This is a genomic window from Panacagrimonas perspica (assembly GCF_004364935.1).
GTDB lineage: Bacteria > Pseudomonadota > Gammaproteobacteria > Nevskiales > Nevskiaceae > Panacagrimonas > Panacagrimonas perspica.
Window position 1 is genome coordinate 2,454,452 of record NZ_SOBT01000008.1, and the last position, 57,362, is coordinate 2,511,813.

Sequence of the window (57,362 nt, forward strand, 5' to 3'; positions counted from 1 at the left end):
TGGAGCACGCGAGCCAGCTCTGGCCGCTTTGCTTCTGAGTCGTCGAAGACCTGGAAAGTGAACCGGTCCTCGAACGGATCGAGCCAGGTGAGAAAGCGTCGGGCTTCGCTGATGTCGATCGCTGGGGCGCTGGCGACTGAAGATCCGTCCGCCATCTCAGTTCATCCCGCCAGCGCGCGGGTTGAGCGCGCGCAACATGCCGAGAAGAAAGTCGACGTCGAACTCCTCGACTCGAATTGAAGACGACCAGGTGCAGACGTGGACACCGTCAACGAGCTTTACGTCAGGTACCGGGATGCCCTCGAACAGCAAGAGCACGCCGGGATTCGGGACCTTTGCCTCTCGGACACTTGTTGCCCACGCTGCCGTGGAGTGCACGCAGTAGATTTCCCTTGCCCCGTTAGCGATGACCGTGGGCAGCAGAACCTCGATCGGGACCTTGCTGACCTGTCCGTCTTCGAGGGACAAACCTCTTTCGATGAGCATTCGGTCGCCTCAGCGCTGAGGTGCGTCGATGCCGCTTGTGTCGAGCGTCGCGATAGAGCAGCGCTGCGGCTTCTCCCATCCGATCCGCCAACCTTTGGCGGTGGCCTCGAATCGACATGGACCAGGCGTCGGCCCGAACAAAACGATGCAGCTCGCAGGCAATTCAGCGCCCCACGCGAATCCCCGCTCTGCACGGCGTGCCGCGCGGTTCGCGTCTCTGGGACGACATGCCGGCAGGACAACGAAAACTTTTTTCCCGCTGCGTCGCTGGTCGGCGAATTCGATTGCTTGTTGTTCACTGGTGCCCACCAGCGTTCGCGGGCGTTCACCTTTCGCGAGCACAAGAAGCTGCGGTAGCCAAAGATCGGGTTCAATAGGAACGGGGTGCCCTTGCACGGGCCGTTTGGCATTGCTAGTTTTCAATCTCGATGCTCCAAAGTGGTAGAGAAAGCGGTGCGATGCGGTGGCAGATAACGCCGCATCAAAAAAAAACCCCGTCGGGTCCACCCATCCCGGCGGGGTTTTTCTTTGGGCGCTATCCGCATTGCGCTGATACCAGCCTGTCGATATAGCGATGGACCGCGTCTTCGAGCACAAAGCTACGGCGCCCCTGCTTGATCAGCGGACCAAGTTCTCCTGCGCGCAGCAGGCGGTAGATGGTCGTCATCGACGTGGTTCCGACACTTTCGCGGACCTTTTGAATCGGTACGAGCCTTCGCGACTTGACCTCGGTCTCAGACTTTGCGACGGCAGCGGCGGTGTTCGTCATGGGCTTCTCGGGTTTGTCAGTGAATACACCCATACCCTGCTGCACTTTCGGAAAATAATGCAAGCTCACTTATCCAACTTTAATTAACGAACAGTCTCGGTTTATCCGTTAATTAATTGTTCGTGCACTCCACTATTTCTTCGCGGATAGTTGGTTCCACCGCACACGGACGAGCACCGAAATGAGCACCCCCAATGAAGTCGAGCTGCTGATACGAGCGAAGAACGAGGCCAGCAAAACCCTCAAGGGTCTTGCCGGCGAACTCGACGCGCTCGTCGAATCGCAGAAGGCGTTGGCGTCGTCGAGCGAACTTGCGCAGAAGTCGCAGAAGGAACTGGCTGATCAAGCGCGTGAACTGCTCAAGATCACCGACGACCTGAACAAACTTCAGGGGAAGATCGACGGCTACAAAAAGCAGCAGACGGCTGTCGACGATCTCAACCAGAGGTTGTCGACTCTCGTGGAAAGACAGGCCAAGGCGAAGGCCGAGATCGAGGCGACCGAGAAACCGACCAAGAAGCTGCAGACCGAGTACGCCAAGCTCGGTCGCGACATCGAGCGTACGCAGGCGTCCATCAGCAAGGGCGGCGAGAAGCTGACCCAGCTTGGCGTTGCGCTCGAGCAGGTCGGGTTGTCGGCCAAGGATCTGGCGGACAGCGAGGCGCGCATCGCTGCGCAGCAGGCACGCGTGTCTGCCGCCATCGATACCACTCGCGAAGCCGCTGGCCGACTGGTCGACGCGCAGCGCGAGGTTGTCGAGGTTGAGGCCAAGCGCCTAGCCGGGTCGAAGGAGGTCGCGGCCGAGATCAAGCGCCGAGCGGCTGACGAGGAAGCCGCCATCAAGCGGCGCATCATCGCGCAGGAGCGCTATAACGCCATCGCCGGCTTCGATGCTGGCGGCAAGCAGGGCAACGCTCGCGCATCAGCGGACGCCTTCGTCGCGCAGTTCAACCGCGACGATCAGGCTGCGCTCACCGCCGAGATCAAACGGCGGGCGGCTGTCGAGGAGGACGCAGCGCGCAAGCAGATCGAGCGGCAGCGTGCGCTCACCGACGAGGCCGATCGGCGCCGTCAGAAGCTCGCCGAGTCGGTGACGGTCTTCCGGGCGCTGATCGAGAACGAAGACCGCGAAGCGGCCCTGGCCGAAGCCACGAGTCGCCGCCAGGCTGAAAAGACGGAAGTCCTGCGCCGGCAGGTCGAGATCCAGCAGCGCATCACCGCGCAGGCCGAGCGCCAAGCGCGACTCCAGCAGGCGGTCGAGACCTTCTCGAAGGGATCGGCGAACCAGTTCGACACGCCGACCGAGAAGGCCGAGCGGCTGGCACGCGCGCAGAAGCTGCGAGCCGAGGCGGACCTGCGCGTCATCGAGATCAATCGCCGGGCCGACGAGATCGAACGCCGGCTCAACGAAACCCGCAAGCAGTCCGCGGGCGCGATCGACAAGGCGACAGGCGCGCAGCGCCGGCAGAACGAGGCACTGCAGAACGGCTTCGAGCTGCAACGCTCGGCCCTGAGCCTGTACCAGCGCGTGCGCGGTCAGTTGCTCGCCCTGGCTGGCGCGTACGTCGGTGTGTTCGGCGCGATCAACCTCGTGCAGAAGTCGATCGAGGACGTGAACACGAAGGCCGGCGTGCAGAACCGCCTGCTCGTCGTCACGGGCAACGACGCGGCCGCGGCGGCCAAGGAATACGAGTACCTGCGCAAAGAGTCTGAGCGCCTGGGTACCAATTTCGTGTCGCTGGCGAACGGCTACTCGAAATTCGCCATCGCCGCCAAGGGCGCGAACGTCAGCGCCGAGGAGACGCGCTACATCTTCGAGGCGTTCGCCGAGACCTCGAAAGTCTTCCGCCTGAACACCGATGAGACGGCCGGCGTGTTCCGTGCGCTCGAGCAGATCCTGTCGAAGTCCAAGGTCCAGGCCGAAGAACTCCGCGGCCAGCTCGGCGATCGTCTCAGCGGCGCGTTCAACGTGCTCGCGACGGCGATCGGCAAGACGCCGGCCGAGCTGGACAAGCTGCTGGAGAGCGGCAAGGTCTCGTCCGACTTCCTGCTGCTGTTCGCACGCGAGTACAAGAACATCGTTGCCGACCAGCTCCCGGCGGCGACCAAGACGCTCGACTCGAATATCCAGCGCCTCGGCAACGGTCTGTTCGACCTGCGCGTCGCGTTCCTCGAAGGTCCGTTCCGCGAGGAACTGGAGAAGCTGATCGCTCGCTTCACCGCGTTCGTGAAGAGCGACGACGGTCGCACCTTCGCGCGCAACCTCAGCTCGGCTTTCGCGGCCGCCGGCAAGGCGCTGTTGTTCCTGGCCGACAACGCCAAGACGGTCGGCATCACGCTGGGCATCGTGTTCGGCGCCAAGGCGCTGTCCGGCGTCATCACCTTCGTCCAGGCCATCGCAGCCGCGGGTGGCGGCATCGCGGTTCTGTCCAAGGCGCTTGGCGTCGGCGGGCTCGTCACGGCCGTCCGCGGTGCCGGCGTGGCGCTGGCGGCGCTCCTGAGCGGGCCGCTGGGCATCCTGATCGGCCTGGCGGCGACGGGCATCGTCATCGCGATCAAGTTCAAGTTCGACCGCGACGCCAAGGAGCAGGCGCAGAAGCAGCTCGACGAGGCGATCACCGGCAGCTTGAGCCTGGTCGAGACCCTGTCGTCTGCCAAGACCAAGGAAGTGCTTGACCCGGCGATCGAGGAGGCACAGAAGGCGCGAGACGCGCTGGCGCTCACCCTGGCCGACCTGGACCGGAAGATCGCGGCCAGTGAGAAGTCGCTGGCGTCGCAGCGGGCTCGCGGTGAGGGCGGGACGATGATCGCCCGCGACCAGGCCGCGGCACTGCCTGCGCTTCAGGACAACGCGGCCGACCTCCGTACGCAGATCGCCGCGCTCGACAAGTCGATCACCGACGCTCAGGCCAAGGCGGCGAAGCTGCCGGGCGTGGCCGAGGATGGCGTCAACGCGGCACTAGCGGGCAGCAACGCGCTGAAGAACGGGCTGGAGGCGCAGTTCAAGGCGCTCGAAGAAGCTGCGGACGCGCTGAAGATCCCCGACAAGGATGCAGACAAGGCGGCCAAGAAAGCGGCGGCAGCGGCGAAGGCCCTGGCCGCCCTGCAGCTACGCCTGAAGGAACAGTTCGCCGAGCAGGCCGCCGGCATCGGTAAGGACATCGCCGAGGCTGAAGAGAAGTCGTTCGAGCGCACCACGGCGCTGATCGATGCCGCGTCGGACGAGAAGATTCGCGAGCTGAACGTGCTGCGCGATGCGCTCGTGAAGGCGAAGCTGCCCGAGTTCTCTGCGCAGATCGACGCGCTGATCGGCAAGGTCAACGAGGCGCGCAACCGCGCCAAGCAGACCGCGGCGAACGACTTCAACGAGAAGGATCTCGTCGCGGCCGAGCGCGAGGTGAACCGGCTACTGGAGCGACGTCGGGCGCTGGTCCGGTCCATTGCGGACGCGAACGGCGCTGGGCTGAAGGTCTCGACCGAGACGCTCGACCAGTTGCGTGCGCAGCTTGCGACGCTAGACCCTCAGATCGACGCCTCTATCGAGAAGGCGCTGGCCTTGGCCGAGTCCATCGGGGGCGAGGAGGGCGCGGAAACGAAGCAGCGGGTCATCGAGATCCGGACGGAGGTCGAGCACCTGCGCGAGGAGCTGCTGAACGCGGCGGGACAGAACCTGGCGGACCGCCTGCTCGCCGGCTTCCGCACCGTGGCCGAGTCGATCGGCGGCCTGCTGCGGGGCGTTCGATCGTTCGGCGATGTCTTCCGGTCGGTCGGTGCAGCCGCGAAACAGTTCTTCAGCCAATTGCTGATCGACATCGGCCTAGCGATCGCTCGGGCGACGCTCCTGCAGCTCGCTCTCGCCACCCTGCGGGCGACCGGCGCGGCTGCGGGCGACGGCAGCACGCTCGGCAGCATCATCAGCATCATCGGGAAGCTGCATAGCGGCGGCCCCGCCGGCAGCGGTACGCCCACGCTCGTCGATCCGCGGTGGTTCAAGAACGCGACCCGGTATCACAACGGTGGCGTCGTGGGGCTGCGCGCAGACGAAGTGCCGGCCGTGCTGCAGAAAGACGAGTACGTCATGTCCAAGGGCGACCCGCGCAACCCGCTAAACGGCGGCTCGAGCGGATCGCCGCAGAACATTCAGGTCGCGAACTACATCGACAGCGAGTCGGTAACGCAGGCGGGCTTGGCAGCGCCGTCTGGCACGAAGGCGATCCTCAACATCGTCCGGGCGAATCGCAGCGCGTTCAAGCAAGTGCTCGCGTGAGCTACACCGTCGACACTGAGGCGCCAGCACGCGGATTTGCGCAGTTGGCCCGGGTCGACAGCACTTTCAGGAGCGAGACGAAAATATTTTGGAAGGAACGGCCGCACCTCATTTCAGAATTGAGGGTTAACTCGCGGGAAGGCGGCCGTAAAAATAGAAAACCCCTGCTTAAACAGGGGCGTCTATTTCAAAATGGCGGAGAGAGCGGGAAACGTGAAATGCCGCATCGGCAATCGACGAAATCCAGCGTAACTCCTTGAATCCATTGTTGTCGCTACTGAGGCCGCCGATTGGGGCCTGTCGGAAGAATGGAGTGATCCGATGGCAACTGTCAACGAGGATTGATGCGGATGAAAATTGGTCAAAAGTTCGAGACGCCAAAACGATAAGCACGACCGCGGCGTTCCCCCCTCTACCCCTGGGCTACCGGCGGCCGAAAACACCTGACAGGGTGGGTTCACGACAACTGCATCCAAGCGGATAATGGCCTGCCTGCGAGCGGTACCGGGGTTGGAAGCCGGCCCGTACTCGCAGTGACCTTCGTTCGCCTATCCAGATCGGGGATGGAAGCCGACCTGGGCCTTGCCGGGCCACGAGTGAAGGTATCGACAGGACTTCTCGATTCCGCGCCCCCTCTTAGAAGGGGGCTTCTGTTTGGTGCAGCTCCTCTTGAACTGTGTCTGATGCCGGCTTCGGCGGATTCGCCTTCGCCAGTGCCGTCAGCTTCGCCAGCGTTCCACCCAAGTCGTACTTCACCGGCTCGCGCCGCGTGGCGTTGATGCGCCGGATCAGCCCTAGCCCCTCCAGCGACCTGACGTGCCGTTGAACGGTGCGGGGACTTGCCCCTGTTCGCTTCGCGATGGTCTCCGGCCGGACGAACGGCCGCTCGTCCCCGCGCCACCACGCCATCAGAAGGTGCTGCAAGGTAACCAGCTCACCATCGGTGAGTCCGATCCGACCTTGGTGCATCAGGAGCATGTTGGGGATCGCCACGAAACCAGGATTTATCGCCACTCCCCATTTTTCGGAAAGTTTCTTTTCGCTAAGTTCCGCAACTTTCGTTACTTGCTCCATGTGAAAAATCGTATATCGGGTAGACACTATGTGTCTATTAAGGGTGACAGTTTTGACGGTAATTCGCACCGAGGTATAAGATGGACTATCGGACGTAGCGCCGTCCTATACCTCAAGGTCTGCCCCCATGAAGCTCGTCGCCTACCTCCGCGTCTCCACCCAGCAGCAGGGCCGCAGTGGCCTGGGTCTGGACGCTCAGCGGGCAGCCGTGGAGGGCTTCGCGGCCCAGCGGGGCGCAGTGGTCGCCCATTGGTTCACCGAGGTGGAGTCCGGGAAGAACAACGGGCGCCCGGAGTTAGCCAAGGCGCTGCACCTCGCCAAGGTCACGGGTGCCACGCTAGTCATCGCCAAGCTCGACCGGCTCTCGCGCAATGCGGCCTTCCTGCTCACCCTTCGGGACAGTGGTGTCCGCTTCATCGCCACAGACCTGCCGGACGCCAACGAGTTGACCGTCGGCATCATGGCCCTCGTGGCCCAGCAGGAACGCGAGGCCATCTCGAAGCGCACCAAGGAGGCCCTCCAGGCCGCAAAGTCCCGCGGGCGTACCCTGGGCAACCCCTACGGCGCCAATGCGCTTCGCCGAGCCGCCAAGGGAAACGGGGCGAGCCTGGATGCGATCCGCAGCAAGGCCGACGCTCACGCGCGGGACCTCAAGCCAGTGATCGAAGCACTCGCTACCGAGGGCATCACCAGCCTGGGCAGCGTGGCGGCAGCCTTGAACGAACGCGGGATGCTGACGCCCCGCGGCGGACGCTGGCACAAGACCTCCGTGCGTAACCTCGTGATCCGCCTGCAATCTGCGGCGTGACTTGGCCGCACCCGATCACCAATACTCACGGTAAAACCTGGACCTGGGCGCAATCAGGTCCTTATCAGAACCGTAGGGGATTCATGGCAGCAGACCTAGCAGCAGCGGAGACCCGGCTCTGGGCCGCCGCGAATCAGTTATGGGCCAACACCGGCCTGCGTCCAGCGGACTTCTCCGAGCCCGTCCTGGGCCTGATCTTCCTGCGCTACGCCGACAAGCGCTTCGAGGAGGCCCGCGCCGCGCTGCTGGCGAAGGGTTTCGATGCTGACGAGCTGGAGCCGCACGACTTCCAGGCCGAGGGCGTGGTCTATCTGCCCGATACGGCCCGGTTCTCCAACCTGCTCCAGCTCACCGAGGGCGACAACGTCGGCAAGGCCCTGAACGAGGCCATGCTGCTGATCGAAGGCGGCAATGCGGAGCTGCGCGGCGTGCTTCCTCGCAGCTACAACAAGTTACCCAACCCCACCTTGGTGGAATTGCTACGGCTACTGGCCCCGCTGGACCTCGCGGGTGATGCCTTCGGCAAGGTCTATGAATACTTCCTGGGCAACTTCGCCCGGGAAGAAGGCTCCAAGGGCGGTGTGTTCTACACGCCCAGCAGCATCGTCCGGCTGATCGTCGAAATCCTCCAGCCCTACCACGGCCGCATCTTCGACCCGGCCTGCGGCTCCGGCGGCATGTTCGTGCAGTCCGCGGACTTCGTGCAGCGGCACCAGAAGAGCGCCACCAGCGAGCTGACCTGCTTCGGCACCGAGAAGGATGCCAAGACCGTCAAGCTCGCCAAGATGAACCTCGCGGTGCATGGCCTTTCCGGCGACGTCCGCGAGTCCAACACCTACTACGAAGACCCGCACAAGGCGCTCGGCCGTTTCGACTTCGTCATGGCCAATCCCCCGTTCAACGTCTCCGGCGTGGACAAGGACCGCCTCAAGGACGACCGCCGCTTCGGCCTGGGCCTGCCGAGCACGGACAACGCGAACTACCTCTGGATACAGCTCTTCCATGCAGCGCTCAGCGATACCGGCCGCGCCGGTTTCGTCATGGCCAATTCGGCAGGAGATGCACGCGGCAGCGAGCTGGAGATCAGGAAGAAGTTGATCCAGTCCGGCGCCGTGGACGTGATCGTCAGCATCGGCTCCAACTTCTTCTACACCGTCACGCTGCCCTGCACGCTGTGGTTCTTCGACAAGGGCAAACGCCACGGTGCGCACAAGGACAAGGTGCTGTTCCTGGACGCGCGGCCCTACTTCAAGCAGGTCACGAGGGCGATCCGCGAGTTCACACCGGAGCAACTAGAGTTTCTCGCCAACATCATGCGGCTGTACCGCGGCGAGGCGCCGGAGTTCGCCAGCGACAGCCGGGCGATGCTGGCCGAGAGGTTCCCAGAGACGAAGTACAGAGACGTGGCGGGCCTATGCAAGGCCGCGACGTTGGCGGAGATCGAGGCGCAGGGCTGGAGCTTGAATCCGGGCCGTTACGTTGGTGTCGGCGCACGCGGTCCGGATGAGTTCGACTTTGCCGAACGGTTGGAGGAGTTGCAGGAGGAGCTTCAGCTTCTTTCGGCCCAAGCCAGCGAGTTGGAGGGTGACATCTCTACCAACGTCACTGCGATCCTTGAGGCTCGGCTTCCGTGAGACACATTTTGTTCGATCGCGAGTTGCCATCTCAGTGGACGTTGACGAGCGTCGATGCGATCAAGGCGAACGAGAAGAGTGCGTGTGTCGCTGGTCCGTTCGGGTCGAACATCAGTTCAAAATATTTTGTAGCTGAAGGCGTGCCGGTGATTCGTGGCAGCAACCTCACCGACGACCTCACGCGCTTTGTTCCTGAGAGCTTCGTCTTTGTGTCATTGGACAGGGCAGCTGCCTATCGGGCTCAACATGTCCGCGCAGGCGATCTTGTCTTCACCTGCTGGGGCACGATTGGACAGGTCGGATTGATACCAGCCGACGGGCCATTCCCCGAATACATCATCTCGAATAAGCAGTTGAAGCTGCGCCCGGATGCGGCCGTGGCGGACCCGCTTTATCTGTTCTACTACTTCGCGTCGCCTCAGATGGTTGCTCATATCAGGAATCGCGCGATCGGTGCCGCTGTTCCAGGCATCAATCTCGGGATTCTCAAGGCACTGGAAGTTGTTCTGCCTCCACCTAGGGATCAACGCCGCATCGCCTCCATCCTCTCCGCCTACGACGACCTGATCGAGAACAACACGCGGCGCATCGCAATCCTGGAGGAGATGGCCCGACGAATCCACGAGGAGTGGTTCGTCCGCTTCCGCTTTCCCGGCTACGAAAACGTGCGCATGGTCGAGTCCGAGCTGGGGTTGGTGCCGGAGGAGTGGGATTTCACTACGCTGGGAGCAGTGTGCGCATACATCAACCGTGGACTTGCCCCGAAGTACGACGAAGATGCACCTGGACTCGTCATTAACCAAAAGTGCATCCGCAACCAGCGGTTGAGTCTTTCCGAGGCTCGCCGACAGAGCAAGGCCGTGCCGAAGGACAAGCTGGTTCTGGTGGGGGATGTGCTGATTAACTCTACGGGCGTCGGAACCCTCGGAAGGGTCGCGCAGGTCATGGAACCTCTGGAGTCATGCACGGTGGATACGCATGTGTCGATAGTCCGGCCGTCGCGCGATATGGACCACGACTTTTTCGGCTCGGCACTACTCTCTAAGCAGCCACACTTCGAGGCACAGGGGGTGGGTTCGACTGGGCAAACAGAACTGAGCCGTGGCCGTATCGCCGAGACGGCCATCCTATTGCCACCAAAACCACTGCGAGACCAGTTCGGAAAGCTGGTCAAGCCGATGCGACAGCTTGCGGTCCGGCTGCAAGTGAAGAACGCCAACCTACGCGCCACCCGCGACCTCCTCCTTCCGAAGCTCATCTCCGGCGAGTTGGACGTGTCGGCGCTGCCGGAGCCGGAGGCCATCGCTGCATGAGCCCTACCCTCGGCATCAAGGAGATGTCGGCAAGCTACGGCGAGCTGATGCTCGTCGAGCAGCCGGCGATTGAACTCCTTGAGTCGCTGGGCTGGACTCACGCCAACCTCTACGCCGAGACCTACGGCGACCAGGGCACCGAAGGTCGCGAGAGCGAACATCAAGTCATCCTGACGCGCAGGCTTCGCGCTGCGCTTGAGAAGCTCAACCCCGGGCTGCCCGCCGACGCCTACATGCAGGCTATCGAACATCTCGCGCGGGACCGCTCCAAGCAGATCGCCGTCAATGCCAACCGCGACCTGTATCGCCTGCTCAAGGACGGCGTGAAGGTGACGGTGCCGGACGATCACGGCGGGCAGACCACCGAGACGCTGCGCGTGATCGACTGGACCACGCCGGGCGACAACGACTTCTTCCTCACTTCGCAGATGTGGGTGGCGGGTGATATGTACCGGCGCCGCTGCGACCTACTGGGTTTCGTCAATGGCCTGCCGCTGGTCTTCATCGAACTGAAGAAGCCGGCCGTGCCACTGAAGAGCGCATTCGACGACAACCTGCGCGACTACCGCGGACAGTCCGTGCCGCAGCTCTTCCACCCCAATGCCTTCATCCTGCTGTCCAACGGCTCGGACACCAAGGTGGGCACGCTGACGAGTGCCTGGGAGCATTTCTTCGACTGGAAGCGCGTGGACGACGAGGCCGAGGCCGGCAAGGTCTCGCTGGAGCGCGCATTGCGCGGCTTGCTGGAGCCTGCGCGGCTGCTGGACTACGTGGAAAACTTCACGGTCTTCGAGGAGGGCAAGGGCGGGCTCATTAAGAAGACGGCAAAGAATCACCAGTTCCTCGGCGTGAACCGGGCCATCGCACGGCTGACCGAGCTGCGCGAATCCAACGAGAAGGAGCGGAAGCGCCTGGGCGTGTTCTGGCACACGCAGGGCTCGGGCAAGAGCCTGTCGATGGTGTTCTTCACCCAGAAAGTGCTGCGCAAGCTGAAGGGCAACTGGAGCTTCCTGATCGTCACCGACCGTGAGGAGCTGGACGACCAGATCAGCAAGACCTTCAAGGCGACGGGCGCCACAGCCCGCGAGGACGTGAGGGCGACCAGTGGCGAGCATTTGAAGGAACTATTGCGCGGCAACGAGCGCTACATCTTCTCGCTGATCCAGAAGTTCCGGAATGAGTCCGGCCAGCCCTACCCGATGCTCTCGGACCGCTCGGACGTGATCGTCATCACTGACGAGGCACATCGCAGCCAGTACGACATCTTCGCGCTCAACATGCGCAACGCGCTGCCCCATGCGGGCTTCTTGGGGTTCACCGGGACACCGCTCATTAAGGGCGACGACGAGCGCACGCGCGAGGTGTTCGGCGAGTACGTGAGCGTTTACGACTTCGCCCGGTCCATCGAAGACGGCGCAACGGTGCCGCTGTACTACGAGAATCGCATCCCCGAGGTACAGCTCACCAACGAGGACCTGGACAAAGACCTGGAGGCACTGCTGGAGGCAGCTGAGCTAGACGAGGACCAGGAGAAGAAACTGGAGCGGGAGTTCGGCCGCGAGTACCACATCATCACCCGTGAGGATCGGCTGGAGGCCATCGCCAAGGACGTGGTGACGCACTTCACCGGGCGCGGCTACCGCGGCAAGGCCATGATGGTCTGCATCGACAAGGCCACCGCGGTTCGGATGTACGACAAGGTACAGGCGCACTGGAAGGCCGAGATCGCGAGACTCAAGGCGGAGCTGGCGCGGGCCAAGGGCGACTCCCGAGAGGTGCTGATCGCCCGCATCGCGCTGATGGAGTCCACGGACATGGCCGTGGTGGTGAGCCAGGGCCAGAACGAGATCGAGGACCTGAAGAAGAAGGGCCTGGACATCGCGCCGCATCGCCAGCGGATACTCAAGGACAACCTGGACGAGAAGTTCAAGGACGAGAACAACCCGCTGCGCTTGGTGTTCGTGTGCGCGATGTGGATCACAGGCTTCGACGTGCCGACCTGCTCCACGATCTACCTGGACAAGCCCATGCGGGCGCACACGCTGATGCAGACCATCGCGCGAGCCAACCGCGTGGCGGCCGGCAAGGAGTCTGGCCTGATCGTCGACTATGTCGGCATCTTCCGGGCGCTCCAGAACGCACTCGCGATCTACGCCAAGCCGGGCGAGCGTAGCGGCGAGCCGATCCTCGACAAGTCCGCACTCGTGGCGGCCCTGCGGGAAGCCTTGGAGGGCGCGCGCGCGTTCGCCACGGCGCACGGATTCAGCCTGGAGGCCATCGCCAAGGCACAGGGCTTCGAGCGCATCGGGCGCATGGATGAGGCCGTGGAAGCCATCCTCGTCACCGAAGCGGACAAGAAGCTGTACCTCCAGATCGCGACGCGCGTCTCGCGGCTGTTCAAGGCGATCCTGCCGGACCCGTTGGCCAATGAGCTGGCGCCATTGTCTGTGCTCGTGGCCTATCTCGCCGCGAAGATCAGGGCGGAGACGGAACAGCCGGACATCTCGGCCGTGATGGGAGACGTGGAGGAGCTGCTGAACGACTCCATCGCCACAGAGGGCTACCACATCGGCCCCGCGAGCCGGCCGGAGTCGCTCATCAATCTCTCGGAGATCGACTTCGAGGCGCTCCAAGCCAAGTTCGCGCAGAGCCACAAGCGCACCGAGGCCGAGAAGCTCCGCCGGCTGATCGAGGGCAAGCTCGCGCAGATGCTCAAGGTGAACAGCTCGCGCGTGGAACTCGCCGAGAAGTTCCAGAAGCTGATCGACGAGTACAACGCCGGCAGCCAGAACATCGAGGACCTGTTCAAGGAGCTGGTGAAGTTTGCCCGCGAGCTGACGGAGGAAGAGAAGCGCGGCGTTGCCGAGGGCCTCACCGAGGAGGAGCTTGCGATCTTCGACATCCTAACCAAGCCCGAGCCCGTGCTGACCAAGGCCGAGGAAGCCGACGCCAAGAAGGTCTGCCGAGAAGTCCTCGCCGCGCTCAAGCGCGAGAAGCTGGTGCTGGACTGGCGCGAGAAACAGCAGGCACGCGCGGCGGTGATGCAGACCCTCAAGTTGGAGATGCGCCGGCTGCCGGCACCGTTCACCAAGGACATCCGTGCGGAGAAGTTGGCGCGGACATACGCCCACGTCTATGACCATTACTTTGGCGCCGGGCAGAGCGTCTACCAGCCCGCGGCGACCACTTAGCGGCGCTCTGTGAATCTGTGGGTGTCGGTGCTCTACGGTGCGGGGCGTCGAGATTTGAACGCCCATGATCGAAGAAGACGGCAACCTCCCCGAAGAAGAAGAGCTGGACGACACCGACGATCTACTCCCCGCCGAGGAGTTGGATGACCGCGACTTCGTGCCCTACAGGGTCCCCTCGGGACGCCGGGCGCGGCTGCTGGCGGTCGAAGCCGTTAAGGACCTACTGGAACACGAGGAGCGCACCAAGTCGCGCACCCGCAAACGCAGAGTCGAGGACCAACGGACCTTCGAGACCACGGTGTCGGCGCTGCTCTGCGATGTCGTGCATCGTGAGCTGACCGAGCCGGAAGGCTGGATCACGGTGACGTTCGACAAGAGCGTGCTGGGCTGTGGCGGGCGGTATCGCGCCACCGCGTTGAATACCAAGTTCCCGGACATCGTGCGCGCACTCACAACGCGGAGCTGGATCGAGCTGGAAGAAGGTTACTACCGGCACCCATTCATCGAGGGACGACCCAGCAAGCGCACCCGAGTACGCGCAGGCGACACGCTGAAGCGCTGCTGGATCGACGCCGGCCTCGCGCTGGGCGACTTCGATGTAGAGGACAACGAGGAGGTCATCCTCCTGCGCCGCCGTCGCGTCGATCACCGGGACCGCGGCGGCACTACGGACTATGTGGACACCGAGACCACGAACCGATACCGGGACGAACTCCGCCGGATCAATCAGTGGCTACGGAAGGCCCCGCTTGCGTTCCGCGGTGTCACCGATGGGGGCCGCACGGTGGACCTCGGGGACCGACGCCTGCGGCGCATTTTCAACGACGGTTCCTTCGAGCGCGGCGGGCGTCTCTACGGCGGCTTCTGGCAACGTCTCAAGCCCGAGGAGCGCTTCGCGGGTCTGACCATCGGCGGCTCACGGATCGTCGCGCTGGACTATGGCCAGACTGCGCTGCGTATCCTCTACGGCATGGCGGGCATGACTCCGCAGTGGACCGACGGGTACGCCGTGCCCGGCCTGGAGGGGCATCGAGCGGGCGTCAAGAAGCTGCTCAACGCCATGCTCAACCGCGAGACTCCACTGACGAGGTACCCGAAGGGTTTGCGCTCGCTTTTCCCGTTTTCAATTCCGGCGGGACGCGCCACCTATCTGATCCACGAGTTCCATCCACCCGTGAGGACACACTGGAGGCCGCGGATCGGATTGAACCTGATGTTCCGCGAGAGTTGCATCCTCGTTGATGTACTGCTTCGACTGATGGATCGCGGAATCGTGGCACTACCAGTCCACGATGCGGTGCTCGTTGCGGAACAGCACCAGGACATCACCAAGGAGGTCATGCTGGAGGTGTTCCTTACTCATACCTCTATACCTGGAATGGTGGGGGTATGTAGTCATGGGTAACCGCAGTTCACCTCAGGTTCCCCATAAGGAAGGGCCGTAAGGCACTGCCGTTATGACCCTTCCCTCAAAACGCAAAGCCGACCTCCGCCGCCGGCTTACTGCGGGCGCAGACGAGCACCGCAAGTGCGCCATCATCGGCTGCCCGTGCCCGACGACCGCCTCGCGCGGCTCCGGTCTGAACCGTCTGTACTGCCGGCGTCACGAGGAGCATCACGAGCGCCACGGGTCCTACCTGAAGTCGAGTTACTCGGCGGCCCAGCTCGCGCCCTACCGCGCAGCGGCCCTGCGCACACTGCGGGAGTACCAGAAGGACACGCGAGTGCACCGGGCGCGGCTGGGCATCGAAACCCTGTACGCCGCAGCGGGTATGCCTGTGGACGCCTTCCGGCTCCGTGGGCTGTCGCCTGAGGAGCGAGCCCGAGCCGCCTGGGCGCGGCTGCGTCAGGACAAGGTGGACCCTCTGGTGCCTCTATCGGAATGGCTGGCCCTGTCCGCTGTGATCCGCGACGATTCGCAACCCGACCACCGCAACGAGTTCCGCCTCGTGCAGGCCGGCAAGCTCATCCATCGGCTGGCTGGTGGATCGCATCGACGGTGGGAGCGAGAGCGTCCGGGCGGAGCGGTGGAGGTGATCGAGCTGCACCGATACCCTGCCAGCCGCGGACGCGTCCTCCGTCACCTTGGCGAGCGACTGGACCGGGCAGCGGAGACGCTAGAACCGCTCCTCAGTGACTTGCGGGCCGCTGAGGCGCCCCCAAGGCAGTCGGCACGCAAAAGCAGCCAACCGCTCTAACCTTGATTCGGCAGTCGCTCGACGTGCGCAGCGATCTTCGGCAACAGGTGCGCGCCGTAGCGTTCGCCTTCGGAGCGCGGGGCATGACCGCATAACTGATCGAGCACCGTTTCCGGGATGTCGTGCTCACGGCCCCAGGTCTTGAGACGATGGCGCCACGAGTGCGCGCCAACCTTGCGTGGGTCGGTGATCTTCAATTCATCGCGCAGCATCCGGCCGAGTACCTTCGACGCAGTACCGGAGCGCTCGCCGAAACGGTCGGGATCGAGGTCCGGAAACAACGGGCCTGACTGGTCGCGCAGATCGCGCGCGTATGTGAGCAGGTCCGCACTGATCGACGGATGCAGCGGCACGAGCCGCGCGGAACCTACGTTCTTCAATCGGCGTCCTTCGCCTTCAAGGTTGATGTCGAGAACAGGAACGCCCTTCTCTACGCGCACGTCGCAGGCGCGAGCGTCGGTGACTTCTTCGAGACGACATCCGCTGTACGCCATGACCGAGACCACCCAGCGAATCCAGCCGCCGCGAGAGCGTGCGGCCTGTAGGTACGCTCGGGCTTCCTCGTCGGTGAACCCCTGGCGCCTGTCGCGGGCCAGCGCGAGCTTGTTGACCTTCACCGTGAGACCAGCGAACGGATTGCCCTGGAGGACATCACGCTTGCAGGCGACGTTGTAGGCAGCCCGAGCGAAGGCGATGTAGCCGAAGTTGATCGTCCGCGGCGCGATGTCGGAAGCCTTCAAGGAATCGACCCAGGCGCGTGCGTGGTCCTTGGTAACCTTCGCGGCGTCCGTAATGCCGTGCTTGTCGTGCATGTAGCGGACGAGGATGTCCCACTTCTTGCCGCCCTCGTACAGCGTCTTCGGTGCACGGTCATCGTCGGACTTGACCCACAGCGACCAGACCGATGCGAAGGATGTAGGCGCATCGTCATCACCTGCCTTGCTGCCGATCTTCGGCGACACGAACACGGGCGCATCAGCGAGACCGGGAACGGCCCCGTAGTCGTTACGACGACGACGCGCCATCGTCTGCCAGTACGTGAGGTCTTGCCAGAACAGCGCGACCGCCAGTTCCTCGCGACTTGCGTGATCGACGCTCGGCAGGCTTTTGGACATCAATAGATCATCGACTGCCGACGACATCATGCGCAGGATCGCGCCGCGGTCTTCGCTGGCGGCCTGGATCGCATCTATCTGCACGTCGATGGTCACCGCGTCGGGCGGCGATGCTTCGTCCTTGGCGACCCTGGCGGACAGCCATTCGGCCGCGAGGGCGGCGATGCGCCGATGGTCGAGGATGACCGTCTGTTCCGCGTTCGCAATGAGGCGCTGAGCTTCAGCAACCATCGGCAACCCGCGGCGCTCGGCCGTGGCCTTGTCGCGCGTCTTCAGCGACCGGCGAAACTCAGTGAGTCCACCGAGGCGTGAACGCAGGTGCTTGGGGATGACAACCCGGTATTCGTAGATGCCGGTCTTGCGTTTCTTGAATGTGTCCACGAAGGACATCGTAGGTCGCCCGATGGAGTAACCGATGGAGTGATTTCCAATCGGTTACCCCAGGGCGATCAACGGTTTCCTGACGAATCAGGAACTTGCCAACTAAATGGCGGAGAGAGCGGGATTCGAACCCGCGATACGATTTGACTCGTATACACGCTTTCCAGGCGTGCTCCTTAAACCGCTCGGACACCTCTCCTTTTAACTTTGAATCTGCGTCTCCGTCTGGAACGGATCAGCTCTTCGGTATCTCGACCTCGGGCTCGTCAGGCTTGGGGGCCTTCTCCGCCGCCACGTACGGCGGCGGACGATCGAGGCACACACCGTCGCCTTCCTCGTTCTTGTGGCCGAACGGAACCGCCGTTGCCGGGCGATCCGGCAGACGCAGCGCGGACGGCGAGGCCGGAATGGCCAGACCCTGGACGGGCTGCAGCTCCGGCACGATCTCGGCTTTCTGGTAGTCCTGGTCGACCAGACAGTAACTGTTCGTGGTGCAGGCGGCGACACCTGACAGGGCAACCAGCAGCAAGGAAGCACGCAGCAGCATCAGATGGCTCCGGCGGCACGCAGAGCTGCGCGCACAGTATCGTGGGAAGTCGGGGACAGCGGCACCAACGGCAGGCGAATGCCGGCACTGGCGCGACCCATCTGTTCGAGCGCCCACTTCACGGGAATCGGGTTGGCTTCGCAGAACAGGTCGCGATGCAGACCCGCCAGCGGGGCATCGAGTTCCGCAGCCTTGGCGGCGTCACCGGCCAGCGCGGCCTTGCACACGCGGTGCATCGGCCCCGGCACGACGTTGGCCGTCACCGAAATGTCGCCATGAAATCCGGCCAGGATCGACTCGCGGGCCGTCGCGTCGTCGCCCGAATACAGCGCGAACGTCTTCGGCAGATCCAGCGCGCGCAGTTCGCGCACGCGAGCCATGTCGCCCTTGGCTTCCTTGAGGCCGACGATGCGCGGCACCCGGGCCAGGCGCGCCACGGTGGCCGGCAGCAGGTCCACGCCGGTGCGTCCGGGCACGTTGTAGAGAATCTGCGGGATGTCCACCGCCTCGGCGATCGCCTTGTAGTGGCGATACATGCCTTCCTGGGGCGGCTTGTTGTAGTACGGCGTCACCAGCAGGGCGGCGTCGCAGCCGACTTCGCGCGCGGCAGCCGTCAGTTCGATGGCCTCGGTCGTCGAATTGGCGCCGGTTCCGCCGATGACCGGAACACGCTTGCCGGCGCGCTGGACGATGCGGCGCATGACCTCGACGTGCTCTTCGACACTCAAGGTGGGCGACTCGCCGGTGGTTCCGACGGCCACGATCCCGTCCGTGCCCTCGGCCACGTGCCAGTCGACCAGGCGATCGAGCGCGTCAAAGTCCACGCGCCCGTCCGGATGCATGGGAGTGACGATGGCGACGATACTGCCTTGAATCATGCTGGCGACCGCGAAACGGGTACGAAAGGCGGCGGAGTATACGCTCGCGACGGAGCGCCGGGAACGAAAATCGAGCGTGGTCATTTGGTCCTTCCCTCAATAAACTCGCGCCTTGGAAGACCTTCCCCAACCCATGACACCTCAGGACACCCTGCTCTCCATATCGGTACTCGCCAGGACCAAGGCGAACGTACCGCTGGAGCTCTTCCGCGCGATCCGTGAGCGCGCCTGCGAGGTGGAAGACTGCCGCATTGCCCCCATCGGCGACCGCCTGGCCGCCAACCTGGTGGTGTCCGGCAACTGGAGCGCGCTCGGCCGGCTGGAAACGGCGCTGCCGGGCATCGCGACCAAGCTCGACCTGCAGGTGCGCTTCGAGCGCTGCGGGCCGCGCGTGCAGGCCCCCGAGTTCCGGCCCTACGCGGCGGACGTCATCGCCCCGCAGCAACCCGACCTGCTGGTCCACCTGCTGGAGTTCTTCTCCGGCCAGGACGTGGAGGTCGCCGAGATCTCCACGCAGAAGTACAACTCCAACTACACGGGGGCGGAGATGTGCAGTGTCCAGATGGTGCTCCACGTGCCGGTCAACCAGCACCCGCAAGCACTGCGCGAATCCTTCATGGATCTCTGCGACGATCTGAACGCGGACGGCATGCTGGATCCGATCAAGACCTGACGGCAGCGCACGCTCCCGGCGCTGACCCGATTCTTGCGGGTGGAATGCCAGGAGTGAGGGGCCTGAAGGCCCGATGATTCGAAGGAGCGAGATGACTCTCAGCGTTGGCGACAAGATTCCGGACCTCAGCCTCCCCGCCAACGGCGGCCGCACGGTCGGCTTCAAGGATTACAAGGGCAAGAAGCTGGTCGTCTATTTCTACCCGAAGGACAACACGCCGGGCTGCACGCAGGAAGGTCAGGACTACCGCGACCTCTACAAGCAGTACGTCAAGGCGGGCGCCGACATCGTCGGCATCTCGAAGGACAGCGTGAAATCCCACGACAACTTCGTGGCGAAGTTCGAATTCCCGTTCACCCTGCTGGCCGACACCGAGGGCGCCGCCTGCGACGCCTTCGGCGCGATCGTCGAGAAGAGCATGTACGGCCGCAAGTACATGGGCATCGACCGCTGCACCTGGCTCTTCGACGAGAAGGGCAAGCTTCGGCAGGTCTGGCGCGGCGTGAAGGTCAAAGGCCACGCCGCTGAAGTGCTGGAAGCGGTGAAGGCGCTCTGATCTACCCTTCCTTCCCGATTCCTCACACCGGGCCGCGTCAGCGGCTGGGTGTCGCAGCAGCGTCCATCCCCGTCACACCATCCGCGTCCGCGGATACTTCCCCCTTGGCCCGCGTCGCGGCCGAGGGACATCGGCGTTTCCGCCGGCGGTATTCAACCTCATGGAACCCGTGAAGAAGAAGATCTTCGTTCTGGATACGAACGTGCTGATGCACGATCCCTCGAGCGTGTTCCGCTTCGAGGAACATGATCTGTTCATCCCGATGGTCGTGCTCGAGGAACTGGACGGCCTGAAGAAGGGCACCAGCGACGCGGCCCGCACCGCGCGACAGGTCAGCCGGCTGCTCGACGACCTGATCGCGGACAAGGATCACGCGCAGATCGAGAAGGGCCTGCTGCTTCCGACCACGTACGTGAAACGCAACGGCGGCGGCAAGCACGGCCAGCCCGCCAGCGGCCGGCTGTTCTTCCAGACCAAGCCGACCGACAGCGCCCTGCCCGGCATCCTGCCGGGCAACAAGCCGGACAACGCGATCCTGCTGGCTGCACTGGCGCAGACCGCGCAGCATCCGAATCGCAAGATCACGCTGGTCAGCAAGGACATCAACCTTCGCATCAAGGCGACGATCGTCGGGGTCCACACCGAGGACTACCACAACGACCAGGTCCTCGAAGACGCGGACCTGCTGCCCACCGGCTACGCCGAACTTCCCGAAACGTTCTGGGAATCGCACGGCGACAAGATGGAGAGCTGGCAGGACGAGCGCGGCCGCGCCTGTTACCGCGTGACCGGCCCGAGCGTGAAGAACCTGTACCTCAACCAGTTCCTGTACCTGCCGGACGGCGATCGCGATCGCGGCCTGGAACTGGTCGTCGACAAGCTCGACGGTGATTCGGCGACGCTGCGCGTCATCCGCGACTACCGCGCCAGCAAGTCGCCGGTCTGGGGCATCCACGCCAAGAATCGCGAACAGAATTTCGCGCTCAACCTGCTGCTGGATCCGGACATCGACTTCGTCACGATCCTGGGCACGGCCGGCACCGGCAAGACGCTGCTGACCCTGGCCGCCGGTCTTGCGCAGGTGCTCGACGAGCCGCGCTACCGCGAGATCATCATGACCCGCGTGACGGTGCCGCTGGGCGAGGACATCGGCTTCCTGCCGGGCACCGAGGAAGAAAAGATGACGCCGTGGATGGGCGCGCTGATGGACAACCTCGAAGTGCTCACCCAGCAGGGTCACACCGGCGATTGGGAACGCGCTGCCACCAACGACCTGCTGTCCAAGCGCATCAAGATCCGCTCGCTGAACTTCATGCGCGGCCGCACGTTCCTGAACCGCTTCATCATCCTCGACGAGGCGCAGAATCTCACGGCCAAGCAGATGAAGACGCTGGTCACGCGCTGCGGGCCCGGGTCGAAGATCGTCTGCCTCGGAAATCTCTCCCAGATCGATACGCCGTATCTGTCGGAGACGACTTCGGGCCTGACCTATGTGGTCGACCGCTTCCGCGGCTGGCAGCATGGCGGCCACGTCACGCTGGCGCGCGGCGAGCGTTCACGTTTGGCGGCGCATGCTTCGGACATTCTCTGACGACTCAACGGATTTGAAATGCTTGGAAAACTCGCCAAGAGCATGAAGGACGGCGCCCTGGGCATCGCGCTCAAGGCCTACGTGAACGATCGCCTCGGCGATTACGGCGACATCCTCGACTGCTCCGTGGATACGACCAACGGCCGCATCGCGGCTCGTGTCCTGCTCAAGGGCGACAAGGAACCGATCAACGCAGCCGTCGAGAAATACGAACTCGAGCGCGAGGGCGACGCGGTGTACGCCACGCTGCGCAAGTTCTCGAGTTCGCGTCCCTGGCTGACCCTGCTGCTCGGCAAGATGTTCACGGACAAGCGCTACAAGTTGCCATCCGCCGTCCGTAACCTGCTGTAACCACTTTTTTGGAAGATTCCACGTGAGCCGCGATCTGCGTGTTGGCCTGGTCCAGCAGCCCTGCGTCGACAACCGCGAGCAGAACCTCGCGACGTCCGAAGCCGGCATCCGCGAGGCCGCGCAACTGGGCGCCAAGCTCGTGGTGCTGCAGGAACTGCACACCTCGCTGTACTTCTGCCAGCACGAGTCGACCGACCTGTTCGATCTGGCCGAGCCGATCCCGGGTCCGTCGACCGAGTTTCTCGGCAGGCTCGCCAAGGAACTGGGCATCGTGCTGGTGGGCTCGCTGTTCGAGCGCCGCGCCCCGGGCCTGCACCACAACACCGCCGTCGTGTTCGAGACGGACGGCCGCCTGGTCGGCACCTATCGAAAGATGCACATCCCGGACGATCCGGGCTACTACGAGAAGTTCTACTTCACGCCGGGCGACGCGACGCAGGGCTCGAACGGCATCGGCTTCACGCCGATCGCCACCAGCGTCGGCAAGCTCGGCGTGCTGGTGTGCTGGGATCAGTGGTATCCGGAAGCTGCGCGCCTGATGGCGCTGGCCGGCGCCGACCTGCTGATCTATCCGACGGCGATCGGCTGGAATCCGGACGACGACGACGCAGAGCAGCAGCGCCAGCGCGACGCCTGGGTGACGATCCAGCGCGCGCATGCGGTGGCCAACGGACTGCCCGTGCTCGTGGCCAACCGCGTCGGCCATGAACCCGATCCGACCAGCGCATCGCGCGGCTCACGCTTCTGGGGGCACAGCTTCGTCGCCGGACCGCAGGGCGAGTTCCTGACCAAGGCCGACGAAAGCGCAGCCGTGCTGGTCGTGGACGTGGACCTCGCGCGCAGCGAGAACGTGCGGCGCTGGTGGCCGTTCCTGCGCGACCGCCGCGTGGACGCGTACGGCGATCTGACGAAGCGGTATCGCGACTAGCCTGCGCGCACCGCGCGCGTGATCAGGTACTCGCGACCCCATCGCACCTTGCCATCCGCCGCGCGATAGCCGGCCAGGAACGCCAGCAGCTCGTCCCGAAACGCGTCGAGTGCGCCGCCCTGCAGCATGGACACTGCACGCACGGTCGGCCCATAGCGGGTGGAGAACAACTCCCAGATGTCCTCGGGCGAGTCCCCGAACTGGGGACAGTCTCCGCGCACGAAAGACAACGTGGAGAACGCGGGTCCAAGCAGACCGCGGACCTTGTCCGCGTCGCCCCAGTTGAACGGACTCGCGACACCGGGCGGCGGCGGCACATGCTGATTGGTGATGCGGAACCAGCCGCCGAGTCCGCCGTCAGGCCGCCACGCCAGGAACACCACGCGACCGCCCGGGCGGGTTACGCGTGCCAGCTCGCTCGCAACTTTTTCCTGGTCCGGCGCAAACATGTGGCCACACGTGGACAGCACGACATCGAAGGCGCCATCGGCAAACGCGAGATTTTCCGCATCGCCCTCGAGGAATTCGATATCGGTGAATCCCGCCTCCTGCGCCTTGTCCCGGGCAACGCCGATCAGCTCGGGCGTAAGGTCCACACCCGTGACTCGAGCGCCGCGTTCGCGCGCCGCGATGGCCGTGATGCCGGTGCCGGTCGCAAGATCGAGCACGCGTTCGCCCGCACGCACCCGGGCCACACGGAGGGTCTGGTCCGTCGAGATGCTGAGCCCGTCCGCGATGCGGTCGTACTCGCCCAGCGCCCAGACCACACGATGTTTTTTCTTCAACTCGGTGTAGTCGGCCATGGTGCTGCTCCTCAGCCTGCAGGCCCCGAATGTAGCGCGTTCGAGCTCTTGCGGGCGGCGCCCATCATCGGCGCCGCGCTGCCCGCGCACGATCGGGCCGGAACGCAGGTACAGATCCCGCATCTACGGCGTCGAATCTTTCGAAGCGGATCTCCGTGGCGCGAGTTTCCCGCGCGACGGGTATCCGGTCGTCATACCGGGATTGCGCTGAAGTAATTGCTCAAGGTCATCGTCTGCGAATGGCAGACCCAGTCCTTGGACTGCACGACGCGAATCGGTCGCGTCAGGCCTTCGTCGTCTTCCTCCACTTCGACGATGAAGCCCTTGAAGTACAGCTCCATCCACACTTCGACGGTCGTGCCGGGCCAGGTCCCCGCGATCGACGGCTGATCGCTCAGGTAATAGTCCCGACCCACCTGGTGCGGCAGCCATTCGTCCTGGCATCGGGCATCGCGGACCAGCGCGCTGACCCGGTGTCCGTAGAAGCGATCCTTGGGCTGGCGAACCTCGCCGTCCTCTTTCCAAAGCGTCTCTTCGAGGACCGTCGAGGTGACGGCCGCCGAAGGAAGCCCGATGGAGGGCGAGCAGCCGGCATAAGCAGGAACCTTCAGCGCTGCATTGGAATTCGGCCGCGTCTTCCAGATCTCGTTGCCGGCGCGTGTCCAGATGCCGCCGCGGATGAATTGCCGGTACTCGTATCGGCAGGCCTCGTCTTCCGTCAGCAAGGGATTGAGCCCGACATGGACCTTGAACACGCAGGCCGCGCGCCAACGATCCGTGATGCGTCCAAGGACAGGATCGAGCCCCTTGAACCGCTCGAACCGGAACGGCATCGTCAGGTTCTGCGTGAAGTCGGCCACCGGGTTCTTCGCGCCCTGCTGTTGGGGCGTGGACGGCATGTTGTACGGAAACAGCTTGAGCACGTTGGCGTCGGCGACGCGATTCACGTACTGCAGTTCTCCGATCATGGCGCCGAGCGTGCTCGGTCCCACCTTGCCGTCTGCCTTGCCGAGCTGGCTGCGGCTCGACTGGAATTTGTGCACCTGGGCGACGGACTTGGAATCCCACTGGCCGACCGTCGGCGCATTGACGACGCTCTGCATGATCGCGATCGCCTTCTGCGAATACTGTTGCCGGCTGTTGTAGCCGATGGCATCTGCCGTGTTGAGCATGGGATGACTCCGAGAGAGGGAACGGCGGTGGACCTGCGACAAAGGCTAGGCCCCGCTCGTATCCGCTTGATGCCGATCCCTTGAAATCCGGTTTCAAGACGATGTCAGCCCTCCAATCGGCACGCCGCTCCATGGCGTCCGCCGACTCTCCCTACCCGCTCATCCCCTCGCCCGCGCAATCGCTCAGTGATCGTCCGGATGCTTCCACCACGGCTTCAGCACCTCGCTCGCCGAGGTGTATTCGAGTCCGAGCGACTCGGCCACCGCGCGATGCGTGATCCGGCCGGTGTGCACGTTCAATCCTTCGCGCAGCAGCGCGTCCTCCAGCAACGCGCGGGCAACGCCCTTGTCCGCCAATGCGAGCACGAACGGCAACGTCGCGTTGGTCAGCGCGAACGTCGAGGTTCGCGCCACGCCGCCCGGCATGTTCGCGACACAGTAATGCACGACACCTTCCTCGACGTACGTCGGTGCGTCGTGCGTGGTCGGCCTCGATGTCTCGAAGCAGCCGCCCTGATCGATGGCCACGTCCACGATCACGGCGCCGCGCTTCATGTTCCGAAGGTGCTCGCGCGTGACGAGTCTCGGTGCTGCGGCACCGGGCACCAGCACCGCGCCGATCACCAGGTCGGCGCTCGCGGTGCATCGCCCGATGGCGTCGCGCGTCGAATAGAGCGTGACCAGCCGGCCTTCGAACATCTCGTCGACCTGCTTGAGCCGCGCCAGCGAACGATCCAGAACCGTGACCCGCGCGCCCATTCCGACGGCCACGCGCGCGGCATGCGTGCCGACCACGCCGCCGCCGATCACCAGGACTTCGGCCGGCGCAACGCCCGGCACGCCTCCCAGCAGCACGCCGATACCGCCCTGCGATTTCTCCAGCGCATGCGCACCCGCCTGGATCGCCATGCGACCCGCGACCTCGCTCATCGGCGCCAGCAGCGGCAGCCCGCCGTGCCCGTCGACCACCGTCTCGTACGCGATCGCGATGCAGCGCGAGGCGAGCAGCGCCTGCGCCTGCTGCGGATCGGGTGCGAGATGCAGGTAGGTGAACAGGGCCTGGCCTTCGCGGAGCAACGCGCACTCGTGCGGCTGTGGCTCCTTGACCTTCACCACCAGCTCCACGTGCGAAAAGAGTTCCTCGGCCGAGGTCGCGATCTGCGCGCCGAGCTTGCGATAGGCTTCGTCGCTCACGCCGATGCCGGCGCCCGCATCCGTCTCGATCCAGACCTCATGACCATGCGCCACCAGTTCGCCCACGCCAGCGGGCGTCAGACCGACGCGGTACTCGTGAACCTTGATCTCGCGGGGCGATCCGATGCGCATCGTGCTGTTCTCCCGTCTGGCGATGAACCTGACATGAAACGGCTGGCTACGCGATGAATCGCGCGCCTCGCCTTCCACCCGCCGGGGCCGTCGGCGCCCTGCTCGCGGCCATCGGCTTCGGCATCGCCGCGTGGTACGGCTGGGCCTGGTTCCACGCGCCGAAATGGACCGAGCAGGAGATCGTCGGCTCGGTCGAACTCAATCTCGCGCTGGACCTGAGCCGCCTGCCCGCCGACAGCATGCCGCCGGAGGCGCAGCAAAGGCTACGCGCGCAGCTGCGCCAGGAAGTCGAAGCGCAGATTGCGGCTGAAACAGAAGAGCCCAGGAGCCTGACGATGGCGGGGCTGCTGATGGGTGTGTTCGGCCTTGTGCAGATGATCGTGCGCCGCAGGATTGCGCAACGCCGGGGCGTCTGACGTCGCCGCGGCCCGCTTGCCTGCGGGTATTTTTCCAGTCCCCGCAGTGTCTTGCGCCAGCCGTAAAAATTTCTCGCGAACCGTGTCGATTGGCGCGGTCTTCGTTCGTCGATTCATCAGGAACGCGCGGAAAGAAACCTTCTCCGCGAAGGTCCGGAACCCGACACAGGAGAATGCACATGCGCGTCATGGTGATGGTGAAGGCAACGAAGGATTCCGAGCACGGCGTCATGCCCACCGAGCAACTGCTCACGGACATGGGCAAGTACAACGAGGAGCTGGTGAAGGCCGGCGTCATGCTGGCCGGTGAAGGCCTGCATCCCAGTTCGAAGGGCGCCCGCGTGCTGTTCTCGGGCAAGAAGCGCACGGTGACCGACGGTCCATTCACCGAGACCAAGGAACTGGTCGCCGGATTCTGGCTCTGGCAGGTGCGCTCGATGGAAGAAGCCATCGAGTGGGTCAAGCGCTGCCCCAATCCGATGATCGACGACTCGGAGATCGAGATCCGCCCGGTTTTCGAGGCCGAGGATTTCGGCGCCGAATTCACTCCCGAGCTGCGCGAGCAGGAAGACCGCGTGCGCGCCGCCGCGGCCCAGCAGGCCGGCAAGATCAACTGATCGGCCCGCCCTTCCACCGACGACCCGGAGCAAGACGATGAAAGTCGAGTCCTACCTGTTCTTCAACGGCCATTGCGCCGAAGCCGTGGCCTTCTACGAGAAGGCCATCGATGCCAAGACGATCTTCAGGATCACGTTCAAGGAATCGCCCGATCCGCTGCCGCCGGACATGGTCCCGTCCAACTGGGGCGACAAGATCATGCACACGACCTTCAGCGTCGGCGACACGATGGTCATGGCCTCGGACAGCTGCGGTCCCGAATCCATCGACTTCAAGGGCTTCTCGCTGTCGCTGAGCGTGAAGACCGAGCAGGAAGCCGATCGCTACTTTGCGGCGCTGTCCGAGGGCGGCGACGTCACGATGCCGCTGGGCAAGACGTTCTGGTCGCCGCGATTCGGCATGCTGAAGGACAAGTTCGGCATTGCGTGGATGGTGGGCATCGTGTCCGAAGAGTGCCCGGGGTGAACGCCGCGCACGACGGCGCGCATGCGCTGTCGTGCAAGCGCTTGCACCCAACCTGAGCCCGGCGCGCCGGGCTCCAACGCCAACAGGATCCAGGGAGACCCACATGCTCAAGATCATTCTCGTCGTCATCGTCGTCGCGATCGCCGGCGTGCTCGCTTACGCCGCCACGCGACCGGACACGTTCCGCGTCGAGCGTTCCATCAGCATCAAGGCACCGCCGGAAAAGATCTTTCCGCTGATCGACGACCTGCAGGCCTGGACGACATGGTCGCCCTACGAGAAGAAGGATCCGGCGATGCAACGCACGTTCGGCAGCATCACCCAGGGCCGCGGCGCGACCTACGCCTGGAACGGCAACAAGGAAGTCGGACAGGGCAGCATGGAGATCACCGAATCCACGGCGTCCTCGCGCGTCGCGATGAACCTGAATTTCATCGCTCCGTTCGAGGCGCACAACCAGGTCGAGTTCACGCTCATTCCCGCCGGCGATTCGACGACGGTGACGTGGGCGCTGTTCGGTCCCTCGCCTTTCATCTCCAAGCTCATGGGCCTGGTCTTCGACATGGACAAGATGGTGGGCACGGACTTCGAGGCGGGACTTGCCAGCCTCAAGGGCATCGCGGAATCCTGAGCGTCCGCTTCTTCCACGACATCGCCCGCGCATGGCCGCCTCGATTCACCGGAGCATCGACGCGGTCTGGCGCATGGAGTCCGCGCGTGTCATCGCGAGCCTCGCGCGCATGGTCCGTGATGTGGGCCTGGCCGAGGAACTCGCGCAGGACGCGCTCGTGGCGGCGCTCGAGACCTGGCCCGAGTCCGGCGTGCCGGACAACCCGGGCGCCTGGCTGATGACCACCGCGAAGAACCGCGCGCTCGACCGTCTGCGCCGCGCCACCTGGCTGGCCGACCGGCAGGACCAGGTCACGCACGAAATCGAGGAGCAGCTCTCCATGGCCCAACCCGATCTCGATTCCGCGCTGGACGATCCGTTCGGCGACGACCTGCTGCGGCTGATCTTCACCGCGTGCCATCCGGTGCTGTCGACCGACGCGCGGGTCGCGCTGACGCTGCGCCTGCTCGGCGGCCTGACCACCGACGAGATCGCGCGCGCGTTCCTCGTCCCCGAGCCGACCATCGCACAGCGCATCGTACGCGCGAAGAAGACGCTCGCCGAGGCGCATGTGCCGTTCGAGGTGCCGCGCGGCGCGGAGCTGACGCAGCGCCTGTCGTCGGTGCTCGAGGTGATCTACCTGATCTTCAACGAAGGCTACTCGGCGACCGCGGGCGATTCCTGGATGCGTCCCGCGCTCTGCGAAGAGGCGCTGCGCGTGGGCCGCATCCTGGCAGGCCTGGCGGAGGACGAATCCGAAGTGCACGGCCTGGTCGGGCTGATGGAGATCCAGGCGTCCCGCCTGCACGCACGCACCAGCCCTTCCGGCGAGCCGATCCTGTTGCTCGACCAGAACCGTGCGCGCTGGGACCAACTCCTGATCCGGCGCGGACTCAAGGCACTGCAACAGGCCGAAGCCGCGGCCCGGCTGCAGGGCGTCGCGTTGGGGCCGTATGCACTGCAGGCCGCCATCGCCGCGTGTCACGCCCGCGCACGCGCTGCCGACCAGACCGACTGGATACGGATCGCTGCGCTGTACGCAGCACTGGCGACCGTCGTTCCCTCCCCCGTGGTCGAACTCAATCGCGCCGTCGCGGTGTCGATGGCCTTCGGCCCGGCTGCCGGTTTGGAGCAGGTCGATCGACTCGTGTCCGAACCGACGCTGCGCCAGTACCACCTGCTGCCGAGCGTGCGCGGCGATCTGCTGTTCAAGCTCGGCCGTCGTGACGAGGCGCGTGCGGAATTCGAACGCGCAGCGGAACTCACGCGCAACGAACGCGAGCGCAGCTTCCTGCAGAAGCGGGCGCAGGAGTGCCTGGAGCAAGCCTGAGCGGTTCGGCGCCGCGCACGCGTCTGGCGCGGTAGAGTTTCGGGCTGATCGCTGTTGCCCTCTTCGATTCGAAACAGGAACCGACGATGTCTTCTTCCTACATGCTGCTGGTGGTCGAACAACCCAACGACCGGCGCAGCCGGCCTGCCGGTGAGGGCCAGGACCGCATGAACCGGATGGTGCGCTGGGGTGAGAGCCTGAAAGCGCGAGGCGTGCTGGAGGCCAGCAACTCGCTGCGTTCCGAGGCCGTGCGCGTGCAGGTGCAGGACAGCCGCCGCAGCCTGCTCGACGGCCCCTTCGCGGAAGCCAAGGAAATGATCGGCGGGTATTTCCTGCTGAACTGCGCGTCGCGCGACGAGGCCATCGGCATCGCCGGCGAATGTCCCGCCGCGGAGTGGGCCACGATCGAGGTGCGGGAAATCGGTACCTGCGCGGACTAGTCCGGCGGCGGGCTACGCCGTTCGTGCCTTGCCACTGCCGGGCCGCGCCTGCATCGTCGCGCACAGTCCTTCCGGATTCCGAATGAGCGCCGCCTCCGTTACCGTCGATGCCAGGCAGTTGCTCGACTGGGCCCGCGACCCGATGTCGGCTGCGCGCTTTTCAGCGCTCAGCGGGTGCACCTGCCTGCGGATCGACGCGGCCTCCGATCGTCTGGACGGTGAAGAGGCAGCCCTGGTGCGATGCTGGTTGCGCGCCCTCGCTTGCCCGACGATTGCGATCGGAACATCGTCCGGCGCGCTCGCTGCGACCTGCGACGTCCATGTCGGCACGCGAGCCGAAGCCGAGGCGCTTGCGCACAACATCGAGCGGACTCCGCTTGCCGCCGCCCTGCTCGTGCAGGTCCTGCGCGCCGTCGAAGCAATGGCGGTCGAGGAAGGCCTGCTGGTCGAATCGCTCGCGTATTCGAGCCTGCAGGTCGGGCCCGAATTTCTCGCGTGGCGCGCTTCGTCCGCGCCATCGGCCGCGCAACCGGGCCTGGATCCGGGTCCTGCCGTAGAGGCTGGGCGCGAGCAGGATCGCCTGATGCTCGAACTCAATCGCCCATCACGCCGCAACGCGATGTCGGTCGAGATGCGCGATGGCCTGATCGAATCCCTGCAACTCGTGCTGGCCGACGACACGATCCGCCAGGTCGAGATCCGCGGGCGCGGGCGCTGCTTCAGCACCGGTGGCGATCTCGATGAATTCGGCAGTGCGCCCGACCCTGCGACCGCGCACCTGGTGCGCCGCATCGCCCTGCCCGGGCGTCTTCTCGAAGCCTGCCGTGATCGCGTCAGCGTCCATCTGCACGGCGCCTGCATCGGATCGGGCATCGAGTTCCCGGCGTTCGCGTCGCGCATCGTCGCGTCACCGGACGCCTGGTTCCAGTTGCCCGAGCTGCGCTACGGACTGATTCCCGGCGCCGGCGGTTGCGTGAGCATCACGCGCCGCATCGGGCGTCAGCGCACGGCGTGGCTGGCCTTGTCCGGCAAGCGGATCGACGCGCGAACCGCATTGGAATGGGGCCTCGTGGACGCCATCAAGGCGCCGTAGCCCGGACGAAGTCCGGGGTTCTTCTCGCAGATCGAGCGGCACCCCGGGTTTCACCCGGGCTACAACTACGTCGGCAGGAACCACTTGAGCCGGTCGCGCAACTTCACGACCTCGCCGACGATGACCAGACTCGCGCCGTCGATGTCGCTGCGCGCCGCGACGAGGCCCGGCAGCGTGCCGAGCGAGCCGGTCACGACCTGCTGCGATTGCGTGGTGCCCTGTTCGATCAGCGCAGCAGGCCAGTCGGCCGGGAGGCCGTTGGCGACCAGTTGCGCGCACAACTCCGCCAGCGCCGTGCGCCCCATGTAGATGACCACGGTCTGGCCGGGCCGGGCGAGTGCGTCCCAGTGAAGATCGAGCTGGCCATCCTTGCGTCGATGACCGGTGACGAAGATGCAGGATTGGGCGTAGTCGCGATGCGTCAGCGGAATGCCGGAGTAAGCCGCGCATCCATTGGCAGCGCTGATGCCGGGCACGATCTGGAACGGGATTCCCGCGGCGGCCAGCTCCTCGATCTCTTCGCCGCCGCGACCGAACACGAAAGGATCGCCGCCCTTCAGACGGAGCACGCGCTTGCCGGCCTGGGCGAGCCGAACCAGCTCTGCGTTGATGTCTTCCTGCGGCAGCGTGTGTTTCGCGCGACGCTTGCCGACGTAGATGCGTTCCGCGTCGCGGCGCACGAGGTCGAGGATCGCCGGCGAGATCAGCGCGTCATAGAGCACGACATCGCACTGCTGCATCAGCCGCAGCGCACGAAAGCTCAGCAGGTCTGGATCTCCCGGACCGGCGCCGACCAGATACACCTCGCCCCGCGCCGGCTTTCCGCCTACGAGGCTTTCGAGTTCGAACACGGCGGCGACCTCGTCGCCGGCCAGCAGTCGCTCCGGCCCGGGGCCGTCCAGAAAATCTTCCCACAGCAGACGTCGCTGCTCCACGGGCAAGGTCTTGACCCTCGCACGATGCCGCTCCATGAACTCGGCCACCTTTCCGTAGGCGCCCGGCAGCAGGGCTTCGATGCGCTCCCGCAATCGCCGCGCCAGCACCGGGGCCGAGCCGCCGGTGGAGATCGCCACCGTGATGGGTCCGCGCTCGACGATGGAGGGCGTGATGTAGCGGCTGGCCTCCGGGTCGTCGACGACATTGCACAGCACGCCGGCTGATTCCGCGGCTTCGGCGACCGTGCGATTGAGCGTGCGATCGTCGGTGGCGGCAATCGCCAAGCGCATGCCGACGAGCTGGGCGGGCTCGAACGTCGACGCGATCAGCGAAGCCTTCGATTCGGCGACCAGCGCGGCCAGTTCCTCGTTGAGCTCGAGCGCGACGATGCGCGGCTTCGCGCCCGACTTCAGCAGCAGGCGGATCTTGCGTGCCGCGACTTCACCACCGCCGACCACCAGTACCGGCTGGTGCAGGAGGTCGACGAAGATCGGAAAGTAGGATTTGCCCACGGCTCAGTGCGCGACGCTGCGCGAGAACAGATTGATGACCATCACGCCGGCGACGATCAGCGTCATGCCGGCGAGCGCTGCGGGATCCAGCGACTGCTTGAACAAGGCCCAGCCGGCCACCGAGATCAGCACGATGCCCACCCCCGACCACACCGCGTAGGCGATCCCCACCGGGATGCTCTTCAAGCTCAGCGAGAGGAACCAGAACGCGATGCCATAACCGATCACGACCCCCACCGAGGGCAACGGCTCGGTGAAGCCCGCGCTCGCCGTCAGCGCGGAGGTTGCGATCACCTCGGCGACTATCGCGATCGCAAGACAGGCCCAGGCGTTCACGATGCGATGACGCGAAACAGCTTGAGCACACCGCTCGCAAAGGCCCCGACCCAGTTGCCGACGAAGTTCTCGAGCAGGACGAATCCGAGCACCGCCATGACGATCGCGAAGCCGGCGACCCAGCCGAACGATGGCACTCCGTCCAGCGCGAGTTGTGCCGCGGTCAGGCAAACGCCCGCCCAGAGCAGGCCGCCGAGCACCAGCGCAGAGCCTCCGGAGAGGAAAGCCAGCGCAACACGATCCATCAGAGTGGTTTCTTCGCGGTTGCGCGGCGTCGCCATGGGGAGCCTCAGAACCCGAGGTTCATCCCCGGCGGCAGACCCATGCCGCCGGTCACGGCAGCCATCTTTTCCTTGGTCACGGCGTCGAGCTTCTGCACGGCGTCGTTGATGGCGGCGGCGACGAGATCTTCGAGGAACTCCTTGTCCTCGCCGAGCGCTTCCTGCTTGATTTCCACCTTGCGCGCCTGGTGCCGACCGTCGAGCGTGACCTTGACCATGCCGGCTCCCGATTCGCCGGTGACCTCGATGCGCGCGATCTCTTCCTGCGCACGCTTGATGTTGTCCTGCACCTTCTGCGCCTGCTGCATGATCTGGCCGAGTGCGCCTTTCATGTCCTGTCCTTGGGTCTCGTGATTAATGGGGCTGGATCGAGCCAGGCCGTACCACGGCCCCGAACTGATCCTTGAACGCACGCACCACCGGGTCATCGGCGATCGCGGCCTCGGCAACACGCTGCCGTTCCTGCGCGCGCTTCTGATCGAGCTGCGCGGGTGTGAGCGCGACCGCTTCTTCGGCCTGCGCCGGCTCGATGAGGAGTCGCACCTCGCGGCCGTACTGCGCCGCGAGCGCCTGTTCCATGGCGCTGCGTCGCGCCTCATGAAGCAGGAAGGCGGCCGATGCCGCGAGGCTGAGGCGGATCACGCCGTCCTTCTCGCCGAGCCAGGCACACTGGCGCGCGAGCTGGCGTCCGCCGCCGTCGAGCCCGAGCGTGTCGATGCGTTCGTCCCAGGGCAACTCGTGCGGCGGCACTCGCGGAACATTGACCGGCGGAGCCGGCGGCGTCGGTGCAGGTGGCGCCACGACGGGCGCCGCAGGCGCGGTCGCAGCAGCGCGCGCCACCGGCTCGGCGCGAGTCGTCTCGGGCGCTGAAGGCACCCGGCGCGGTGTTGCCGAAGGCGTTCCCGCCTTCGCGCCACCCGCGTCGTCCGGACGGAAGGCCAGCATGCGCAGCAAGGTCATCTCGAAACCGCAGCGCGGATCCGGCGCCCAGGGCAGGTCGCGCCGGCCACCGACCGCGATCTGATAGCAGAGCTGCACGTCCTCGGCCGCAATCTGCGCGACCAGGGCCACCAGTTCCGCATCGTCGTCGTCGGACGCCGCGTCCGGCAGCACCTGCAGCACCGCGATGCGCTGCAGATAGCCGGCAAGATCATTGAGCAGCGCCGAATAATCAGGTGCGCGCGTTTCCAGTTGCTGGATACCCGCGAGCAGCGCAGGACCATCACCCGAGGCGATGGCTGCAAGCAATGCGTAAAGCACCTGCCGGCCCGAGGTGCCCAGCATGTCCTCGACCGGACCGCGCTCCAGCTTCGCGCCGCCCGCAAAAGCGATGGCCTGATCGACCAGCGACAGGCCGTCGCGCATCGAGCCGTCGGCCGACTTTGCGATCTCGCTGACGGCACCGATCTCGAAGGCGACGCCTTCCTGATCCAGCACCTTGGCGAGCTGCTCGCGGATCACCGCGACCGGCAGGCGCTTGAGATTGAACTGCAGGCAACGGCTGAGCACGGTGATCGGCAGCTTCTGCGGATCCGTCGTCGCCAGGATGAACTTCACATGCGGCGGTGGCTCTTCCAAGGTCTTGAGCAACGCGTTGAACGCGCTCTTGGACAGCATGTGGACTTCGTCGATCAGATAGACCTTGTAGCGGCCTCGAACCGGTGCGTACTGGCTGTTGTCGATCAGCTCGCGCACGTTGTCGACGCCGGTGTTGCTCGCCGCGTCGATTTCCAGCAGGTCCACGAATCGGCCCGAATCCACTTCCTTGCAGGCCGAGCAGATGCCGCAGGGGGTGGCCGAAACGCCGGTCTCGCAGTTCAGGCCCTTGGCGACGATACGCGCCAGCGTGGTCTTGCCGACGCCGCGCGTGCCCGTGAGCAGGATCGCCGGATGCAGCTTGTCACCGTCGAGCGCATGCGTCAGCGCCTTGACCACGTGGCCCTGCCCCATGACGTCGGCGAAGACGCGGGGACGCCACTTTCTAGCGAGGGCGAGATAGCTCATGCATCGATCAGGGTGGTGAAACGGGCTGTCCGGAAGGACGACGATTGAGGCACTTCCTGCGACACCGCCTTGCCTGATGAACGCCGTCCCATCGGGCGGGCATTCATGCGGGAAAATCTTGTGTCGACGGCATGCCGAGATTGTCGCGGATGCGGCGCGTGGTCGCCAGCCACGCGCCGACTGCCACCCGCCTCAGGCGGGGTGGCGCATCACCGTGTGGGTCTCCGGCACCGGGTAAGCCGCCGCACCGAAGGTCTCGCGGATCGTGCGGTTGGTGTCGAAATAAACCTGCCAGTAATGGTCAGTATGGCAATAAGGCCGCACCGCCAGCACCGGACCATAGGTGGTGAAATCGATGATCTCGACGTCCGGCGCGGGCGCGGTCATCACGTTGGGGATTTTCGCCAGCGCGGCCTTGAGTCGCGCCACGGCATCCGCGGTATCGACACTGTGCGCGAGTTGCGCCGTGCGATCGACCCGCCGGTAAGCGTTGGTCGAGTAGTTCTTGATCGTGTCGCCGAACACCTTCCCGTTGCCGACGATGGTCTGCACGTTGTCCGGCGTCAGGATCGTGGTGGCGAACAGGCCCACGGCTTCGACGGTGCCCTCGACGGTGCCAGCCAGCACGTAGTCGCCAACCTTGAATGGGCGCAGCACGATCATGAAGGCACCGGCCGCGAAGTTGGACAGCAGGCCGCTCCAGGCCATACCGATGGCAACGCCAGCCGCCGCGATCAGGGCCGCGAGGCTGGTGGTCTCGAAGCCGAAGTAGCCCAGGATGGCCACGACGAGCACGATGTTGAGCACCACACCGACCACGTTGCCGACGTAGCGCAGCACCGTCGGGTCGACCTTCTGCCTGGTCAGCGCGTTCGTCACCATGCGGATGACGAAAGAGATCATCCATCTGCCGACGATGTAGACGGCGATGGCACCCAGAACCTTGATCGCGAACGCTGCCAGGATGCCCCCCCACGCACCGAATTTCTCGTTGAGTCCCGCAACGATTTCCATGATTTTCCCTGTCCGAAGAGTGAAGTTCTAGTCTAGAGGCACAGCATCACGGGCTCCCCGGGGCGCGCAAAAAAATGGCACGGCTCGTACCGGCTTCGAAAAAGAAAACGCCGGCAGAAGCCGGCGTTTCGATCAATGCACCACGGCCTGGAAGCCGATCTCGCGCCGATTGTTGGGCTTGACCGTCACTTCCTGGCGCAGCATGCGCACCAGTTCGGCAGGATCGTTCTCGCTCCCCAGCAAGCGGGCCCGGTTGCGCACCACGGCGTAATCGCCGGGGGTGAGCATGTCGATCTCGCGCACAGCGGCCGGGGCGTCCAGGCCGAAGTAGTGGTGGAACGCCGTCGCGCGCTGCTCCGCCTTCAGGAAATTGAAACGCACCTTGAACGAGAAGCGGCGCAGCGCGGCTTCGTCGAGATGGCCCATCAGATTGGTGATGCACGCGAAAGGCAGTTCGTGCGATTCCATCCACGTCAGCATCTCGTTGACCTGGCTGATCTCCCAGCCCTGGTGCGCGTGGCGACGATCGCCCAGCAACGAATCGGCTTCATCGAATACCAGGAACGCGCCGGACTCGCGCGCTTCGGCAAAAGCTTGCGCGATGTTGCGTTCGTTCTCGCCGACCCACTTCGACAGCAGGTCGGAAGCGCGCTTCTGGATCACTTCCATACCCAGTTCGTGCGCCAGCCAACGCACGTACGCCGACTTGCCGGTTCCCGGCGGACCGTACAGGCACATCGAGAACGCCCGTGTATCCAAGCCGACGAGTCGATTGCGAAGATTCGCCAGATCCAGATCCGCGTTGATCAGTGCAGGTTCGTAGCGCACCGAATGGACGGCCCGCGGCGGCGCCTCGGCTCCGCGCATGACCTTGGCGATCGAGTGGACCGCGCGACGAATGTCCTGGAATCCACCGCTGGTGAGCCGCGCCGATCGCACCGCGCCGGCCGCCACTGCGGGAGGCGCGTCGAAGTCCTCGGCCAGGCGACGAATCTCCTCGGCGGGAACCTGCACCTGCTCACGCGCGAGAATGCGCTGCCAGACGCGCTCGCGAACGCGTGCGGGCGGCACCTTCATTTCAATGGCATAGGTCATGCGCCGCAGCACCGAAGGGCCCAGTGCGGACGGATCGTTCACCGTCCACAAGGTCGGCACCCGCGTCTCTTCGAACAGGCGGTGCATGAACACGCGCGACCCATAGCCGCTGCGATCGCCGTCGAACATGCCGTCGTTGTCGCCGCGCAGCAGATCTTCGGCTTCGTCGAAGAGCAGCAGCGCGTCGGACTGGTTCTCGAGCAGCTTCTGCGAGAGGCGGAACGAACCGATGCGCTGATCTCGCGAAGGCTCCTGCCCGCGATCGTCGGATTGGCCGACACCGTAGAGCTTCAGGCCGAGCTTGGTGGCCAGCGTCTTGCAGAACTCGGTCTTGCCGGTGCCCGGCGGACCGTACAGAAGAATGTGGATGCCCTGGGCGCGTTCGCTGACGGCACGACCGAGCAGGTTGGCCGACAGTTCGCGATCGGCCGGAAGGTGGTCGTAGTCCTCCCACTCGAGGCTGTGCTTCAGCGGCTCGCCGAGCAAGGCGGCGCGTACATCCTCGATCGGCTGCGCCTGCGACTGCAGGAAACCGGTCAGCAAGGCCTGCGGCTGACAGTCGGACCGGTAGTCCGTCGTAAACAGGCCGCTTGCCAACAAACGACCGCGCGACGAGAGCGCTTCCACCACTTCGCCGCGCGTGATGCCCAGCATCGCGGAGAGCAGCGTCACGACGCCGCTGTCGCCTACCCGCAATTCGTCGAGTTCCAGCGTCTCGAACAGGTCCTCGACCTGCGGCACGACCCGTTCGCGGACCAACGCCGACATCACGGTTGCTTCGCTCTCGCTCAAGTTCAGCAGGCGGGCGACGGCGCCAAGATTGTGTTCCAGCGTGCTGGGCTCGACGGACTCGAGGGCCGCGAGACGTTCCGCGACGATCGCCGTCCAGCCCTCCGCATCGATCTTTCGAGTGTCGTCCTGCAGATCGAGCTCGAGATGCTCGGCCTCATCGCCGAGAAAACGCAGGAGGCCGTCCTGCGCCCAGCGAAAGCGTTCCAGCCGGCCACCGAGGTTGGCGATCCATCGAAGGACGACGCGCTGCTCAAAGGCTTCCATCATGGTTTGCTGCGGGGGGTCTGTCACAGAAGGGGTGACGGCCTAAGAGTGGGGCCTGACTTCGCCAGTTCCAAGACGGCCCGCCCGTAACGGGGCCAAAGCAATGCTTAATCAGGAGTTTGGTCCGCCTGGGAAAAGCGGGCCGGTCAGCGGGCCGCGAGGCCAATCACTGGGGACATTTCCCTGCAAATGCTGTGGAAAAGTCCCTTAAGTCTATGTCGGAAAAGACAAAAGACCGTTCATTGGAGAAGGTCCGCGCCAGCTTGCTCCGGCACCCGGCGAGACCGCTGCCGTTGCTCCCTTCCGGGCCTGGCGGGGTTCACGGTTTACCGTCGCGGAGGTCCGGCGCGGACCAGCAACCATTATCCGCGATTTTTTCGCCGAGCAGTCGATCAAGTTTCGTCGCGTTCACCGGCCTTCATATCGCTACTCACCTGCGCGAGCGGTTCGGCCGTGGTCGCGGCCCCGCCGGGCAGCTGCGCAGTAGCTGCGAGCTGGAGCACGTCGATGTTCGTGGCCGCCACCAACTCGGGGCTGGCGATGCGTGCGTTGACCTCGCGCACGATTTCTTCGCGCACGATGGGGCCGACGATGCGTAGATGCTCCAGGACTTCCGACGGCAGTCCGTGTCCGTCCACCTCGGTGCGAATCTGCGAATCCTTCACCGGATGCAGGATCAGCTTGAGGTTCAGGGGCGCGTACGTGCGCACGTCGATGTTGAGCCGGATCTCCACCTTGAGCGTGAACTTCAGTCTCAGGTTGATCAGCTTGACCTCGAGCTTCAGGTCGCCCTCGATCAGCATCACGAAGCTCACGTCCGGCAGCTTGTTCGTGATGGGCAACACGTCTACGTCCTGAAGCTGAAACACGTACGAGGCCACGAGCAGGTCCGCAGGGAACTTGCTGACCGAGCCTTCGATCATCGCCTTGAGCACGGTCTCGATCTCGCCGCGCAGACGTTCCGCCGTCACGACGTAGCGAACAAAGTTGTGGCCGAACTCGGCGTAGGAAATCGGTTTGCTCTGGTCCATGTTCAGTTCCGGGATGCGCGCAGCTGGACCTGTTCTTCGAGCGTGAGCGCGACCTTGTCGCGCAAGTACAGCGGGGCGAGATCGTCCGCGGCAAGGGTTCTGCCCGCCGCGAATTCAGGGAGTGCCAGCTTCAGTGCCGCTTGTGCCCGGGGAAGAGCCGCGCCGTCGACGTGCAGCACGTCGCCCGTCACACCCTGTCGCATCGTGGTTTCGTAAGTACCCCAGCCGGTGCCCACCGCATGCCAGGGACCTGCCGCGTCCTCCCGGAACTGATCCGGCGGCATCACGCGCAGCGGGCCCATCGAACGACACAGGCCGCTCGCGTCCGCTTCGAACGCACCGACATAGATCTCGTTCATGCGCGCATCGATGCTCGCGATCACGCGCAGGGCCCCTTCATCGAGGGCCGCCTGCGCCAGCATGGTCAGCGAGCTGATGCCCACCACCGGCCGATCGAGCGACAGCGCCAGGCCTTTGACGAAGCCCACGCCGATACGGACACCGGCAAAGCTGCCGGGACCGATGCCGCAGACGAACCCGTCGAGCTGCGCGAACGACAGGCTCGCCTCGGCCATCAGGCCGTGCACCATCGGCAGCATCTGCTGCGTGTGCGAACGGCCGGCGATTTCGAACCGCGCCAGCATCCTCCCCTCGACGAGGATCGCGGCGGAGCAGGCTTCGGTAGCGGTATCGATTGCGAGCAAGCGCATCGGATGAGAGCAGGTACGTGGCAATTACAGGGTGCGCAACCACTCTAGCGCGCCTTCGCGATCCACCTGCGACATGAACGGCAGCGCGGCCAGCATCCTGCGGCCATAGTTCTTCGTTTTCAGCCGGGGATCGCAGAGCACCAGAAGACCGCGGTCGGTCTCGTCGCGGATCAGGCGCCCGGCGCCCTGCCGCAGGCTGACGATCGCCTCCGGGAGCTGCACGTCGACGAAAGGATTGCCGCCGCGGCGTCGCAGCGCCTCGAGCCGCGCGTCGTATACCGGGTCACCCGGCGACGAGAACGGCAGCTTGTCGATGATGACCATCCGCAGCGCGCGACCTTTCACGTCCACGCCCTCCCAGAAGCTCTGGGTGCCGACGAGCACGCCGTCGCCGCTGGCCGCGAAACGTTCGACCAGGCGCGCGCGATCGTCCTCGCCCTGCACGAACAGCGGAACACGCAGCTGTGCGCGCAGCCTGTCGGCGATCTGCCGCAGCGCGCGATGACTGGTGCACAGCACGAAGGCTCCGCCACCGCTGCCCTCGATCAATCGCAGCGAGAGATCCGCCACACGATCCGGATAATCGGGGGCGCTCGGCTCGGGCATCCCTTCCGGCAGGTACAGGCGGCCCTGGTTGGGGTAATCGAACGGGCTTTCGAGCGCGACGCCACGGGCATCCTCGACGCCGATCTGGCGCCGGAAATGCGCGAAATCGCCGCTCGCGGACAGCGTCGCCGACGTCATGATCCAGGCGCCGGGATGCGCCGCGAACACGCGGCCGAAGCCCTGCCCCATATCCAGGGGCGTAGCGTGCAAGGTGCCACCGCGGCCCTGCGGCTCGGTCCAGCGCACCTGTTCTTCGTCCTGCTTTGCAGTGCAAATCGACAGCCGCGCCTGTAGCTGCCTCGCACGATCAGACAGAGCTTCGAGCGTCGTGCTGCGCTCGCGATGGGCTTCGAGCTCGGCGCACAGCGCATCGAGAGATTCCGCCACGGCTTCGACGGCGGGCGCCGCATCCCGCGCAACGAGGAATTCCTCGGTCGAGATTCGGGAATTGAGCTGCGCGAGCCGCGCCTCGAACTGGATGACTGGCGACGCCATCGCATTCGCCGCGAGGTGCAGGTCGGGCACATCGCCCTGCTCCGCCGCCGCCTTGAGGCTATCGTCGGCCAGATCGCGCAACTGGCGGCTGGAGACGCGCGACCCGAAGAACTGGCCCGCCAAGTCAGGGAGCTGATGCGCCTCGTCGACGATCACGGCGTCGGCGCCGGGAAGAATTTCCCCGAATCCTTCTTCCTTCAACAGGACGTCGCTGAGCAGCACGTGGTGATTCACAACGACGAGGTCGGCGCCCATCGCGGCGCGGCGGCTCTTCACGACGAAGCAATTACTGAAATCCGGACACTTGGCGCCCAGGCAGTTGTCGGCGGTCGAGGTGATCTGATGCCGCAGCCGATCGTCTTCGATCAGGCGACCCAGTTCCGATACTTCGCCGCGCTCCGTCGAATGCGACCAGCGTTCGATCTGCACCAGCCGCTCATCCACGCGTCGCGATGCCTGTGCGGAATCCTGCGCCGCGCGATTCATGCGGTAGACGCAAAGATAGTTGCTGCGTCCCTTGAGCATCGCGGTTCGCGCGGGCACGCGCAGCGCGTCCAGCAGGCGCGGCAGATCGCGCTCGAACAGCTGGTCCTGCAGATTCTTGGTGCCGGTGGACACGATCACGCGCCGGCCGGCCACCAGCGCGGGCACCAGGTACGCGAAAGTCTTCCCGGTTCCGGTTCCGGCCTCGATCAGGCGCAGGTCGGTCTGTTCGAAGGCCTGCGAGACCTCCATCGCCATGCGCGCCTGTACCAGGCGCGGCGTGAATCCGGGGATGGCCTTCGCGAGCGGACCGTCCGGCCCGAGGAGAAACGGAAGATCAGCCTCCACCCAGGGAGCGCTCGATCTCGTCGACGCGAGCCTCCGCCTGGACCGCCCCCAGCGAATCGCCCTTGCCCTGCAGGGCGCGCGCAATCGTCTTCCAGTTCTCGACCTCGACGTAGAGGTTGCCGCGAGCCAGGCTCGTGGACTTGCCGGCCACCGAGATGGCCTGGTCATACTGCTGCTGGTCGAGATAGACCTTGGCCAGTGCCGACCACACGAAGTAATTGCGCGGCTCGATGCGCTGCGCCCGCTCGAGCTGCGAGGCGGCGAGGTCGAGCTGCCCCTGCGTGCGCGCGTCGGCCGCCTTCCGCATCAGCGAAACCACGGCTTGGCCGCTGATGTTCTCCGCCGTACGTGGGAACGTCGGTGCGGCCGGCTTGACGGGTTCGATGACGACGGGCCCGGTCGAGCCCGACGTGCCGGGTATCGGCTGCATCGGCGGCTGGGTCGACGGGGGAACGGTCGAAACGGGCGGCTGCGGATACGGCACTCCGCCCTCGCGTGTCCCGGTCGAGGACGCGCAGGCGTTCAGCAGCAGGGCGGCCAACACGAGGGCGCCGAAGCGCAAGGTCATTCGAAAATCTCCCGCAACCAGTCGAGCGGCGTGTTCACTGCGGACTTCGCACAGGGCGCGAACTCCGTCGGTGCACGTCCTCGCAGATAGGGTAGCAAGACCGTGCTCTGGCAGCCCTCGTCCGCCTTCAAGCCCGTGTAGGTATCGGTGAGCTGCTCCTCGACATCTGGCGGCGGCACCATGTCCAGACCGCGTACCTGCAGATCCTTCATCACACGCGTCCACAGCACCAGGGCGCCGGAAGAACCAGTGAAGCCCATCGGCTTGTAGTCGTCGCGGCCCATCCAGACCACGGCGACGCGATCTGCGCCGAACCCGGCGAACCAGGAGTCGCGCAGGTCGTCGGTGGTGCCGGTCTTGCCGGCCAGCGACGTCCCCGGCGGTACCGCGGACAGCGCGGCGCGGCCGGTACCCAGCGAGATGACCTTCGTCATCGCCCAGTTGATTAGATAGGTGGGCCCTTCCGGCAGCGTCTGCTTGACCTTGATCGGGTAGCGGTTCAGCGCCTCGCCTTCCTTGGTGGTGACGCTGCGGATCGCCGACAGCTTGCTCTGGTATCCGCCCGCCGCCAGCGTGCCGTACATCTGCGCCACGTCGAGCGGCGCGATGTCGACCGCGCCGAGGAAGACGCTGGGATTCGGCTGTGCATCGCCGTAATACCCGGTGGCCTTCATCGTCTCCAGCACCTTGGCCGCCCCGACCTCGAGACCGGCGCGCACCGTCGGCAGGTTGTACGACTGGGCCAGCGCCATGTAGAGCGGCTGCGGACCGTGCAGCTTCTTGTCGTAGTTCTGCGGCGCCCAGACCTGCTTGTTGGGCAACTTCATCGAGATTGGCTCGTCGTCGATGATGGTGTGCAGATTGAAGCGGTCCGGCTGCTGATGGAGCGCCGTCAGGAACACGAAGGGCTTGGCGAGCGAGCCGATGGATCGGCGCGAGTCGAGCGCGCGGTTGAAGCCGGCGTAGCGGAATTCCCGACCGCCGACGATCGCCAGGACTTCACCGCCGTCGACGCTGGTGACGACACCTGCAGTCTGCAAGGTGCCTTCCTTGAGCTTGCGGTCCTTCTCGAGCTTGGAGATGCCTTCCGACAGGTCACTTTCCAGCACTTCCTGCGTGCGCGGATCCAGGGTGGTGAAGATGCGCAGGCCTTCGTTGGTCAGGTCCACGTCCTGGTACTGGCCCTTCAGCTGGCGCCGGACCAAGTCCACGAACGCCGGATAGCGCTCGACGCTGCCGCCCTTGCCGCCCGCGATGCTCAGCGGCTCGGCCACTGCCGACGTGTACTCGTCTTCGGAGATCAGGCCTTCTTCGAAGAACACCTTGAGCACCAGATCCCTGCGGGCCTTGGCCCGTTCGGGGTTGCGGCGCGGGTTGTAGGCCGAAGAACCCTTCACGACGCCGACGAGCAACGCGATCTCGTGGGTGCGCAGCTCGCTGATCGGCTTATTGAAATAGAAACGGCTGCCCAGGCCGAAGCCGTGCACGGCACGATCGCCGTCCTGACCCAGATGGATCTCGTTGAAGTAGGCCTCGAGAATCTCGTCCTTGCTGTAATGCGCCTCGAGCAGCAGCGCCATCAGCGCTTCCTTGGCCTTGCGCCGCAGATCGCGCTTGGGCGTCAGGAAGAAGTTCTTCACGAGCTGCTGCGTGATCGTGGAAGCGCCCTGCACCGCGTGCCCAGCCCTCAAGTTGGCCAAGGCGGCGCGCAGGATGCCGCGGACACTGATGCCGAAATGCTCGTAGAACCCGCGATCCTCGACGGCGACCAGGCCCTTGCGCAGCAGTTCGGGCACTTCGTCGAGTCGGACCAGCACGCGGTCCTCCCCCTGGGCCTGTGGATAGATGCTGCCGATCAGCATCGGGTCCAGCCGCACGATGTCGCGCGGCGCGTCCGCCTCGAGGTCCTGAATTTCGGCGATTCCCGCCTCGTCCATCTTCACGGCGATCTTGTACTGCGGCTGCGGCCCGTCCCAGAAGCGGAAAGCGCGCACCTCCACATCGATCCGGTCCTTGCTGGCGACGAAGGTGCCCGGCCCGTTCAGGACCTCGGACGGCCGGTAGCCGAGCCGTTCGAGTTCGTGGCGCAGTTCAGGGGCGTCGAGCTTGCGGCCGGGGTACAGGTCCTGGGCGGCGGCATAGACCTGCGCGGGCAACGCCCAGCGGCTGCCGGCGAAACGCGTACGGATTTCCTGGTCGAGCTGGATCAGGTAGCCGGACAGCAGCAGTCCGCCAACGCTGATCCCGATGACCAGGGCCGCAAGCGAGAACCAGAGGATTCGCCGAAAGAGGGGGGAAGACGGGCGCGCCATTTAAGCGCGCGATGATACCGGCAACGGCTTGCCAAAACCTGACCGCGCGGCCGGCGCGGGCGCCGGCCGCAGCATCCTTACGGGCTGCCCAGGACCTCGCGCTCCATGTCCTCCAGGGAGGTATGGCGCACATCCTTGCCCTTCACGAAATAGATGACGTACTCGGCAATGTTCTTGGCGTGATCGCCGATCCGCTCCAGCGAGCGCACGCACCAGATCAGGTCGATGACGCGCCGGATCGCACGGGGCTCTTCCATCATGTAGGTGATGCACTGCCGCATCAGCGCTTCGTACTCGCGATCGATCTTGACGTCGTCCCGCACCGTGGAGAGCGCGGCCTCGGCGTCCATCCGGGCGAATGCGTCCAGGGCCGAGCGCACCATCTGCGACACCTGCCGCGACAGATGCTGCGTTTCCATCATGTGGTGGTTCAGCCGCTCCTGCCGCGACAGGTCGCGCGCCATCTGCGCGATCTTGTGGGCTTCGTCGCCGATGCGCTCGAGATCAGTGATGGTCTTGATCACGGCGTAGACCAGTCGAAGGTCAGAGGCCGTCGGCTGGCGCCGCGCCAGGATGCGCGAGCACTCGTCGTCGATGACCATCTCGAGCTGGTCGACCTTGTCGTCGTTGGCGCGAACCTGATCGGCGAGATCGCCGTCGAGATCCATCAGCGCCCGGGTGGCGTCGACGAGCTGCTGCTCGACCAGACCGCCCATGGCCAGTACGCGCTGACGCACGTCCTCGAGTTCGGCGTTGAACGCGCTGGAAATATGCGATTTGTAACCTGGAGTGCTCATGTCGAAGACCCGTTAGCCGTAGCGACCGGTGATGTAATCCTCGGTCTGCTTCTTCGAGGGCTTGGTGAACAACTGGTCGGTGCTGCCGTACTCGATCAGGTCGCCCACGTACATGAAGGCCGTGTAGTCGCTGACGCGCGCCGCCTGCTGCATGTTGTGGGTGACGATGACGATCGTGTAGTCCTTCTTCAGCTCGTTGATCAGTTCCTCGACCTTGAGCGTGGAGATCGGATCGAGCGCCGAGCAGGGCTCGTCGAGCAGGATCACGTCGGGGTGGATGGCGATGGCGCGCGCGATGATCAGGCGCTGCTGCTGACCGCCCGAAAGCCCCAGCGCGGAGTCGTCCAGACGATCCTTCGCCTCGTCCCACAGCGCGGCACCCTTGAGCGCCCACTCGACAGTCTCGTCGAGGATGCGCTTCTTGTTGATGCCGGCCAGACGCAGGCCGTAGGCCACGTTCTCGTAGATCGACTTCGGAAACGGGTTGGGCTTCTGGAACACCATGCCGACGCGGCGGCGAAGCATCGCGATGTCCACATCGCGGTCGTAGATGTTCTTGCCGTCCAGCCGGATCTCGCCCGTCGTGTGACAGCCGTCGATCAGGTCGTTCATTCGATTGAAGCAGCGCAGCAAGGTCGACTTGCCGCAGCCCGAAGGCCCGATGAAGGCTGTGACCTTCTTCTGGGGAATCTTCATCGTGACGCTCTTGAGCGCCTTCTTGTCGCCGTAGAACAGATCGAGCTTGTCGACTTCCAGCGCAATCGTTTCGTCTTCGAGTTTCACGCCTGCACGCTCTCGCTGCATGGACTCGATATCGATGCCATGCGTGATAGGGGTCCTATCCTGTACACCGGTCATGGGGGAATTGTCCAAGGTGAGGTTGCCGAACGCGTCAGGCTTGTGAAAGGAGTCGACTAGCCCTCGAGCGCCTTGTAGCGCTCGCGGAGCCGATTGCGGATGCCGATGGCGGTGAGGTTCAGACCAATGATCACCAGCACCAGCAGGAAGGCCGTCGCGTAAACCAGCGGACGCGCGGCCTCGACGTTGGGCGACTGGAAGCCGACGTCGTAGATGTGGAAGCCCAGATGCATGAACTTGCGTTCGAGGTGCAGGAACGGCGCATTGCCGTCCAGCGGCAGCGACGGCGCGAGCTTGACGACGCCCACCAGCATCAGCGGAGCGACTTCGCCGGCTGCGCGCGCGATGGCCAGGATCAGGCCGGTCATCATCGCCGGCGAGGCCATGGGCAGGACCACGCGCCACAGCGTCTCGGCCTTGGTGGCGCCCAGCGCCAGGCTCGCCTCGCGGATCGACCGGGGAATGCGCGACAGGCCTTCCTCTGTAGCCACGATCACCACCGGCAAGGTCAGCAGCGCCAGCGTCAGCGAGGACCAGAGGATGCCCGGCGTGCCGAACGTCGGTGACGGCAGGCCTTCGGAATAGAACGCCTTGTCGATGCTCGACCCGACGAAGTAGACGAAGAAACCAAGACCGAACATGCCGTAGACGATCGACGGAACGCCCGCGAGATTGTTCACGGCAATGCGGATGATCTGTGTCACCGGGCCCTGCTTGGCGTACTCGCGCAAGTAGAGCGCGGCGAGCACGCCGAACGGCATGACCACCACGGACATGATCATTACCATCATCACGGTGCCGAAAATGGCTGGGAAGATGCCGCCTTCGGTATTGGCCTCGCGCGGATCGTCGGACACGAACTCCCACACCTTGGACCCGAAGAAGCCGAGCTTCGAGAACAGGCCCATCTCGTTGGGGCGATAGCCGCGCACGACTCGCGCCAGCGGAATCTCGACTTCCTTGCCGTCGACCGTCTTCATCACCAGCGCGTCGCGCGACAGGTCCTTGCGGATGGCGTCGAGCTCGAGACGCAGCTTCTCGTAGTCGGCGTCCTGTTCCTTGCGACGCTCGTCGAGCTTGGCGTAGTCCGCGGGATCGTTCTCGCGCGTATGACCGTCGATCTGCAGGCGCTTCTCCGACAGGCGCAGGTGCTCGATGCGGTAATTGATCGCACCGATCTCGTTCTTCTCGATCTCTTCGATCTTGCTACGAAGGTCGGTCGCGCGATCCTGCAAGGGCTGATAGGCGGCCCAGGCTTCCGGCCCCGTCGCCACGATCACGCCATCGGTCTTCACCGCGTGCAGGAAACCGTGGAAGTTGCCCCACTCCACCCGCTCCAGCACCACCGCGTCTTCGGGATAGCTGCGTTGCACCAGCCAGTCGGACAGCACCGGCCGGAAGTCAGCGCCCAGGAGGTCGCGGTTGGCGACCTTGATCAGGAGACGGTCGTACAGGAGCTGCGCCTCGTCGACCTTGAGGCCTGCGTTCTTCAGGCGCGCGCTCGTGACTTCTTCTGTGCTGCGGATCTCCGCAAGGATCGGCTCCGCCGGCTCGCCCGGTGCGGTGTATTGGCCCTGGACGACATCCGCCGGCCAGAAATGCGGCAACCCGCGTGCGGCCGTCAGGATCAGCAGCGCCAGCGTGATCATGAATGCCACCGAGATCGCCGCCGCCGTGAGCCAGACGTACGGAGAACCCGACTTCACATAGGCGCGCACACCTTCCGTATCCCGGGCAACCAGGGACTTGGGCATCGCGGCTGCGATTTCTTCCGCTGCGGTCGTCATAGCGAGCTGTACTTCTTGCGCAGGCGGCTACGAACGACTTCCGCGAGCGTGTTCAGGAAGAAGGTGAAGAAGAACAACACGAGTCCGGCCAGGAACAGCAGGCGGAAGTGCGTGCTGCCGACTTCGGATTCCGGCATCTCGACCGCGACGTTGGCAGCCAGCGTACGCATGCCCGAGAACAGACTGAGATCCATGACGGCGGTGTTGCCGGTTGCCATCAGCACGATCATCGTCTCGCCGACCGCGCGACCCATGCCGATCATGATTGCCGAGAAGATGCCCGGGCTTGCCGTCGGCAGCACGACACCGATCAGCGTCTGCCAGGGCGTGGCTCCCAACGCCAGCGAACCGAGCGACAGATGCTTGGGCACCGAGAAGATCGCGTCCTCCGCGATCGAGAAGATCACGGGGATCACCGCAATGCCCATCGCGATGCCCACGACCAGCGAATTGCGCTGGATGTAGCTGATACCCAGCGTGTGATCCATCCAGCTCTGCATGTTGCCGCCGAAGAACAGCGCCTCGATCGGATGAGCCAGCATGAAGCAGCCCCAGATGACGAACGAGATCACCGGGATCAGCAGCGCGGCTTCCCAGCCGGGCGGAACTCGCAGGCGGATGGCACGCGGCATGCGCGTCCACAGAAATCCGAAGATCGGGATGGAGGTCGGCAACAACAACAAGCACAGGAACATGCCTGGCAGGTTGGTCTCGACGAACGGCGCCAGCCACAGGCCGGCGAGGAAGCCGAGAATCACCGAGGGCAGCGCCGCGAGCACCTCGACCGAGGGCTTCACGACCTGGCGCATCTCCGGCGACATGAAATTCGCCGTGAAGATCGCGCCCATCACCGCGAGCGGGATGGCGAAGATCATCGCGTAGAACGCGCCTTTCAACGTGCCCAGCGCCAGCGGCGTCAGGCTGAACTTGGGTTCGAAGTCCGACGTGGCGGACGAGGACTGGTACAGGAACTTCGGCTCGTCGTAGCTCTCGTACCAGACCTTGCCCCACAGCGCGGAGAAGGACACCTCCGGGTGTTCGTTATGGACTTCGCTGACGCGAAGCTGGCCGTCAGCAGACAGGGCCATCATCACGCGGGCGCGCGGATTGAAGACCAGGCGCTCCACCGGCGAATCGAAAACCTTCTCCTCGTGCACCCGGCTGCCGGACGTGGCGTAGAACAAGCTCACTTTTCCGGACTCATCGCCGACCGCAAATCCGCGACGACGCTGCTCGGGGCCGATCGCGGTCACCGGGGAATTGCCGACCTTGAACTCGCGGACCTTCGCCAGGTACCACTCGCTTTCGTTGCGGCGTGCCGGGAACCACTGCGTCACCTTGCCGTTGTCCTGCGCAACGACGATGGAGATGCCGCCGGCGAGGTAGCGCGCTTCGGTGATCTTCGCGCCCGCTTCCTTCACCTCGACCAGCTCGGGCGCTTCCGATCCCTTGAGGCGGTAGAACGCAATTTTTCCGGCTGCGCGATCGATGACGTAGAGCCAGTGCAGCAAGGGCTCGAGCAGCAGGACGTCGGGCTTCACCGCCGGCGTGAACGTCTGGACCGCCGATTCCGTCATCGTGATGTCGCCGAACAGCGAAGTCTCCTGCGCGAAGACTTTGAGGTTCAGCGCACCGTTGGCATCGGCGCCGACGAGCATCAGCGAGTCACCTTCGTCGCGCGCAACGAAACTCGTCGCAGGACCGCTCATGAAGGCCAGAGGGGCATTGCCTTTGGGGAACGACAGACCCGGTGTGATCAGGCGCTTGTCGTTCGGATACGTCACCTTGTACTCGTGCGCGAACACCAGCACCGATCCGTCTTCGAGGGCGCCCGCAAGCAGGCCGCGCTCGGTCGCCACCGAACTGATCGACTGCAGCTTGCGCCCGGCCAGCGGCAGGGTCTCCGTTCCGCGAACAGTTCCTTCATGGAGGTCGAAGAACGTGACTTCGCCGCTCTCTTCGGCGCGCATGCCGATTTCGCCCTGCTCCTCCGCCGCCAGGTAGAGCGTACGACCGCCTGCCCCCGGTATGGCGAAGGTCTTGCGTTCCTCGACATGCGCACCGGCGAACAGCGGTGCGACCTCCTGAGCGAGGTAGACGAAGATCAGAAGCAAGGCGCCGATCACACCCAGGCCGCCGACGAGCACGACATAGCGGGCCAGTCGGTCCTTTACGTATCGCGCCTGGAATCCGCCACGTCCCGCCGTGATGGATCGCGGCAGTTCGGCCGCCGAAGCCGGTGTCTGAGCAGTGCTCATGGCCGCAAGATAGTCGTCAATTTAATAGTTGGCGGCACGATCGCCGCCACTTCCCTTTCCATAGCGTCCAGCCATTCTGGGCGCTGTGGAAAAGGGTCCGGCTCGGGGCTGCCGTGCCGGACCAAGACACTACCTCAGAAGCTGAGCTGAGTACGCAGCGTGAAGGCGTCGGGCTTGTCCTTGCCAGCCGTACCACCCAGGTCCGCTTCGGCCTTGTAGTAGTTCAGCATGAAGCGCACACCCGGATTCACGTACCAGTTGACGCCGAGCGTCACCTGCGTGACTTCGCACTTGTCGGCCGCGGCAGCACCGGAAACGCCGGTCACCGAGCAAAGTGCGTTCGAATCGGATTCATCCTTGCTCTCGATCGATTCGTAGCGGGCAACGGCTTCCCAGGCGCCGAAGGTGTTGATCGGCTTCGGCGAACCAAAAGCGCCGCGATCCTTCTTGTACGGCTTCTTTTCGCCGGTGATGAACCAGCTGAGCTGCGCGTAGTAGGCATCGATGTCGGCGTCTTCACGATCACCGGCTGCACCGGACGCATCTTCCAGCGTCGCCATCGCATATTCGGCCTGCGCCGTCAGCGGACCGAACGAGGCTGCCAACTCGACAGCCAGCGTGTCCTGATTGCCGCAAGCCACGACGGCCGTGTTCGAGCATCCGCCGACACCAGCGTTGCCGAACGTGATCGCCTGGCCGCGACGGCCGCCGTACGTGAACCCCGGCGTGGCAGCCGCGGATCCGACGTCTTCGGAATCGATGTGATACGAGACGGCGACATGCACCGTCTGGCCTTCCGCCGACATCGGGAACCAGTAACCGCGTCCGCCGTAGGTAAGTCCTTCAGTGGTGATGTTCGACGAACCCAGCTGCATCACGTCGAAGCCATAACCGAACTGATCAGCGATGATGCCCTTGTACCCGACGCCCATCAGATACTGGCGGCCGTTATAGATGCCCGACGCCGAGGTGACAGGGCGCTCCGCGAACGTGATTTCGTTCGAGCTCGTGAGTTCTTCCATACCGCGGTAGGGCTTGAACTGACCGATCGTCAGCTTGCCCGGACCGACATTGGTCGCGACCCACATTTCGCGATTGCCGGAGGCGCCCGTGTTGCTCAGGGTGCACGCGATCGTCGGCGTACCGCCAGCGGCTGGCACGGCCGTGGACGTGCAAGCCGCGGTGCCGGCTTCGGCTGCGAAGTCGTGCTCGTACTTGTATTCCCATCCGTACAGTTTGCCCGTCAGGGTCAGGTACTCGCGGCGGAACGCGGTACCGCCACGGTTGTTCAGACCGGACGAGCCGAACGCGGCATCATCATCCGGGGAGAACGTGTAAGCGTCGAAGTGGATACGACCGTTGATGTTGGCCTCGAAGCGGCCGTCCTCGGTCTTGATCTTGATGCCGCCCTTGGTCTCGGCGGGATCCGCATGCGCCACGCCCATGCTGCTCCCGACAAACACGGCGAGGGCGCCGTACTGCATCAGCTTGTTCATTTTTTGTGCTCCCAGTTGATTCTGTTCGGTCGTCCGCGGTCCACCACTTGCGGTGGCCGCGGACGTCATGCGTCTTGGAGGGGTGTTACTGGATGCCCAGGTCCGTGCGGAACTTCGCGGCGACCTTCTCGGGCAGCGGCACGTAGCCGTCCTTCTCGACCACTTCCTGGCCCTGCTTGGACAGGACCATCTTGAAGAACTCGGCTTCCATCGGAGACAGCGGCTTGTTCGGCGCCTTGTTGGCGTAGACGAACAGCACGCGAGAGAGCGGGTACTTGCCGCTGATCGCGTTCTCGTGCGTCGCTTCGATGAAAGGGTCGCCTTCCTTCTGCGCCAGCGGCAGCGCTCGGACACCCGACGTCTTGTAGCCGATGCCCGAGTAACCGATGGCATCGAGACCGGTCGAGATCGACTGCACGACCGAAGCCGATCCCGGCTGCTCGTTCACACCGGTCTTGAAGTCACCCTTGCACAGCGCGTGTTCCTTGAAATACCCGTAGGTACCGGAAACCGAGTTGCGCCCGTAGAGCTGGATTGCTTTCGGAGCGAGGTCGCCGGTCACGCCCACGTCACTCCAGCGCTTGGCGTCCTTGCCGGCGCCGCACTTGCGCGTGGCCGAGAAGATCGCGTCGACCTGGGGGATCGAAAGACCCTTGATGGCGTTGTCCTTGTTCACGAACACGGCCAGCGCGTCGATGGCGACGCCCACGCCGGTCGGCTTGTAACCGTACTTCTGCTCGAAAGCTTGGATTTCCTGGTCCTTCATCGCTCGCGACATCGGACCAAAGTTGGCCGTGCCCTCGGTGAGGGCCGGCGGCGCGGTGGAAGAGCCCGCGCCCTGGATCTGGATGTTGACGTTCGGGTAGTAACGCTTGAACTGCTCGGCCCACAGCGTCATCAGGTTGTTCAGCGTGTCGGAGCCGACGCTGCTGAAGTTGCCCGAGACACCCGAGGCGGGCTTGTACTCCGGGAGGCCCGGATCGACTGCTGCTGCGAACAGCGGGGTTGCAGACACGGCGGTGGCTACGCCGATGGCCAGCGCAAGCTTCCGAAAGTTCATATGGGACGATGTCCTTGGGTTTTCTGAGGTCGGTGTGACGGCGCGCATCGTGGGCGCGGACCAAGAAAACCGTGTGAAGGACAGGTGACGGTTGTGTTACAGCGACCCAGAACGCGCACGCGATCGGCGAAGCCCCCGACGTAGTCATCGGCCCCGCTCTCCAGGTAGTTCCGCTGGAAGCGGTTAAATCCTCGCGCCGACAGCCTTAGCGGCCATCGTGGAGCCGATGAAGATCAGCAGCACCGAGATCGTCCGCTTGAGGCCCTTGTCATCGAGCCGGAACGCGATGCGCGTTCCGAGCCATATGCCAGGTAGCGCGCCGAGCAGCAGGAAGCCCAGCATCGAATAGTTCACCGTGCCCAGCCCGGCATGGCCGAGCCCCGCAATGCCGGTGATCAGCACAGCGTGGGCAAGGTCACTGCCGACCAGGCGGATCGGGGCATGCGTCGGGTAAAGGATCAGCAGCAACATCATTCCGATGACACCCGCGCCGACCGACGAGATGGTCACGAGGGCCCCGATCAGCACCCCGCAGACGACCGTGAGCGCACGCTGATGACGAACGAGGAACCCTGGGCCGCTGCCCGCCCGCTCGCCCTTGTTGATCAATCTCAGAAGGGGCTCCTGCAGCAGGGTGAACGTCGCGGTGAGGACAATCGCGCCCGCTAGCGTCAGCTTGATCAGCTGATCAATTCCCGGACCCGCTGCCTGATGCCGCAGGAAGAGCAGTGTGATCAGTGCCGCCGGCACGCTACCCACCGAGAGCCAGCCCACGATCTTCCAGTCGACGGTCCCGCGCCGGCCATGCAGGACGACCCCGAAAGCCTTGCTGACCGAGGCATAGAGAAGATCGGTTCCAACGGCCACCGCTGGGGAGATTCCATAAAACAGGATCAGGATCGGGGTCATCAGCGACCCACCGCCCACCCCGGTGGCGCCTACGGCAGTCCCGACGACCAAGCCTGCAAGGGAAAAGGCGAAACCATCCATGCCGAAGTGTTATGACTTAAGGGAATAACTGCCTACGCTAATGGTTTTTAAAGTGGATTAAGAGCAGGGTTCCGGTCTAACAAAATCACCTTATGGCATAAGGCGCAGTTCTATTGGACCCAGCGCCTGCAGCCGCTCTACCATTCGGCATATGTTCGTGGATATATATCTCCATATGAGCATATCAATATCTCTGAGCTCAACCATGAAAATCCGACAACTTCACTACATCCAGGAGGTCGCGCGACGCGGCCTCAACGTGACGGCCGCTGCCGAGGCGCTGTTCACCTCGCAGCCCGGGGTGAGCAAGCAGATCCGCATGCTGGAGGACGAACTCGGCGTGAACGTTTTCGTGCGCAATGGAAAGCATCTGTCGGAAATCACGCCAGCTGGCCAGCGCATCCTCGATTACACGCAGCGGCTGCTGCATGAAGTCGAGAACATCAAGAATATTGCCGAAGAATTCCGCGACACCGATCGTGGCGACCTATCGATCGCGACGACCCATACGCAGGCCCGATACGCCCTGCCACCGGTGATCCAGCGCTTCCGGTCACGTTTCCCGAAGGTAACGCTACATCTGCATCAGGGTTCACCGCCGCAGATCGCCAAACTTGCTTCGGACGGCCAGGCTGACTTCGCGATTGCCACCGAAGCCCTCGAATTGTTCGAGGACCTCGTCATGCTCCCCTGCTACCGCTGGAACCGGATCGTGCTGGTTCGTCCAGATCATCCGCTCGCTCAGGAAAAGCAGCTGGGACTTCGGGAACTGGCGGCGCACCCGATCATCACCTACACCTTCGGCTTTACGGGCCGCTCGAAGCTGGATCAGGCCTTCGCGGCGCATGGCTTGCGTCCGGACGTCGTGCTGACGGCAGTCGACGCCGACGTCATCAAGACTTACGTCCGGCTCGGCCTTGGCGCGGGGATCGTGGCCGACCTGGCCTACGACCCCAAGGAAGACGCCGACCTCGTCGCGCTGCGAGCAGATCACCTTTTCGAGCACAGCACGACTCATATCGGTTTCCGGCGCAGCATGTTCCTGCGCGGCTATATGTATGACTTCATTGCAGCTTTCGCCCCGCACCTGACCCGTGAACTGATCGACGAGGTGGCCGGCATCGCGGACCCGAACGCCCGTGCCCAACGGTCGAAGCAGCTGGGCGACGCTCTTCCTGCGTGATGGTCCCTTCTTCTTATTCCCAGTCCTTCTTACGATATGCCCTCAACGCGCTATAGCGGCGATTAGCCGCCTGATAGCCTTCGCGCCCGCCTACCCAGTGGGATATCTCGGAAGGTTCGATGTACCGCTACGACCAGTACGACCAGACGCTCGTCGACGAGCGAGTCTCCCAGTTTCGGGATCAGACCGAGCGCTTCCTTGCCGGAAAGCTTCCGGAGGAGGAATTCCGGGCCTTGCGGCTACGTAATGGCCTGTACATCCAGCGCTTTGCGCCGATGCTGCGCATCAGCATCCCGTACGGCCTGCTGTCCAGCGAGCAGGTCCATACGCTGGCCCACGTCGCTCGCACCTATGACAAGGGCTACGGCCACTTCACGACGCGCCAGAACATGCAGTTCAACTGGCCCGACCTCGCGCGCGTGCCGGACATTCTCGCGGACCTCGCGAAGGTGCAGATGCATGCCATTCAGACGTCCGGCAACTGCATCCGCAACATCACCTCCGACCACCTGGCCGGTGTCGCTCGCGACGAACTCGTCGATCCGCGACCCTACTGCGAACTGACGCGCCAGTGGGCGACGTTCCATCCGGAGTTCAACTGGCTGCCGCGCAAGTTCAAGATCGCCTTCACGGCCTCTCAGAGCGATCGCGCCGCCATTCGCGTTCACGACATCGGAATTCAGATCGTGCGCAACGAGGCGGGCGAACTCGGATACACCGTTTACGTCGGCGGCGGTCTTGGCCGAACGCCGATCATCGGTGTGAAGACCGCTGATTTCGTCCCCGAACTGGATCTGCTGTCGTATCTCGAAGCAGTGCTGCGGGTTTACAACCTGCTTGGTCGCCGCGACAACATCTACAAGGCGCGCATCAAGATCCTCGTCAAGGAGACCGGCGCCGAGAAGTTTCGTCAGATGGTCGACGAAGAATGGGAGCGCATCAGACACGGCGAATTGCGCCTCGACGGCACGGAGATCGAGCGCATGCGCGCTCATTTCACGCTGCCCGATTACGAATCACTGCCGGCGGTCGACGCGAGCTACGAAAGCAAGCTGCGTGAGGATTCCGCGTTCGCTGCGTGGGCCCGGCGAAATCTGCACCCGCACCGCCAGCCCGGCTACGCCGTCGTCTTTGTTTCGCTCAAGGCCAACGGCATCGCCCCTGGCGACATCACGGCAGAGCAGATGGACGCCGTTGCGCAGCTGGCGGATCGCTATTCATTCGGCGAGATTCGTGCGACCCACGACCAGAATCTCGTACTCGCCGACGTAAAGCTCTCGGACGTGTTCGCGGTCTGGCAGCAGCTGCGCTCGCTGAATCTGGCGACGCCGAACATCGGGCTGCTCACCGACCTGATCTGCTGCCCGGGCCTCGACTTCTGCTCGCTCGCCAACGCAAGCTCCATCAGCGTCGCGCAGGACATCTTCGATCGCTTCGAGAGTCTCGACGACCAGCACGACATCGGTCCGATCAAGGTCAAGATGTCGGGCTGCATGAACGGCTGCGGACATCACACGGTCGGGCACATCGGCATTCTTGGCGTCGATAAGAAGGGCGAGGAGTGGTATCAGGTCACGCTCGGTGGATCTGCCGAGAACGATGCGAGCCTGGGCGATCGCACCGGCCCATCGTTCTCGCGCGAGGACATCGGTGATGCCGTTCAGCGGATCATCGAGGTGTACCTGGAACGCCGCGACAGCGAAGACGAAACCTTTCTCGGCGCTTACAGGCGCATCGGCATGGCGCCGTTCAAGGCTCGCCTCTACCCAGCGACGGCCGCAGCATGAGCGCCCTGCTGCGCGTCGATGGTGGCTCGGCAATCACGTACGCGCCGATTGGTGACGACGATGCCGTGCCGGAAAACGGAGCCGTCCTCGTGAGCTTCGCGCGTTGGGAACGGGATCGCGCGCAACTCGATGCACGCAAGGCGCCGCTGGCCATCCAACTACCGAACACTGCGGACATCGCGACGATCGATCCGGCCGTGCTGAAAGCGGATTTGATCGTTCTTCAATTCCCTTCGTTCGGCGATGGTCGCGGATATTCGCAAGCGCGCCTGCTTCGCGATGCGCGTGGTTACAAGGGCGAGCTTCGTGCAACCGGCGCCGCTGTC

Annotated in this window: 52 protein-coding genes, 1 tRNA gene and 1 other RNA gene (2 of these 54 running past the window's edge); 22 read left to right on the forward strand and 32 right to left on the reverse strand. The window is 64.5% G+C overall.

The features are described 5' to 3' along the window. The 4 genes from DFR24_RS11060 to DFR24_RS11075 form a co-directional block, all read right to left on the reverse strand. Positions 1-155: the beginning of a phage/plasmid primase, P4 family gene (locus DFR24_RS11060; RefSeq protein ID WP_133881314.1), read on the reverse strand. 2,158 nt of this gene lie to the left of the window's left edge; the window shows 155 of its 2,313 coding nt (coding positions 1-155); its start codon is at positions 153-155; its stop codon lies off the left edge, out of view. A gap of 1 nt (position 156) precedes the next feature. Beyond that, a complete protein-coding gene (locus DFR24_RS11065) occupies positions 157-486 on the reverse strand; it encodes a hypothetical protein (RefSeq protein ID WP_133881315.1) in 330 nt (109 codons plus the stop codon). Positions 487-495: 9 nt separating this feature from the next. Continuing rightward, entirely contained in the window at positions 496-909 is a 414-nt protein-coding gene (locus DFR24_RS11070; protein WP_133881316.1) for a hypothetical protein, read from the reverse strand. Positions 910-1,021: 112 nt separating this feature from the next. Beyond that, a complete protein-coding gene (locus DFR24_RS11075; RefSeq protein ID WP_133881317.1) occupies positions 1,022-1,255 on the reverse strand; it encodes a DNA-binding protein in 234 nt (77 codons plus the stop codon). Between the two features lie 181 nt (positions 1,256-1,436). Here DFR24_RS11075 and DFR24_RS11080 point away from each other — a divergent pair, with 181 nt between their 5' ends. Continuing rightward, on the forward strand, positions 1,437-5,522 hold the full coding sequence (locus DFR24_RS11080) for a tape measure protein (RefSeq protein ID WP_133881318.1): 4,086 nt from the start codon (positions 1,437-1,439) through the stop codon (positions 5,520-5,522). A 636-nt stretch (positions 5,523-6,158) separates the two neighbouring features. Here DFR24_RS11080 and DFR24_RS11085 read toward each other — a convergent pair. Beyond that, positions 6,159-6,596 carry a helix-turn-helix domain-containing protein gene (locus DFR24_RS11085; RefSeq protein ID WP_133881319.1) on the reverse strand — a complete coding sequence of 146 codons (438 nt, stop codon included), beginning with the start codon at positions 6,594-6,596 and terminating at the stop codon, positions 6,159-6,161. Between the two features lie 127 nt (positions 6,597-6,723). Here DFR24_RS11085 and DFR24_RS11090 point away from each other — a divergent pair, with 127 nt between their 5' ends. From DFR24_RS11090 to DFR24_RS11115, 6 genes are all read left to right on the forward strand, one after another. Continuing rightward, complete coding sequence (locus DFR24_RS11090) at positions 6,724-7,404, forward strand: recombinase family protein (RefSeq protein WP_133881320.1); 681 nt, start codon at positions 6,724-6,726, stop codon at positions 7,402-7,404. Between the two features lie 83 nt (positions 7,405-7,487). Further along, positions 7,488-9,038 carry a type I restriction-modification system subunit M gene (locus DFR24_RS11095; protein WP_133881321.1) on the forward strand — a complete coding sequence of 517 codons (1,551 nt, stop codon included), beginning with the start codon at positions 7,488-7,490 and terminating at the stop codon, positions 9,036-9,038. Next, positions 9,035-10,351, forward strand: a complete 1,317-nt coding sequence (locus DFR24_RS11100; RefSeq protein ID WP_133881322.1) for a restriction endonuclease subunit S — start codon at positions 9,035-9,037, stop codon at positions 10,349-10,351. Before DFR24_RS11095 ends, DFR24_RS11100 begins: the two co-directional genes overlap by 4 nt. Continuing rightward, positions 10,348-13,542 carry a type I restriction endonuclease subunit R gene (locus DFR24_RS11105; protein WP_133881323.1) on the forward strand — a complete coding sequence of 1,065 codons (3,195 nt, stop codon included), beginning with the start codon at positions 10,348-10,350 and terminating at the stop codon, positions 13,540-13,542. Before DFR24_RS11100 ends, DFR24_RS11105 begins: the two co-directional genes overlap by 4 nt. 64 nt (positions 13,543-13,606) lie before the next feature. Beyond that, positions 13,607-14,947, forward strand: a complete 1,341-nt coding sequence (locus tag DFR24_RS11110) for a hypothetical protein (protein WP_133881324.1) — start codon at positions 13,607-13,609, stop codon at positions 14,945-14,947. 52 nt (positions 14,948-14,999) lie between these two features. Beyond that, a complete protein-coding gene (locus tag DFR24_RS11115) occupies positions 15,000-15,740 on the forward strand; it encodes a hypothetical protein (RefSeq protein WP_133881325.1) in 741 nt (246 codons plus the stop codon). Here DFR24_RS11115 and DFR24_RS11120 read toward each other — a convergent pair. The 4 genes from DFR24_RS11120 to dapA all read right to left on the reverse strand — a co-directional run bounded on the left by DFR24_RS11120 (position 15,737) and on the right by dapA (position 18,661). Continuing rightward, positions 15,737-17,236, reverse strand: coding sequence for a DUF6538 domain-containing protein (locus DFR24_RS11120; RefSeq protein ID WP_162851157.1), 1,500 nt, complete (start codon positions 17,234-17,236; stop codon positions 15,737-15,739). The two genes, DFR24_RS11115 and DFR24_RS11120, sit on opposite strands and share 4 nt — an antisense overlap. A gap of 107 nt (positions 17,237-17,343) precedes the next feature. After that, positions 17,344-17,435 (reverse strand) — tRNA-Ser (locus DFR24_RS11125). Between the two features lie 36 nt (positions 17,436-17,471). Continuing rightward, on the reverse strand, positions 17,472-17,783 hold the full coding sequence (locus DFR24_RS11130) for a hypothetical protein (RefSeq protein ID WP_133881327.1): 312 nt from the start codon (positions 17,781-17,783) through the stop codon (positions 17,472-17,474). Next, positions 17,783-18,661: a 4-hydroxy-tetrahydrodipicolinate synthase gene (gene dapA, locus DFR24_RS11135; protein WP_133881328.1), complete on the reverse strand. Its 879-nt coding sequence runs from the start codon at positions 18,659-18,661 to the stop codon at positions 17,783-17,785. The genes DFR24_RS11130 and dapA overlap by 1 nt, the downstream gene beginning before the upstream one ends. 133 nt (positions 18,662-18,794) lie before the next feature. Here dapA and DFR24_RS11140 point away from each other — a divergent pair, with 133 nt between their 5' ends. The 5 genes from DFR24_RS11140 to DFR24_RS11160 all read left to right on the forward strand — a co-directional run bounded on the left by DFR24_RS11140 (position 18,795) and on the right by DFR24_RS11160 (position 22,760). Beyond that, complete coding sequence (locus DFR24_RS11140) at positions 18,795-19,334, forward strand: glycine cleavage system protein R (protein ID WP_133881329.1); 540 nt, start codon at positions 18,795-18,797, stop codon at positions 19,332-19,334. Positions 19,335-19,425: 91 nt separating this feature from the next. Next, entirely contained in the window at positions 19,426-19,890 is a 465-nt protein-coding gene (locus DFR24_RS11145; protein ID WP_133881330.1) for a peroxiredoxin, read from the forward strand. Between the two features lie 160 nt (positions 19,891-20,050). Then, positions 20,051-21,481 carry a PhoH family protein gene (locus tag DFR24_RS11150; protein WP_133881331.1) on the forward strand — a complete coding sequence of 477 codons (1,431 nt, stop codon included), beginning with the start codon at positions 20,051-20,053 and terminating at the stop codon, positions 21,479-21,481. An 18-nt stretch (positions 21,482-21,499) separates the two neighbouring features. Continuing rightward, complete coding sequence (locus tag DFR24_RS11155) at positions 21,500-21,832, forward strand: hypothetical protein (RefSeq protein ID WP_133881332.1); 333 nt, start codon at positions 21,500-21,502, stop codon at positions 21,830-21,832. Positions 21,833-21,854: 22 nt separating this feature from the next. Beyond that, a complete protein-coding gene (locus DFR24_RS11160; RefSeq protein ID WP_281280156.1) occupies positions 21,855-22,760 on the forward strand; it encodes a carbon-nitrogen hydrolase in 906 nt (301 codons plus the stop codon). Here DFR24_RS11160 and DFR24_RS11165 read toward each other — a convergent pair. The 3 genes from DFR24_RS11165 to ald form a co-directional block, all read right to left on the reverse strand. Continuing rightward, positions 22,757-23,563, reverse strand: a complete 807-nt coding sequence (locus DFR24_RS11165) for a class I SAM-dependent methyltransferase (protein ID WP_162851158.1) — start codon at positions 23,561-23,563, stop codon at positions 22,757-22,759. The two genes, DFR24_RS11160 and DFR24_RS11165, sit on opposite strands and share 4 nt — an antisense overlap. A 191-nt stretch (positions 23,564-23,754) precedes the next feature. After that, positions 23,755-24,735, reverse strand: coding sequence for a hypothetical protein (locus DFR24_RS11170; protein ID WP_133881334.1), 981 nt, complete (start codon positions 24,733-24,735; stop codon positions 23,755-23,757). 183 nt (positions 24,736-24,918) lie between these two features. After that, positions 24,919-26,061, reverse strand: a complete 1,143-nt coding sequence (gene ald, locus DFR24_RS11175) for an alanine dehydrogenase (RefSeq protein ID WP_133881335.1) — start codon at positions 26,059-26,061, stop codon at positions 24,919-24,921. 53 nt (positions 26,062-26,114) lie between these two features. Between ald and DFR24_RS11180 the strand changes: the two genes are divergently transcribed. The 7 genes from DFR24_RS11180 (at position 26,115) to DFR24_RS11210 (ending at position 31,033) form a co-directional block, all read left to right on the forward strand. Then, entirely contained in the window at positions 26,115-26,477 is a 363-nt protein-coding gene (locus DFR24_RS11180) for a hypothetical protein (RefSeq protein ID WP_133881336.1), read from the forward strand. A 179-nt stretch (positions 26,478-26,656) separates the two neighbouring features. Then, the gene (locus DFR24_RS11185; protein ID WP_133881337.1) at positions 26,657-27,094 is read left to right on the forward strand and encodes a YciI family protein; all 438 of its coding nucleotides are present in this window, start codon (positions 26,657-26,659) and stop codon (positions 27,092-27,094) included. Between the two features lie 37 nt (positions 27,095-27,131). After that, a complete protein-coding gene (locus DFR24_RS11190; protein WP_133881338.1) occupies positions 27,132-27,560 on the forward strand; it encodes a VOC family protein in 429 nt (142 codons plus the stop codon). Between the two features lie 103 nt (positions 27,561-27,663). After that, positions 27,664-28,191, forward strand: a complete 528-nt coding sequence (locus tag DFR24_RS11195; protein WP_133881339.1) for an SRPBCC family protein — start codon at positions 27,664-27,666, stop codon at positions 28,189-28,191. 31 nt (positions 28,192-28,222) lie between these two features. Beyond that, complete coding sequence (locus tag DFR24_RS11200; protein ID WP_133881340.1) at positions 28,223-29,500, forward strand: RNA polymerase sigma factor; 1,278 nt, start codon at positions 28,223-28,225, stop codon at positions 29,498-29,500. Between the two features lie 86 nt (positions 29,501-29,586). Beyond that, entirely contained in the window at positions 29,587-29,940 is a 354-nt protein-coding gene (locus DFR24_RS11205) for a YciI family protein (protein WP_133881341.1), read from the forward strand. A gap of 82 nt (positions 29,941-30,022) precedes the next feature. Further along, complete coding sequence (locus DFR24_RS11210; RefSeq protein WP_246051592.1) at positions 30,023-31,033, forward strand: enoyl-CoA hydratase/isomerase family protein; 1,011 nt, start codon at positions 30,023-30,025, stop codon at positions 31,031-31,033. A gap of 65 nt (positions 31,034-31,098) precedes the next feature. Here the strand turns inward: DFR24_RS11210 and cysG are convergent, their stop codons facing one another. From cysG to DFR24_RS11310, 20 genes are all read right to left on the reverse strand, one after another. Further along, positions 31,099-32,481 carry a siroheme synthase CysG gene (gene cysG, locus DFR24_RS11215; RefSeq protein WP_133881342.1) on the reverse strand — a complete coding sequence of 461 codons (1,383 nt, stop codon included), beginning with the start codon at positions 32,479-32,481 and terminating at the stop codon, positions 31,099-31,101. Positions 32,482-32,484: 3 nt separating this feature from the next. Beyond that, positions 32,485-32,817: a DMT family transporter gene (locus DFR24_RS11220; protein WP_133881343.1), complete on the reverse strand. Its 333-nt coding sequence runs from the start codon at positions 32,815-32,817 to the stop codon at positions 32,485-32,487. Then, positions 32,814-33,098, reverse strand: a complete 285-nt coding sequence (locus tag DFR24_RS11225; protein ID WP_133881344.1) for a hypothetical protein — start codon at positions 33,096-33,098, stop codon at positions 32,814-32,816. Before DFR24_RS11225 ends, DFR24_RS11220 begins: the two co-directional genes overlap by 4 nt. Before the next feature lie 8 nt (positions 33,099-33,106). Continuing rightward, on the reverse strand, positions 33,107-33,430 hold the full coding sequence (locus DFR24_RS11230; protein ID WP_133881345.1) for a YbaB/EbfC family nucleoid-associated protein: 324 nt from the start codon (positions 33,428-33,430) through the stop codon (positions 33,107-33,109). 22 nt (positions 33,431-33,452) lie between these two features. Next, on the reverse strand, positions 33,453-35,102 hold the full coding sequence (dnaX, locus tag DFR24_RS11235) for a DNA polymerase III subunit gamma/tau (RefSeq protein ID WP_133881346.1): 1,650 nt from the start codon (positions 35,100-35,102) through the stop codon (positions 33,453-33,455). Positions 35,103-35,294: 192 nt separating this feature from the next. After that, complete coding sequence (locus DFR24_RS11240) at positions 35,295-36,116, reverse strand: mechanosensitive ion channel family protein (protein WP_133881347.1); 822 nt, start codon at positions 36,114-36,116, stop codon at positions 35,295-35,297. A gap of 132 nt (positions 36,117-36,248) precedes the next feature. After that, the gene (locus DFR24_RS11245; RefSeq protein ID WP_133881348.1) at positions 36,249-38,270 is read right to left on the reverse strand and encodes an AAA family ATPase; all 2,022 of its coding nucleotides are present in this window, start codon (positions 38,268-38,270) and stop codon (positions 36,249-36,251) included. Between the two features lie 249 nt (positions 38,271-38,519). Then, positions 38,520-38,616, reverse strand: an RNA gene (ffs, locus tag DFR24_RS11250) — signal recognition particle sRNA small type. 43 nt (positions 38,617-38,659) lie between these two features. Next, positions 38,660-39,298 carry a hypothetical protein gene (locus tag DFR24_RS11255; protein WP_133881349.1) on the reverse strand — a complete coding sequence of 213 codons (639 nt, stop codon included), beginning with the start codon at positions 39,296-39,298 and terminating at the stop codon, positions 38,660-38,662. Positions 39,299-39,300: 2 nt separating this feature from the next. After that, entirely contained in the window at positions 39,301-40,008 is a 708-nt protein-coding gene (gene tsaB / locus DFR24_RS11260) for a tRNA (adenosine(37)-N6)-threonylcarbamoyltransferase complex dimerization subunit type 1 TsaB (protein ID WP_133881350.1), read from the reverse strand. Positions 40,009-40,032: 24 nt separating this feature from the next. Next, the gene (locus DFR24_RS11265; protein ID WP_246051594.1) at positions 40,033-41,940 is read right to left on the reverse strand and encodes an ATP-dependent DNA helicase; all 1,908 of its coding nucleotides are present in this window, start codon (positions 41,938-41,940) and stop codon (positions 40,033-40,035) included. After that, positions 41,930-42,508 (reverse strand): tetratricopeptide repeat protein, encoded by a 579-nt coding sequence (locus DFR24_RS11270; protein WP_133881351.1) that lies wholly within the window; start codon positions 42,506-42,508, stop codon positions 41,930-41,932. Before DFR24_RS11270 ends, DFR24_RS11265 begins: the two co-directional genes overlap by 11 nt. Further along, positions 42,505-44,820, reverse strand: coding sequence for a penicillin-binding protein 1B (mrcB, locus tag DFR24_RS11275; RefSeq protein ID WP_133881352.1), 2,316 nt, complete (start codon positions 44,818-44,820; stop codon positions 42,505-42,507). Before mrcB ends, DFR24_RS11270 begins: the two co-directional genes overlap by 4 nt. A gap of 77 nt (positions 44,821-44,897) precedes the next feature. Beyond that, the gene (gene phoU, locus DFR24_RS11280) at positions 44,898-45,617 is read right to left on the reverse strand and encodes a phosphate signaling complex protein PhoU (RefSeq protein ID WP_133881353.1); all 720 of its coding nucleotides are present in this window, start codon (positions 45,615-45,617) and stop codon (positions 44,898-44,900) included. A gap of 12 nt (positions 45,618-45,629) precedes the next feature. Next, a complete protein-coding gene (gene pstB / locus DFR24_RS11285) occupies positions 45,630-46,475 on the reverse strand; it encodes a phosphate ABC transporter ATP-binding protein PstB (protein ID WP_133881354.1) in 846 nt (281 codons plus the stop codon). A 56-nt stretch (positions 46,476-46,531) separates the two neighbouring features. Further along, positions 46,532-48,229 (reverse strand): phosphate ABC transporter permease PstA, encoded by a 1,698-nt coding sequence (pstA, locus tag DFR24_RS11290; RefSeq protein WP_366518918.1) that lies wholly within the window; start codon positions 48,227-48,229, stop codon positions 46,532-46,534. 29 nt (positions 48,230-48,258) lie between these two features. Beyond that, positions 48,259-50,520: an ABC transporter permease subunit gene (locus DFR24_RS11295; protein WP_133881356.1), complete on the reverse strand. Its 2,262-nt coding sequence runs from the start codon at positions 50,518-50,520 to the stop codon at positions 48,259-48,261. A gap of 134 nt (positions 50,521-50,654) precedes the next feature. Further along, entirely contained in the window at positions 50,655-52,016 is a 1,362-nt protein-coding gene (locus DFR24_RS11300) for an OprO/OprP family phosphate-selective porin (RefSeq protein ID WP_210772631.1), read from the reverse strand. Between the two features lie 85 nt (positions 52,017-52,101). Then, on the reverse strand, positions 52,102-53,076 hold the full coding sequence (locus DFR24_RS11305; RefSeq protein WP_133881357.1) for a PstS family phosphate ABC transporter substrate-binding protein: 975 nt from the start codon (positions 53,074-53,076) through the stop codon (positions 52,102-52,104). Between the two features lie 183 nt (positions 53,077-53,259). Continuing rightward, positions 53,260-54,066: a sulfite exporter TauE/SafE family protein gene (locus DFR24_RS11310; protein WP_133881358.1), complete on the reverse strand. Its 807-nt coding sequence runs from the start codon at positions 54,064-54,066 to the stop codon at positions 53,260-53,262. Positions 54,067-54,271: 205 nt separating this feature from the next. On the opposite strand from DFR24_RS11310, the gene cysB reads away from it, so the two are divergent. The 3 genes from cysB to DFR24_RS11325 form a co-directional block, all read left to right on the forward strand. Then, positions 54,272-55,249 (forward strand): HTH-type transcriptional regulator CysB, encoded by a 978-nt coding sequence (gene cysB, locus DFR24_RS11315; RefSeq protein WP_133881359.1) that lies wholly within the window; start codon positions 54,272-54,274, stop codon positions 55,247-55,249. A gap of 119 nt (positions 55,250-55,368) precedes the next feature. Continuing rightward, the gene (locus DFR24_RS11320; RefSeq protein WP_133881360.1) at positions 55,369-57,036 is read left to right on the forward strand and encodes a nitrite/sulfite reductase; all 1,668 of its coding nucleotides are present in this window, start codon (positions 55,369-55,371) and stop codon (positions 57,034-57,036) included. After that, positions 57,033-57,362, forward strand: the 5' portion of a protein-coding gene (locus DFR24_RS11325) for a DUF934 domain-containing protein (protein ID WP_133881361.1). 177 nt of this gene lie beyond the right edge of the window; the window shows 330 of its 507 coding nt (coding positions 1-330); the start codon lies at positions 57,033-57,035; its stop codon lies beyond the right edge, outside the window. Before DFR24_RS11320 ends, DFR24_RS11325 begins: the two co-directional genes overlap by 4 nt.

Excerpts from the sequence above, each read along its gene's own strand:
- DFR24_RS11065 (WP_133881315.1), bottom strand. The coding sequence starts at position 486 with ATGCTCATCGAAAGAGGTTTGTCCCTCGAAGACGGACAGGTCAGCAAG.
- DFR24_RS11075 (WP_133881317.1), bottom strand. The coding sequence starts at position 1,255 with ATGACGAACACCGCCGCTGCCGTCGCAAAGTCTGAGACCGAGGTCAAG.
- DFR24_RS11080 (WP_133881318.1), top strand. The coding sequence starts at position 1,437 with ATGAGCACCCCCAATGAAGTCGAGCTGCTGATACGAGCGAAGAACGAG.
- DFR24_RS11085 (WP_133881319.1), bottom strand. The coding sequence starts at position 6,596 with ATGGAGCAAGTAACGAAAGTTGCGGAACTTAGCGAAAAGAAACTTTCC.
- DFR24_RS11090 (WP_133881320.1), top strand. The coding sequence starts at position 6,724 with ATGAAGCTCGTCGCCTACCTCCGCGTCTCCACCCAGCAGCAGGGCCGC.
- DFR24_RS11095 (WP_133881321.1), top strand. The coding sequence starts at position 7,488 with ATGGCAGCAGACCTAGCAGCAGCGGAGACCCGGCTCTGGGCCGCCGCG.
- DFR24_RS11105 (WP_133881323.1), top strand. The coding sequence starts at position 10,348 with ATGAGCCCTACCCTCGGCATCAAGGAGATGTCGGCAAGCTACGGCGAG.
- DFR24_RS11110 (WP_133881324.1), top strand. The coding sequence starts at position 13,607 with ATGATCGAAGAAGACGGCAACCTCCCCGAAGAAGAAGAGCTGGACGAC.
- DFR24_RS11115 (WP_133881325.1), top strand. The coding sequence starts at position 15,000 with ATGACCCTTCCCTCAAAACGCAAAGCCGACCTCCGCCGCCGGCTTACT.
- DFR24_RS11130 (WP_133881327.1), bottom strand. The coding sequence starts at position 17,783 with ATGCTGCTGCGTGCTTCCTTGCTGCTGGTTGCCCTGTCAGGTGTCGCC.
- dapA (WP_133881328.1), bottom strand. The coding sequence starts at position 18,661 with ATGATTCAAGGCAGTATCGTCGCCATCGTCACTCCCATGCATCCGGAC.
- DFR24_RS11140 (WP_133881329.1), top strand. The coding sequence starts at position 18,795 with ATGACACCTCAGGACACCCTGCTCTCCATATCGGTACTCGCCAGGACC.
- DFR24_RS11145 (WP_133881330.1), top strand. The coding sequence starts at position 19,426 with ATGACTCTCAGCGTTGGCGACAAGATTCCGGACCTCAGCCTCCCCGCC.
- DFR24_RS11150 (WP_133881331.1), top strand. The coding sequence starts at position 20,051 with ATGGAACCCGTGAAGAAGAAGATCTTCGTTCTGGATACGAACGTGCTG.
- DFR24_RS11155 (WP_133881332.1), top strand. The coding sequence starts at position 21,500 with ATGCTTGGAAAACTCGCCAAGAGCATGAAGGACGGCGCCCTGGGCATC.
- DFR24_RS11165 (WP_162851158.1), bottom strand. The coding sequence starts at position 23,563 with ATGGCCGACTACACCGAGTTGAAGAAAAAACATCGTGTGGTCTGGGCG.
- DFR24_RS11170 (WP_133881334.1), bottom strand. The coding sequence starts at position 24,735 with ATGCTCAACACGGCAGATGCCATCGGCTACAACAGCCGGCAACAGTAT.
- ald (WP_133881335.1), bottom strand. The coding sequence starts at position 26,061 with ATGCGCATCGGATCGCCCCGCGAGATCAAGGTTCACGAGTACCGCGTC.
- DFR24_RS11180 (WP_133881336.1), top strand. The coding sequence starts at position 26,115 with ATGAATCGCGCGCCTCGCCTTCCACCCGCCGGGGCCGTCGGCGCCCTG.
- DFR24_RS11185 (WP_133881337.1), top strand. The coding sequence starts at position 26,657 with ATGCGCGTCATGGTGATGGTGAAGGCAACGAAGGATTCCGAGCACGGC.
- DFR24_RS11190 (WP_133881338.1), top strand. The coding sequence starts at position 27,132 with ATGAAAGTCGAGTCCTACCTGTTCTTCAACGGCCATTGCGCCGAAGCC.
- DFR24_RS11195 (WP_133881339.1), top strand. The coding sequence starts at position 27,664 with ATGCTCAAGATCATTCTCGTCGTCATCGTCGTCGCGATCGCCGGCGTG.
- DFR24_RS11200 (WP_133881340.1), top strand. The coding sequence starts at position 28,223 with ATGGCCGCCTCGATTCACCGGAGCATCGACGCGGTCTGGCGCATGGAG.
- DFR24_RS11205 (WP_133881341.1), top strand. The coding sequence starts at position 29,587 with ATGTCTTCTTCCTACATGCTGCTGGTGGTCGAACAACCCAACGACCGG.
- DFR24_RS11210 (WP_246051592.1), top strand. The coding sequence starts at position 30,023 with ATGAGCGCCGCCTCCGTTACCGTCGATGCCAGGCAGTTGCTCGACTGG.
- DFR24_RS11225 (WP_133881344.1), bottom strand. The coding sequence starts at position 33,098 with ATGGCGACGCCGCGCAACCGCGAAGAAACCACTCTGATGGATCGTGTT.
- DFR24_RS11230 (WP_133881345.1), bottom strand. The coding sequence starts at position 33,430 with ATGAAAGGCGCACTCGGCCAGATCATGCAGCAGGCGCAGAAGGTGCAG.
- dnaX (WP_133881346.1), bottom strand. The coding sequence starts at position 35,102 with ATGAGCTATCTCGCCCTCGCTAGAAAGTGGCGTCCCCGCGTCTTCGCC.
- DFR24_RS11240 (WP_133881347.1), bottom strand. The coding sequence starts at position 36,116 with ATGGAAATCGTTGCGGGACTCAACGAGAAATTCGGTGCGTGGGGGGGC.
- DFR24_RS11245 (WP_133881348.1), bottom strand. The coding sequence starts at position 38,270 with ATGATGGAAGCCTTTGAGCAGCGCGTCGTCCTTCGATGGATCGCCAAC.
- DFR24_RS11255 (WP_133881349.1), bottom strand. The coding sequence starts at position 39,298 with ATGGACCAGAGCAAACCGATTTCCTACGCCGAGTTCGGCCACAACTTT.
- tsaB (WP_133881350.1), bottom strand. The coding sequence starts at position 40,008 with ATGCGCTTGCTCGCAATCGATACCGCTACCGAAGCCTGCTCCGCCGCG.
- DFR24_RS11270 (WP_133881351.1), bottom strand. The coding sequence starts at position 42,508 with ATGACCTTGCGCTTCGGCGCCCTCGTGTTGGCCGCCCTGCTGCTGAAC.
- mrcB (WP_133881352.1), bottom strand. The coding sequence starts at position 44,820 with ATGGCGCGCCCGTCTTCCCCCCTCTTTCGGCGAATCCTCTGGTTCTCG.
- phoU (WP_133881353.1), bottom strand. The coding sequence starts at position 45,617 with ATGAGCACTCCAGGTTACAAATCGCATATTTCCAGCGCGTTCAACGCC.
- pstB (WP_133881354.1), bottom strand. The coding sequence starts at position 46,475 with ATGACCGGTGTACAGGATAGGACCCCTATCACGCATGGCATCGATATC.
- pstA (WP_366518918.1), bottom strand. The coding sequence starts at position 48,229 with ATGCCCAAGTCCCTGGTTGCCCGGGATACGGAAGGTGTGCGCGCCTAT.
- DFR24_RS11295 (WP_133881356.1), bottom strand. The coding sequence starts at position 50,520 with ATGAGCACTGCTCAGACACCGGCTTCGGCGGCCGAACTGCCGCGATCC.
- DFR24_RS11300 (WP_210772631.1), bottom strand. The coding sequence starts at position 52,016 with ATGAACAAGCTGATGCAGTACGGCGCCCTCGCCGTGTTTGTCGGGAGC.
- DFR24_RS11305 (WP_133881357.1), bottom strand. The coding sequence starts at position 53,076 with ATGAACTTTCGGAAGCTTGCGCTGGCCATCGGCGTAGCCACCGCCGTG.
- DFR24_RS11310 (WP_133881358.1), bottom strand. The coding sequence starts at position 54,066 with ATGGATGGTTTCGCCTTTTCCCTTGCAGGCTTGGTCGTCGGGACTGCC.
- cysB (WP_133881359.1), top strand. The coding sequence starts at position 54,272 with ATGAAAATCCGACAACTTCACTACATCCAGGAGGTCGCGCGACGCGGC.
- DFR24_RS11320 (WP_133881360.1), top strand. The coding sequence starts at position 55,369 with ATGTACCGCTACGACCAGTACGACCAGACGCTCGTCGACGAGCGAGTC.